The sequence below is a fragment of the Pseudomonas sp. AF32 genome, from assembly GCF_022342325.2.
Classification (GTDB): domain Bacteria; phylum Pseudomonadota; class Gammaproteobacteria; order Pseudomonadales; family Pseudomonadaceae; genus Aquipseudomonas; species Aquipseudomonas uvaldensis.
The window spans coordinates 1-57,284 of the sequence record NZ_RQJK02000013.1 but is presented as its reverse complement, the minus strand read 5'-3'; the positions used below and the strand labels follow the sequence as shown (position 1 = coordinate 57,284).

General features: G+C 61.8%; 49 protein-coding genes and 1 pseudogene (1 of these 50 running past the window's edge). 22 read left to right on the top strand and 28 right to left on the bottom strand.

Features of this window, described 5'->3' with window-relative positions; all coding sequences use genetic code 11:
* From EGM97_RS13955 to prmA, 7 genes are all read right to left on the bottom strand, one after another.
* Positions 1-1,812 carry the 5' portion of a hybrid sensor histidine kinase/response regulator gene (locus EGM97_RS13955; protein ID WP_238965387.1) on the bottom strand. It extends 960 nt beyond the left edge of the window, so only the first 1,812 of its 2,772 coding nucleotides appear in the window; the start codon lies at positions 1,810-1,812; its stop codon lies off the left edge, out of view.
* A 99-nt stretch (positions 1,813-1,911) separates the two neighbouring features.
* Positions 1,912-3,207 (bottom strand): phosphoribosylamine--glycine ligase, encoded by a 1,296-nt coding sequence (gene purD, locus EGM97_RS13950; protein ID WP_238965388.1) that lies wholly within the window; start codon positions 3,205-3,207, stop codon positions 1,912-1,914.
* 188 nt (positions 3,208-3,395) lie between these two features.
* Positions 3,396-5,003: a bifunctional phosphoribosylaminoimidazolecarboxamide formyltransferase/IMP cyclohydrolase gene (purH, locus tag EGM97_RS13945; protein ID WP_238965389.1), complete on the bottom strand. Its 1,608-nt coding sequence runs from the start codon at positions 5,001-5,003 to the stop codon at positions 3,396-3,398.
* An 83-nt stretch (positions 5,004-5,086) separates the two neighbouring features.
* Positions 5,087-5,407, bottom strand: a complete 321-nt coding sequence (gene fis, locus EGM97_RS13940; RefSeq protein ID WP_025211617.1) for a DNA-binding transcriptional regulator Fis — start codon at positions 5,405-5,407, stop codon at positions 5,087-5,089.
* Positions 5,404-6,411 carry a tRNA dihydrouridine synthase DusB gene (dusB, locus tag EGM97_RS13935; RefSeq protein ID WP_053155491.1) on the bottom strand — a complete coding sequence of 336 codons (1,008 nt, stop codon included), beginning with the start codon at positions 6,409-6,411 and terminating at the stop codon, positions 5,404-5,406. The genes fis and dusB overlap by 4 nt, the downstream gene beginning before the upstream one ends.
* A gap of 184 nt (positions 6,412-6,595) precedes the next feature.
* Positions 6,596-7,825 carry a DUF3426 domain-containing protein gene (locus EGM97_RS13930; RefSeq protein WP_238965390.1) on the bottom strand — a complete coding sequence of 410 codons (1,230 nt, stop codon included), beginning with the start codon at positions 7,823-7,825 and terminating at the stop codon, positions 6,596-6,598.
* A 30-nt stretch (positions 7,826-7,855) separates the two neighbouring features.
* On the bottom strand, positions 7,856-8,734 hold the full coding sequence (gene prmA / locus EGM97_RS13925; RefSeq protein ID WP_238965391.1) for a 50S ribosomal protein L11 methyltransferase: 879 nt from the start codon (positions 8,732-8,734) through the stop codon (positions 7,856-7,858).
* Positions 8,735-8,928: 194 nt separating this feature from the next.
* Here prmA and EGM97_RS13920 point away from each other — a divergent pair, with 194 nt between their 5' ends.
* The gene (locus tag EGM97_RS13920; RefSeq protein WP_238965392.1) at positions 8,929-12,894 is read left to right on the top strand and encodes a dermonecrotic toxin domain-containing protein; all 3,966 of its coding nucleotides are present in this window, start codon (positions 8,929-8,931) and stop codon (positions 12,892-12,894) included.
* Between the two features lie 60 nt (positions 12,895-12,954).
* On the opposite strand, the gene accC is transcribed toward EGM97_RS13920, so the two are convergent.
* From accC to EGM97_RS13895, 5 genes are all read right to left on the bottom strand, one after another.
* Positions 12,955-14,310 carry an acetyl-CoA carboxylase biotin carboxylase subunit gene (gene accC, locus EGM97_RS13915; RefSeq protein ID WP_053155482.1) on the bottom strand — a complete coding sequence of 452 codons (1,356 nt, stop codon included), beginning with the start codon at positions 14,308-14,310 and terminating at the stop codon, positions 12,955-12,957.
* Between the two features lie 17 nt (positions 14,311-14,327).
* A complete protein-coding gene (gene accB / locus EGM97_RS13910; protein ID WP_072397825.1) occupies positions 14,328-14,792 on the bottom strand; it encodes an acetyl-CoA carboxylase biotin carboxyl carrier protein in 465 nt (154 codons plus the stop codon).
* A gap of 48 nt (positions 14,793-14,840) precedes the next feature.
* Positions 14,841-15,293, bottom strand: a complete 453-nt coding sequence (aroQ, locus tag EGM97_RS13905) for a type II 3-dehydroquinate dehydratase (RefSeq protein WP_238965393.1) — start codon at positions 15,291-15,293, stop codon at positions 14,841-14,843.
* Between the two features lie 255 nt (positions 15,294-15,548).
* A complete protein-coding gene (locus EGM97_RS13900; RefSeq protein ID WP_477788815.1) occupies positions 15,549-16,316 on the bottom strand; it encodes a methyl-accepting chemotaxis protein in 768 nt (255 codons plus the stop codon).
* Positions 16,317-17,546: 1,230 nt separating this feature from the next.
* Positions 17,547-19,217 carry a diguanylate cyclase gene (locus EGM97_RS13895; RefSeq protein WP_238965395.1) on the bottom strand — a complete coding sequence of 557 codons (1,671 nt, stop codon included), beginning with the start codon at positions 19,215-19,217 and terminating at the stop codon, positions 17,547-17,549.
* 272 nt (positions 19,218-19,489) lie between these two features.
* Between EGM97_RS13895 and EGM97_RS13890 the strand changes: the two genes are divergently transcribed.
* The 6 genes from EGM97_RS13890 to EGM97_RS13865 all read left to right on the top strand — a co-directional run bounded on the left by EGM97_RS13890 (position 19,490) and on the right by EGM97_RS13865 (position 26,050).
* Positions 19,490-20,557, top strand: a complete 1,068-nt coding sequence (locus tag EGM97_RS13890; RefSeq protein WP_238965396.1) for a DUF2333 family protein — start codon at positions 19,490-19,492, stop codon at positions 20,555-20,557.
* Positions 20,558-20,560: 3 nt separating this feature from the next.
* Positions 20,561-21,118, top strand: a complete 558-nt coding sequence (locus EGM97_RS13885) for an NUDIX hydrolase (protein ID WP_238965397.1) — start codon at positions 20,561-20,563, stop codon at positions 21,116-21,118.
* 170 nt (positions 21,119-21,288) lie between these two features.
* A complete protein-coding gene (locus tag EGM97_RS13880; RefSeq protein ID WP_238965398.1) occupies positions 21,289-21,660 on the top strand; it encodes a translation initiation factor Sui1 in 372 nt (123 codons plus the stop codon).
* A 130-nt stretch (positions 21,661-21,790) separates the two neighbouring features.
* Complete coding sequence (gene speA / locus EGM97_RS13875) at positions 21,791-23,704, top strand: arginine decarboxylase (protein ID WP_238965399.1); 1,914 nt, start codon at positions 21,791-21,793, stop codon at positions 23,702-23,704.
* Between the two features lie 244 nt (positions 23,705-23,948).
* A complete protein-coding gene (locus EGM97_RS13870) occupies positions 23,949-25,256 on the top strand; it encodes a type VI secretion system Vgr family protein (protein ID WP_238965400.1) in 1,308 nt (435 codons plus the stop codon).
* Entirely contained in the window at positions 25,253-26,050 is a 798-nt protein-coding gene (locus EGM97_RS13865; protein WP_238965401.1) for a DUF4123 domain-containing protein, read from the top strand. The genes EGM97_RS13870 and EGM97_RS13865 overlap by 4 nt, the downstream gene beginning before the upstream one ends.
* Before the next feature lie 4 nt (positions 26,051-26,054).
* On the opposite strand, the gene EGM97_RS13860 is transcribed toward EGM97_RS13865, so the two are convergent.
* Both EGM97_RS13860 and EGM97_RS13855 read right to left on the bottom strand, forming a co-directional pair.
* The gene (locus tag EGM97_RS13860) at positions 26,055-27,404 is read right to left on the bottom strand and encodes an MATE family efflux transporter (RefSeq protein WP_238965402.1); all 1,350 of its coding nucleotides are present in this window, start codon (positions 27,402-27,404) and stop codon (positions 26,055-26,057) included.
* A 63-nt stretch (positions 27,405-27,467) separates the two neighbouring features.
* Entirely contained in the window at positions 27,468-27,761 is a 294-nt protein-coding gene (locus EGM97_RS13855) for a hypothetical protein (protein WP_238965403.1), read from the bottom strand.
* A gap of 164 nt (positions 27,762-27,925) precedes the next feature.
* On the opposite strand from EGM97_RS13855, the gene EGM97_RS13850 reads away from it, so the two are divergent.
* Genes EGM97_RS13850 through EGM97_RS13835 form a run of 4 tightly spaced genes read left to right on the top strand, consistent with a single transcriptional unit; the run spans position 27,926 to position 30,196 of the window.
* The gene (locus EGM97_RS13850; protein WP_238965404.1) at positions 27,926-28,231 is read left to right on the top strand and encodes a MazG-like family protein; all 306 of its coding nucleotides are present in this window, start codon (positions 27,926-27,928) and stop codon (positions 28,229-28,231) included.
* A complete protein-coding gene (locus EGM97_RS13845; protein ID WP_238965405.1) occupies positions 28,228-28,977 on the top strand; it encodes a methyltransferase domain-containing protein in 750 nt (249 codons plus the stop codon). Before EGM97_RS13850 ends, EGM97_RS13845 begins: the two co-directional genes overlap by 4 nt.
* Before the next feature lie 23 nt (positions 28,978-29,000).
* Entirely contained in the window at positions 29,001-29,618 is a 618-nt protein-coding gene (locus tag EGM97_RS13840; protein WP_238965406.1) for a DUF4136 domain-containing protein, read from the top strand.
* A 20-nt stretch (positions 29,619-29,638) separates the two neighbouring features.
* Positions 29,639-30,196: a DUF4136 domain-containing protein gene (locus EGM97_RS13835; protein ID WP_238965407.1), complete on the top strand. Its 558-nt coding sequence runs from the start codon at positions 29,639-29,641 to the stop codon at positions 30,194-30,196.
* Between the two features lie 37 nt (positions 30,197-30,233).
* Here EGM97_RS13835 and EGM97_RS13830 read toward each other — a convergent pair whose 3' ends face one another.
* On the bottom strand, positions 30,234-31,088 hold the full coding sequence (locus EGM97_RS13830; RefSeq protein ID WP_238965408.1) for a MaoC family dehydratase: 855 nt from the start codon (positions 31,086-31,088) through the stop codon (positions 30,234-30,236).
* A 2-nt stretch (positions 31,089-31,090) separates the two neighbouring features.
* Positions 31,091-32,443: a 3-oxoacyl-ACP reductase gene (locus tag EGM97_RS13825; RefSeq protein ID WP_238965409.1), complete on the bottom strand. Its 1,353-nt coding sequence runs from the start codon at positions 32,441-32,443 to the stop codon at positions 31,091-31,093.
* Positions 32,444-32,620: 177 nt separating this feature from the next.
* Here EGM97_RS13825 and EGM97_RS13820 point away from each other — a divergent pair, with 177 nt between their 5' ends.
* Positions 32,621-33,898 (top strand): acetyl-CoA C-acetyltransferase, encoded by a 1,278-nt coding sequence (locus EGM97_RS13820; protein WP_238965410.1) that lies wholly within the window; start codon positions 32,621-32,623, stop codon positions 33,896-33,898.
* On the opposite strand, the gene EGM97_RS13815 is transcribed toward EGM97_RS13820, so the two are convergent.
* The gene (locus tag EGM97_RS13815) at positions 33,885-34,913 is read right to left on the bottom strand and encodes a bile acid:sodium symporter family protein (RefSeq protein WP_238965411.1); all 1,029 of its coding nucleotides are present in this window, start codon (positions 34,911-34,913) and stop codon (positions 33,885-33,887) included. The genes EGM97_RS13820 and EGM97_RS13815 overlap by 14 nt on opposite strands.
* A 78-nt stretch (positions 34,914-34,991) precedes the next feature.
* Here EGM97_RS13815 and EGM97_RS13810 point away from each other — a divergent pair, with 78 nt between their 5' ends.
* Positions 34,992-35,783 (top strand): AraC family transcriptional regulator, encoded by a 792-nt coding sequence (locus EGM97_RS13810; protein ID WP_238965412.1) that lies wholly within the window; start codon positions 34,992-34,994, stop codon positions 35,781-35,783.
* 217 nt (positions 35,784-36,000) lie between these two features.
* The gene (locus EGM97_RS13805) at positions 36,001-36,894 is read left to right on the top strand and encodes a PA4780 family RIO1-like protein kinase (RefSeq protein ID WP_238965413.1); all 894 of its coding nucleotides are present in this window, start codon (positions 36,001-36,003) and stop codon (positions 36,892-36,894) included.
* A gap of 75 nt (positions 36,895-36,969) precedes the next feature.
* Here EGM97_RS13805 and cueR read toward each other — a convergent pair whose 3' ends face one another.
* From cueR to EGM97_RS13790, 3 genes and pseudogenes are all read right to left on the bottom strand, one after another.
* Positions 36,970-37,395, bottom strand: coding sequence for a Cu(I)-responsive transcriptional regulator (cueR, locus tag EGM97_RS13800; protein ID WP_238965414.1), 426 nt, complete (start codon positions 37,393-37,395; stop codon positions 36,970-36,972).
* Positions 37,392-39,554, bottom strand: a pseudogene (locus EGM97_RS13795) (heavy metal translocating P-type ATPase); the annotation flags it as partial. The pseudogene EGM97_RS13795 and the gene cueR, both read right to left, overlap by 4 nt.
* 219 nt (positions 39,555-39,773) lie before the next feature.
* Positions 39,774-40,154: a hypothetical protein gene (locus tag EGM97_RS13790; protein WP_238965415.1), complete on the bottom strand. Its 381-nt coding sequence runs from the start codon at positions 40,152-40,154 to the stop codon at positions 39,774-39,776.
* Positions 40,155-40,303: 149 nt separating this feature from the next.
* On the opposite strand from EGM97_RS13790, the gene EGM97_RS13785 reads away from it, so the two are divergent.
* Both EGM97_RS13785 and EGM97_RS13780 read left to right on the top strand, forming a co-directional pair.
* On the top strand, positions 40,304-40,501 hold the full coding sequence (locus tag EGM97_RS13785; protein WP_238965416.1) for a heavy-metal-associated domain-containing protein: 198 nt from the start codon (positions 40,304-40,306) through the stop codon (positions 40,499-40,501).
* A gap of 95 nt (positions 40,502-40,596) precedes the next feature.
* Positions 40,597-41,790 (top strand): multidrug effflux MFS transporter, encoded by a 1,194-nt coding sequence (locus EGM97_RS13780; protein WP_238965417.1) that lies wholly within the window; start codon positions 40,597-40,599, stop codon positions 41,788-41,790.
* Between the two features lies 1 nt (position 41,791).
* Here the strand turns inward: EGM97_RS13780 and EGM97_RS13775 are convergent, their stop codons facing one another.
* Both EGM97_RS13775 and EGM97_RS13770 read right to left on the bottom strand, forming a co-directional pair.
* Positions 41,792-41,962 (bottom strand): hypothetical protein, encoded by a 171-nt coding sequence (locus EGM97_RS13775; protein ID WP_238965418.1) that lies wholly within the window; start codon positions 41,960-41,962, stop codon positions 41,792-41,794.
* A gap of 151 nt (positions 41,963-42,113) precedes the next feature.
* Positions 42,114-43,127: a zinc-binding alcohol dehydrogenase family protein gene (locus EGM97_RS13770; protein ID WP_238965419.1), complete on the bottom strand. Its 1,014-nt coding sequence runs from the start codon at positions 43,125-43,127 to the stop codon at positions 42,114-42,116.
* Positions 43,128-43,238: 111 nt separating this feature from the next.
* On the opposite strand from EGM97_RS13770, the gene EGM97_RS13765 reads away from it, so the two are divergent.
* The 3 genes from EGM97_RS13765 to EGM97_RS13755 all read left to right on the top strand — a co-directional run bounded on the left by EGM97_RS13765 (position 43,239) and on the right by EGM97_RS13755 (position 46,615).
* Positions 43,239-44,168 carry a LysR family transcriptional regulator gene (locus EGM97_RS13765; RefSeq protein ID WP_238965420.1) on the top strand — a complete coding sequence of 310 codons (930 nt, stop codon included), beginning with the start codon at positions 43,239-43,241 and terminating at the stop codon, positions 44,166-44,168.
* Positions 44,169-44,411: 243 nt separating this feature from the next.
* The gene (locus EGM97_RS13760) at positions 44,412-45,146 is read left to right on the top strand and encodes an ArsR/SmtB family transcription factor (protein WP_238965421.1); all 735 of its coding nucleotides are present in this window, start codon (positions 44,412-44,414) and stop codon (positions 45,144-45,146) included.
* A gap of 86 nt (positions 45,147-45,232) precedes the next feature.
* Positions 45,233-46,615 carry an MFS transporter gene (locus EGM97_RS13755; RefSeq protein ID WP_238965422.1) on the top strand — a complete coding sequence of 461 codons (1,383 nt, stop codon included), beginning with the start codon at positions 45,233-45,235 and terminating at the stop codon, positions 46,613-46,615.
* Positions 46,616-46,734: 119 nt separating this feature from the next.
* Here EGM97_RS13755 and EGM97_RS13750 read toward each other — a convergent pair whose 3' ends face one another.
* A complete protein-coding gene (locus EGM97_RS13750; protein ID WP_053155423.1) occupies positions 46,735-47,688 on the bottom strand; it encodes an adenosine deaminase in 954 nt (317 codons plus the stop codon).
* Between the two features lie 208 nt (positions 47,689-47,896).
* On the opposite strand from EGM97_RS13750, the gene EGM97_RS13745 reads away from it, so the two are divergent.
* Complete coding sequence (locus EGM97_RS13745; RefSeq protein WP_238965423.1) at positions 47,897-48,988, top strand: calcium:cation antiporter; 1,092 nt, start codon at positions 47,897-47,899, stop codon at positions 48,986-48,988.
* 38 nt (positions 48,989-49,026) lie between these two features.
* On the opposite strand, the gene EGM97_RS13740 is transcribed toward EGM97_RS13745, so the two are convergent.
* The 5 genes from EGM97_RS13740 to EGM97_RS13720 form a co-directional block, all read right to left on the bottom strand.
* The gene (locus EGM97_RS13740; RefSeq protein ID WP_238965424.1) at positions 49,027-50,385 is read right to left on the bottom strand and encodes an 8-oxoguanine deaminase; all 1,359 of its coding nucleotides are present in this window, start codon (positions 50,383-50,385) and stop codon (positions 49,027-49,029) included.
* Between the two features lie 182 nt (positions 50,386-50,567).
* Complete coding sequence (locus EGM97_RS13735) at positions 50,568-51,254, bottom strand: SDR family oxidoreductase (protein WP_238965425.1); 687 nt, start codon at positions 51,252-51,254, stop codon at positions 50,568-50,570.
* 420 nt (positions 51,255-51,674) lie between these two features.
* Entirely contained in the window at positions 51,675-52,256 is a 582-nt protein-coding gene (locus EGM97_RS13730) for an IMPACT family protein (protein ID WP_238965426.1), read from the bottom strand.
* 7 nt (positions 52,257-52,263) lie between these two features.
* Entirely contained in the window at positions 52,264-52,914 is a 651-nt protein-coding gene (locus tag EGM97_RS13725; RefSeq protein WP_238965427.1) for a TetR/AcrR family transcriptional regulator, read from the bottom strand.
* Positions 52,915-53,046: 132 nt separating this feature from the next.
* Entirely contained in the window at positions 53,047-53,967 is a 921-nt protein-coding gene (locus tag EGM97_RS13720; protein ID WP_053155413.1) for a LysR family transcriptional regulator, read from the bottom strand.
* Between the two features lie 121 nt (positions 53,968-54,088).
* Here EGM97_RS13720 and aptA point away from each other — a divergent pair, with 121 nt between their 5' ends.
* Together aptA and EGM97_RS13710 are read left to right on the top strand one after the other, a co-directional pair.
* Positions 54,089-55,438: an omega-aminotransferase AptA gene (gene aptA / locus EGM97_RS13715; RefSeq protein ID WP_238965428.1), complete on the top strand. Its 1,350-nt coding sequence runs from the start codon at positions 54,089-54,091 to the stop codon at positions 55,436-55,438.
* A 72-nt stretch (positions 55,439-55,510) separates the two neighbouring features.
* On the top strand, positions 55,511-57,004 hold the full coding sequence (locus tag EGM97_RS13710; protein WP_238965429.1) for a CoA-acylating methylmalonate-semialdehyde dehydrogenase: 1,494 nt from the start codon (positions 55,511-55,513) through the stop codon (positions 57,002-57,004).
* Positions 57,005-57,284: the final 280 nt, after the last annotated feature.

Genomic DNA, 57,284 nt, shown 5'->3' with positions numbered 1-57,284 from the left:
GAATTCGCCGTGCATCAGCATGATCAGCTGACGGGCGATGACCAGGCCCAGGTTGCCACCCAGGCGCGTGGCCGAGAGGAAGTTCTTGCTGTGTAACTCAGCGTGCATCAGCGTATCGCGTTCCTCGGCGTCCATGGGCGACCCGTTGTCCTGCACAGCGATGCGCAGGCGTGGCTGGTTGCTGCGCTCGTCGAGGGCCACGACGATCAGGACTTCGCCTTCGTCGGTTTTCTTCAGGGCATTTTCCAGCAGGCTCAGCAACGCCTGGCGCAGCCGCGTCGGATCGCCGCTGATGACCCGTGGCACCTGGGGCTGGATGAAGCTGATCAGTTCCACGTTCTGCTGTTCGGCCTTGGCGCGGAAGATGCTCAGGCAATCCTCGATCAAGGCGTTGAGGTCGAACTGTACGTCGTCCAGTTCGATCTGGCCGGATTCCAGCCGAGAGATATCGAGGATCTCGTTGATGAGGGTCAGCAGCTCGTTGCCGGCGCTGTGAATGGTCTGCACGTAGTCGCGCTGCTTGACCGACAAGGGCGTGCCCAACAGCAGTTCGGTCATGCCCAGGACGCCGTTCATCGGGGTACGGATCTCATGACTGATCTTGGCCAGGAATTCCGCCTTGGCATTGATCTCGGCATTGCTCGCCGCCAGGTCACGGCTGATGCTGAAGCGGCTCTCGTTGATCGAACGCTGGCGTTCGCCCAAGGCTACGCTCATCAACAGGCCGCTGACGCAGATGAAGACCATCAACGTGACGATCAGGCCTTGGGGCGCAACTTCCGTGAGGCCTTGCAAGGCCGGCAGGATAATCAGCGTGCCCAGGTTGAAAACCACCATGGCCGCGACGAACAGCCGGGCTGGGCGATAGCCCTTCTGCCAGTGCCAGGCGCTGACGAACAGCATGCTCAGGCCGGCCAGGGCCACCAGCGCATAGGTCATGATGTTGAGCGGCAGCGTGTTGACGAACAGCAGCAACAGGCAGCACAGCATGATGAACACGATGTCCCCCAGCAGCAGCCGGTTCAGCGGGTGCGGCCCCAGGGGGGCGAAAAAACGGTAGGCGAACATCAGGCCGCAGGGCGCGGTCAACAGCAGGGCCAGGTAAGCCCCCGGTGTCTGCACCGCTGGCCAGTCCGGCAGCCAGCCCCCGGCCAGGTTCAGCAGCAGTACCAGGCTCAACATCAGCAGCCCCTCGCACGCTGCCAGCCACAGGCAACTGCGCGAGCGGGTGTAGGCGTAGCGGGTGAGGTTGTGCAGGATCAGCATGGCGATACAGCCGAACAACAGCCCGTAGATCAGGGTCTGGTTCTGATCGGCGGCGGCCATGATTGCGGGTTGCAGGGTGATGTACGGGCGAAGTTCGTGTCGGGACGCCAGCCTCAGGTAGACGTCCAGCGGCTTGTCGCTACGGGGCAGGGCCAGCATGAAATCGCTGCTGGGCACGGACGATTCGGTGCGGGGCTGGGCATTGCCGCCGATCTGTTGGTCGAGCAGTACGTCGCCGTCCAGCACATAGAGGTTGAGGCGCGACAGGTCCGGGGCGAAGATGCGCAGGATCTGTTCATGATTGTCGGGTGCCAGCCGGAAACGCACCCATAGCGCGCCCCCCGGTTCGGCCGCCCTGAGGCGGTCCAGATCGACGGGGCTGAATTGATTGGTGTAGCGGGCGGAGCGGATGTCGCTCAGCTTCAGGTCGCCCTGTTCGTCGAGCAATGCCGCCCAGCCACTGCCTGGCGCGGCCTGGGCCGGGAGCATGCAGAGCAGTGTCAGCAGGGTGACGGTAAAGCCTATGGCAATCCTGAGCCAGCGCACGGCGAAATCCCTTCAAAGGTTGAGGCCAGATTATAACTATGCGCGGCGCCCCGGCAGACAGGCAAGGGCCACACGCCCCTGCCTGGCTGAAAGGCCGGGTTATTGCAGATCTTCGCCACGCTCGCGGGCAATGGCACGATAGCCTATGTCCTTGCGGTAGAAACAGCCTTCCCAATCGATTCCGGCAGCCAGCCTGTACGCCAGCTGCTGAGCGGCGCCGACGCTGGCGCCCATGGCGGTGGCGCACAGTACGCGACCGCCGGCGGTGACGATCTGGCCGTCCTTCAACGCAGTACCCGCGTGGAAAACCTTGCCTTCCAGCTGGGCAACAGCCTCCAGACCACTGATCGCGCTGCCCTTGGCATAATCGCCTGGATAACCACCAGCGGCCAACACGACGCCGACGCTTGGACGTGGATCCCACTGGGCCTCGACCTTGTCCAGCGCCTGGGCCAGGGCTGCTTCGACCAGCAGCACCAGGCTCGATTGCAGGCGCAGCATCACCGGCTGGGTCTCAGGATCGCCGAAACGGCAGTTGAATTCGATGACTTTTGGGTTACCAGCCTTGTCGATCATCAAGCCCGCATAGAGAAAACCAGTATAGACGTTGCCTTCTTCGGCCATGCCACGCACGGTCGGCCAGATCACCTGGTCCATCACTCGCTGGTGCACCTCGGCGGTGACCACCGGCGCCGGGGAGTAGGCGCCCATGCCGCCGGTGTTCGGGCCGCTGTCGCCGTCGCCGACGCGCTTGTGGTCCTGGCTGGTGGCCATTGGCAGGACGTTCTTGCCATCCACCATGACGATGAAACTGGCTTCTTCTCCGTCGAGGAATTCCTCGATCACCACGCGGGAACCGGCGTCACCAAAGGCATTGCCGGCGAGCATGTCGCGCACGGCTTCTTCGGCCTCGGCCAGGGTCATCGCGACGATCACGCCTTTGCCAGCGGCCAGGCCGTCGGCCTTGATCACGATCGGAGCGCCCTTTTCCTGCAGGTAGGCCAGGGCAGGCTCGATTTCAGTGAAGTTCTGGTAGTCGGCGGTCGGGATCTTGTGGCGCGCCAGGAAATCCTTGGTAAAAGCCTTCGAGCCTTCCAACTGCGCGGCGCCGGCTGTCGGGCCGAAGCAGTCCAGGCCGCGGGCGCGGAACAGATCGACAACCCCGGCGACCAGCGGCACTTCGGGACCGACGATGGTCAGCGATACGTTCTTTTCAGCGAAATCGGCCAGTTGTTCCAGGGCCAGCACATCGATGGCGACGTTCTCGCACTTGGCTTCGATGGCCGTACCGGCATTGCCCGGCGCCACGAAAACCTTCTGCACGCGCGGATCCTGGGCCACTTTCCAGGCCAGGGCATGTTCACGGCCGCCGCTGCCAATGATCAAAACATTCATTTCAAAAACCTCGGATGACGCTGATTCTGTGGAGCACTGCTGAGGTGCTTTTCTGTGGGAGCGAGCCTGTGTGGGAGCTGGGCTTGCCCGCGATAGCATCACCTCGGTTTGCCTGATAGACCGAGTTGCCTGCATCGCGGGCAAGCCCAGCTCCCACACAAACCCAGCACCCACAGTGGATCGGTGTATCAGTGACGGAAATGACGCATGCCAGTAAACACCATGGCGATGCCGGCTTCATCAGCCGCGGCAATCACTTCGTTGTCACGCATCGAACCACCCGGCTGGATCACAGCGGTGATCCCCACCTTGGCCGCATTGTCGATGCCGTCGCGGAACGGGAAGAACGCATCGGAAGCCATGACCGCGCCCTTGACCTGCAAGCCGGCGTGTTCAGCCTTGATCGCGGCGATACGGGCCGAGTTCACGCGGCTCATCTGGCCGGCGCCGACGCCGATGGTCTGACGGTTCTTGGCGTAGACGATGGCGTTGGACTTGACGTACTTGGCGACTTTCCAGGCGAAGATCAGGTCGTGGATTTCCTGCTCGCTCGGCGCGCGCTGGGTCACGACTTTCAGGTCTTCGCTGCCGATCATGCCGATGTCACGGCTCTGTACCAGCAGGCCGCCGTTGACACGCTTGTAGTCCCAGGCCGGTGCACGGTCGGCCGACCACTGGCCGCAGGCCAACAGACGCACGTTGGCCTTGGCGGCGACAATGGCGCGGGCTTCTTCGCTGACCGAAGGGGCGATGATCACTTCGACGAACTGGCGCTCGACGATGGCCTTGGCGGTCTCGGCGTCCAGTTCACGGTTGAAGGCGATGATGCCGCCGAAGGCCGACTCGGTGTCGGTGGCGTAGGCCAGTTCGTAGGCCTGGCGGATGCCGCCCTCGGCGTCCGGGCTCACGGCTACGCCGCACGGGTTGGCGTGCTTGACGATCACGCAGGCTGGCTTGACGAAGCTCTTGACGCATTCCAGCGCCGCGTCGGTGTCGGCCACGTTGTTGAACGACAGCTCCTTGCCTTGCAGCTGGGTGGCGGTGGCAATGCCGACCTCGGCCGGTTTGGCTTCCACGTAGAACGCCGCGCTCTGATGCGGGTTCTCGCCGTAGCGCATTTCCTGGGCCTTGATGAATTGGGTGTTGAAGGTGCGCGGGAATTCGCTGCGGCCTTCCGTGCTCAGGGTTTCGGCGGCCTGGTTCACGGTGCCCATGTAGTTGGCGATCATGCCGTCATAGGCGGCGGTGTGTTCGAAGGCCTTGAGCATCAGGTCGAAACGCTGTGCGTAGGTCAGGCCACCGGCCTTGAGGTTTTCCAGGACGTTGGCGTAGTCGCTGGCGTTGACCACGATGGCCACGTCTTTATGGTTCTTGGCTGCCGAGCGGACCATGGTCGGGCCGCCGATATCGATATTCTCGATGGCGGTCGGCAGGTCGCAGCCAGGCTTGCTGATGGTGGCTTCGAACGGGTAGAGGTTGACCGCTACCAGATCGATCGGTTTGATGCCGTGTTCGTTCATGATGGCATCGTCAATGCCGCGACGGCCCAGGATCCCGCCATGGATCTTTGGATGCAGGGTCTTGACCCGACCGTCCATCATTTCCGCAAAACCGGTGTAATCCGCGACTTCCACTGCGGCGACGCCATTGTCCTGCAGCAACTTGAAGGTCCCGCCTGTGGAAAGAATCTCGACGCCCAGCTGTTGCAGCTCGCGGGCGAATTCGAGGATCCCGGTCTTGTCGGAGACGCTGATCAAGGCGCGGCGGATCGGCAGGCGGGTGGTCTGGTCGGTCATTTCAATTTCCATCAAAAGCAAGGGAAGTCAGCAAAAAAGGCGACCGTTTTTTACGCGGGCGCCTTTCTGGTTTGATTGAATGCTTACAGCAGATCGTACTGCTTGAGTTTCTTGCGCAGGGTACCGCGGTTCAGGCCCAGCAATTCACTGGCCTTGGTCTGGTTGCCCTTGACGTAATTCATCACGCTTTCGAGCAGGGGTGCCTCGACTTCGGAAAGCACCAGGTTGTACACATCCGTGACGGCAGCGCCCTCAAGGTGGGCGAAATAATTGTGCAGCGCCTTCTCGACGCTCCCGCGAAGGGTCTGGCCCTCTTCGCTGGGCGTATTGAGGTGCTGTTTCAAATTCACGTTGTCGCTCACGGGTGTTATTCCACTCACTAATGTCTCGGTCATCATCGTCATGCGGCCACCCCTTCGTCCCCTGTCAGGCTCTTGTAACGTTCAGCGAAGAAGGCCTGAACGTCGGCGCATTGTGCTTGCGTACCATCCAAACGATTGAAGCGGGCGCGAAACTCCCTGGCGCCCGGCAGGGTTGCGAGATACCAGCCTACATGCTTGCGAGCGATGCGTACGCCCATGACTTCTCCATAGAAGGCATGCAGCGCGGCCAGATGCTCCAGCAGAATTCGTTCCACCTCGGACAATTGCGGCGCAGCGAGTTTTTCACCGGTGCGCAGGAAGTGTTCGATCTCACGGAAAATCCATGGCCGCCCCTGGGCAGCCCGGCCGATCAACAGGCCGTCGGCACCGGTCGCGTCCAACACGTACCGGGCCTTCTCGGGTGAATCGATGTCGCCATTGGCGAAGACCGGAATCGACACCGCCTGCTTGATCGCGGCAATGGTGTCGTACTCGGCCTCGCCGGTGTACAGGTCTGCACGGGTGCGGCCATGGACCGCCAGCGCCGTGATCCCTTCCTGTTCGGCGATCTTCGCCACCGTCAGGCCATTCCTGTTGTCCCGGTCCCACCCGGTGCGGATCTTCAGGGTCACCGGTACATCGACCGCGGCAACGACCGCTCGCAGGATCTCGGTAACCAGGGTTTCATCTTTCAACAACGCGGAACCGGCGGCCTTGTTACAGACCTTTTTGGCCGGACAGCCCATGTTGATGTCGATGATCTGCGCGCCCAACGCCACATTGGCCCGGGCCGCCTCCGCCAGCATCCGCGCATCGCCACCGGCAATCTGGACCGAGCGGGGCTCGGGATCGCCTGTGTGGATCATGCGCAGACGCGATTTGCGGGTGTTCCACAGCGTCATGTCGCTGGTGACCATTTCCGAAACCACAAGACCGGCGCCCAATCGTTTGCACATCTGACGAAAGGGCTGATCGGTGACGCCCGCCATGGGGGCGAGAACCAGACCGTTCTGCAATGTATATGGGCCGATGCGTACCGCCGACATAGGACTTCCCTGAAGTGGGGCCGGATCATGAGACTTCGAAAAAGGGTTGGCATGATACCCGCTCTCGATGACTGGATAAAGATCGAATTGGATAAAATCTGAACAGCTGGTTTGTTATTGCCAGCGGTTTGGTCTGGCTGGGCCCGGTCAGAAAGCTGTCGTCAAACGACTGACCCTGGCCGCGTCACTCGGGCGAGTGGAAGCTCAGGCTGTAGTTCACTGCTTTAGGCCCGGGGTCCAGGATGTCCAGCGCGATATGGATGGGGGTCTGGGGCGGCATTTCGCCGCGGCCTTCGAGATCGCCGCCCAGGTATTCCGCTGGCTTGAAGCGGCGGCTGGCGATCAAGTGCCCGTTGAGGTCGGCGAACCGTAGTTCCAGCAGCGGGAACGGTTGGGAGAAGGGCGCACGATTGTAGATGATCGCGTCCACGACCAAGGCACCGCTGAATTCCGGATGGCTGCGCACCACCAGGTTGCTGCTTTTGACCTTCGCGATGTCGACCTTGGAGGGCACATCACAGCCGATGACCGGGCAGATTTGCAGGAACCATGGGCGATACTGGTCCTGGCGGGCCAATTCCTCGAAGTGATAGGCAATGTACTGTCCGGCCAGGGCCGCTGCGGCCAACAGTATCAACAGGCTCCATAGCAGGCGCCGCCCCCAGGGTGAGCGGCGTTTGCGCCAGTCCAGTTGCAGCGGGTCGTCGTCCAGGTCCTGCAGGACCTCGGCACGTATCCCGGGCTCCTGGCGCTCGCGCTTCTTGCGCGACGGCAGCGCTGGCTCCGGCTCCTCGTCGAGATCATCCGTGGCGGACAGGCGCTCAAGGTGTTCGCCTGGTTCGTCCACGGGTTCAAGGCGTAGCGGGGCGACAGGTTCGTCGTCTGGCTCAAGGGGTTCAAGGGCCAGAGACAGAGAGGGTTCCGTGCGCGGCGGCCGGGCCGGCTCGTGGGGCGAGAACGGCTCGACGGGTGCCTGGATGGCAGATTCGAAGCGTTCGGCGGGGGACTCGCTGTACAGACTGTCCGGCCAGGACTCCTGCCCATCGGAGAGGGCGTCGCGTTGCGCGCTCAGGCTGTCTTCGCGGCGCCGACCGGTATTGCCTGGTGCGCGTTTGTCGCGCCGTTCCAGGCGAGCCAGTTCCTTGTCCAGGTCATCGAGGTCCAGTTCGGCGGCAGTCCACTGTTTCTGGCTGATTGCACGGGGTGGCGTTTCGGCGGCGGCAGGCTTGGTCGGCGGAGCAATGGGGGCGGAGGCTTCCTTGGCGGCTCGTTGCTCCAGCAGCTGTCGTGCGGCATTGAACACCTGCAGGCACGAGCCGCAGCGAACCACCCCGCGCGCCACGCTCAATTGAGTATGGCTGACGCGGAAACTGGTATGGCAATGCGGGCACTGGGTGACGAAACTGTCGGTCATGCGGCAATCCGGTGAATACAGGCGGCCATTCTAGCGCCGACGTCCGGTGATGCGCACCCAGCCATCACGATTGGCTATCGGGTCCAGATCGAAGTCCGCGGCATAAGCAGCGGCAACCTCTTCGCCCTGTTCGGCGAGAATGCCCGACAGCGCAAGGCGTCCGCCCGGCTTGACCAGGCTTGACAGTTGCGGCGCCAGGGATACCAACGGTCCGGCCAGAATATTGGCCACCAGCACGTCGGCCTGGACGGGCGGCAAATCCTGCGGCAGATAAAGCGGGAACAATTCAGGAGCGATGTTGTTGCGTCCGGCGTTGTCGCGAGACGCCTCCAGGGCCTGGACGTCAATGTCCGTGCCGACCGCTTCCCTGGCGCCCAGCAGAAGCGCGGCAATCGCCAGGATCCCCGAGCCACAGCCGAAATCGAGCACGTTGCAGCCTTTCAGGTCCTGGCCATCGAGCCATTCCAGGCACAACGCGGTGGTCGGATGGGTGCCGGTACCGAACGCCAGGCCTGGATCCAGCAGCAGGTTGACCGCGTCGGGCTCGGGTGCGGCGTGCCAGCTCGGTACGATCCACAGGCGCTGGCCGAAGCGCATCGGCTGGAAGTTATCCATCCAACTGCGTTCCCAATCCTGGTCTTCGATCACTTCGCTGTGATGTTCCGGCAGAGGGCTGCCGGTCAGCAGTTCGAGGTGGGCCAGTACGGTGGCCGCCTCGGTGCCGCCTTCGAACAGCGCCAGCAAGTGGGTATGGGCCCACAGCGGGGTGGTATTGAGTTCCGGTTCGAAGATCGGCTGGTCTTCGGCATCCATGAAGGTTACCGACACGGCACCTGTTTCCAGAAACGCGTCTTCGTAGGTTTCGGCTTGTTCCGGGCTGATGGCCAGGCGTACTTGCAGCCAAGGCATGGCGGGCACCTTTGGAAATAAATCTGCTGGGGCAGCCCCAGGGCTGCGAAAGCTGCGCAGTGTACGCCAGCTCGCCGTCAAAGTGGATAAGCGCGTCTCGTCTGCCGGCGGTTGGCGCACCGATATACATATGTATGGCCAGGGCGTGTTGGCCGATGGATAAGGTGACCGTCCACACAACAGGGAGGAATGTGATGGACAACACTGCCGAGCAGCAAGGGAAGGCGAACGGCACGGGGCCGATACCTTTCCCCCAGGCGCAAACAGCACAGGCGATCCTGCACAGACTGACGCGATGGCAAGCCGAGATCGACGTGCGATTGAATACCCAGATGACCTTTCTGGAGGTATTGCAGGAGCAACTGCTGGTCGAACTGCGTACCCACTTCTACCAGGGCAACATCGACCCACGCTTCATCGACCATCTGGTCGACACAGTATTGCAACGGATGATCGATCAGCAGCCGTTGGTCGTCGATGAAGAGCTGAACACACCCTATCGCTGGCCTGAAGGGGCCGATCGCGGATTTGCGGTCGAGCGTCAGGAAGTCATTGTCCAGGCAGTGGAAGGGATCGCCTTGGGCTGCCTTCATCACTACAAGGATTATCTGCGACGTCATTGGCGAGCGGGCGGGAGCGATGCCTCGCTCGAGGAAATGATCCGGCAGAAGCTCGATGACCACATCGTGCAGGTCGACGTGATCTTTCAGCCTGGCCAGTTGGTGGAGCTGGGCGTCGATGCGCTCCGGGAAAAGCTCGACGCACTGCACGATTCATGGCGCCGAAGCTGCGGCTTGGTCGAGCTGGCGACACCTGGGGAGCGCCGCATTCTTGAGGCACTCGCTCGCTTGCAACTGCCTGGTTGGCTGCGAGTGCTGGACGAAGGCGAGCGCAAGGAACTCGAAACCCTTCAGGATCACACTGCCCAGGCGACGGCAATGGTGGATGAGCTGCTCGAGGGGCTGGCCTCGCGACGGGCGTTCGCCCGGCATTTGGCCAGGGACTACGTCAGGAATGAATTGGATATGGAGATCGAGCCGGACCGTATCCGTGTGCAGTTGCAATGGCGAACCGTCATCGATCAGCCAGTGCAGACCTACAGCTTGAGCGAGCTGTTGGCGGCGGGGCCGTTGAGGCAGGACACCGTATCGGTGCTTCTGGTGGAAAATGGCGCCATGCTGCGCAACCAGCCTCTTTCACCGGCATTTATCACTCAATTGTTGGCGCATGTGGATGTCCCGGCCGAATACCTGCGGGCCCTGGCCAGCCGCTATGGCCGTGAAGACTTGAGAGACGCTCTGTTCGACTGGTTCGCGGCACGGCTTGCGCAAAGCGCCTTCATTGCGCGGTGCGCGGGTCATCTGAAGACGCCTCACCATGATGCGGTGCAAGCGCTGTGGGAAAACGACGATTCGGTACGGCCCTCCAGCGCGCTGAGAGTGACCGGCCTGGTCCTTCCGAATGGGCTCAAGTGTGTCGATCTTCTCTTGTTTCATCGCCAGGACCTTCAGGGTGACCTGCTGCTGTATGCCCCTGACAAGCCGGATGGCCAGGAGTGGGTCGAGTTGCCCTCACTTTGGGCGGTGAGCGTGGAAATCGGCGCCTGGACCCGAACCGAGGCGGGGCGCGAATACCTGGTCCAGCGAATCTCCCCGTCTGGCCGTGATGAGGCGCGGGAGTACTTCGCCAAGGTGGTGGACAGACCGGCGTCCTGGGACTCGACCAAGGACCCCAGGGGCGGGGTGAGTGGCTTGAAGGCCTGCCTGCAAGATAACGTCGCAACTGGCCTGGGCAATCACCTCGCGCAAGTGGCGCTGGACGAATCACCTCCCTGGTACAGCGCATTATCTGCTGACTCGCGGCGTACCCTCAGTAGCCTGGACCAGGAGCTTCTGGTCCACCAGCAGCGGTTCGACACGCTGTTGGCCGGCTACGAAGTCTTCGCGGACTTTGCCAAACGCATCGTCACGCAGGCGATTGCACCGTACATGCGGAGCAAGGGGCTGCATGATCCGGTCGATCCGGCGACGGTTCTCATCGATTACAACCCGGGTCTGGCCGATGGCAGGACACAGGTCGCCAGCCTGCTGGATCTTGTCATCCACGGGTATGACGACAATTCGGGGATCGATAATCCCCGCAAGGGCGTGCGATCCTCGGTCGGACAGGACCTGAGTCGGGTGCGCAGTGCGGAACTCGCCTCCTATATCCGGCGTGCATACGTGGGCGAGCAGTATGTACGGGAGATCCGCGCCCGGTTCCTCGATGCCGGCACCCCTGAATATGCCCAGCGACGCAATGCTTGCCGCAACTTATTGTTAACCAGAATGGACCGCGACCTGCGCCTCGCAACGGGAAAATCCCAGCTCAATGCAGATGAATTCTGGTGGCTCACCCGACAAGTGACCCTGTTGAGCGAACCGGTGCTCGGATCCGGCCCGGTGTATTCGGGGGCCGCGGTGCAACGCGAAGGCGTCATCAGATTTTCCATTGGCGGCCACATCGTCATGGGCGTCTATGTCTTTACCTACTTCGATCCGAAGGGTTACGCCTGGTTGTATACGCCCGACGCACCGGACGGTGTCCTTTTTCGTCATTACCGGGACTTTTCCGGCAAGGTCGCTGCGCGCCTGCATGACTACGTATTGCAGCGCACGGCGCTGGGTGCCCGCACGGCCGTCAGGCGCTCGCTGGCGGCGCTGGCAGCCTCGGGGATGGGCGTCGATACACTGCGCGAATTCAATCGAGTGGTGGATGTCCGGGCCGAGTTCGATGGCTACATCGAGCGGGCTGTCTCCGACGTGGAGGACATTACCAAGAGCCGCGCCGAGGTGATCAGGGCGCAGGTCTTCAAAGGGCTGCTGTTTGCCTCCGCGCCAGTGTGTCTGGTTTATCCCCCTTTTGCGTTGCTGCTGGACGTTGCCTTTATTGCCGTCAGCGTCAAAGAGGCCGTCAACGCCCACGGTCAAGGCGACACGGATCGTGCGCTGGGCCATTGGCTGATGGCCTCGTGGGGCGTCTTGTTCGCTGCGTTGGGGGGGGGCGCCGTCGCCACCTTGCTGGGACGTACCGCCGGGGGCTTGAAGTCCGTCTTGAGCCCGATGTCGCTGTCCGCCCGGCGTTTGAGAGAGGTGACGTCGGTGGTCGCCAGGGAAGCCGGGCCGGTCAACCAGCCCATCCGCTTTAAACCGAAACAGGCGGTTGGCAAGACACCTGAGAATTTGCAGTGGGTGACCGAGGGTATCTTCCAGGGGACCTATCGAAGCCCGCCCAGTGCATCGCAACCGCGGGGCAGCTATTTCATACGCCATAAAGGCAGGTATTACCAAGTACAGGAAAGCGTTCACTTCGGTGGTCTGTGCCTGGTGGATGCCAGTCGTCCCGGCGCCTTTTACAAGCTGCCCATGCGCAGGATGGCGGATGGAAAGTGGGTTCACAACAAAGTCGGCCTGAGAGGTGGCAATGATGAGGTGCGCAATCTCGGAAAGGTGGGGGATCTGCGGGAAGCGTTTCCCGGGCATGTTTTTCCGGACGTCTCAAGGGGCGCCTTGCAGGGCGAGGCCGTGGTGGCGAAGTTCAGCGAGACGGTGGCCGACAATTATCTGTTCTCGCTGAATGCGCAGACCTGCGTAATCGCTTCGTTGTACAACCCGGCCACCAGGGTGGGCGCGGTCATTCATTTCGATCACAACATCCGCGTGCTGATCGAGCGCAGTATCAAGGACGTGATATCGCGCCTGGGTGGAAGTGCCAGGGAGATCCAGGCGACCCTCGCGGGCGGGGATTGGTTGACGGGGGCCGATATTGGCGGGCGGGTCAGGTCCATCATGAGGCGCCAGGGATTGAAGCCGACCTGGGATCACTGGTCGTACTCTTCCTGCCTGGGGAGTAACTATGGCGTGTCGCTGGATTTGCGCAGCGGTATGGCGTCGGTGTTCAAGACCTCGCGCAGCCAGGTCGAGCGCTATTACATTCCGGTGTTGGCGAGGGCGAAGAAAAGTACCGACCCGGTATCGGTGCGCGCGCGTGAGTTCATGACGCGTTTGCGCAGCGAGCCGCTGGTCGCCAATGCCAATGGCGTTGTACAGACCCTGCAGGGCAGGCCGGCGACCCCGTCGCAGATTCAAGCGCACGCATTCCCGACGGTGGTGTTGAGCTGACCGGCAAGCAAAAAAAGACCCCGGTCACTGGACCGGGGTCTTTTCACATCGCTTGGAACATCATTCCTGGTGGGCCAGCTTGTGTTCCAGGTAATGGATGTTGATGCCGCCTTCGCAGAAGCCTTTGTCGCGGGTCAGGTCGCGGTGCAGCGGGATGTTGGTCTTGATCCCGTCCACCACGATCTCGTCCAGCGCATTGCGCATGCGCGCCATGGCTTCGTCACGGGTCGCCCCGTAGGTGATCAGCTTGCCAATCAACGAGTCGTAGTTCGGCGGAACCGCATAACCGCTGTACAGGTGCGAGTCGACACGAACGCCGTTGCCGCCCGGAGCATGGAAATGCTTGACCGTGCCTGGGCTTGGCATGAAGGTTTTCGGGTCTTCGGCGTTGATCCGGCATTCCAGCGCGTGACCGCGGATGACCACGTCATCCTGGGTGAACGACAGCTTGTTGCCGGCGGCGATGCTGAGCATCTCCTTGACGATGTCGATACCGGTGACCATTTCCGAAACCGGGTGCTCCACCTGAACACGGGTGTTCATTTCGATGAAGTAGAAGCGACCGTTCTCGTACAGGAACTCGAAGGTACCGGCGCCACGGTAGCCGATGTCGATACACGCCTTGACGCAGCGTGCCAGGACTTCCTGGCGAGCCTTCTCGTCGATGCCCGGAGCCGGCGCTTCTTCGAGGACCTTCTGGTGACGACGTTGCAGCGAGCAGTCGCGGTCGCCCAGATGGATGGCATTGCCCTGGCCGTCGGACAGCACCTGCACTTCGACGTGGCGTGGGTTGGTCAGGAATTTTTCCAGATAGACCATCGGGTTGCCGAACGCCGCGCCTGCTTCGGAGCGGGTCAGTTTCGCCGAGGAGATCAGGTCTTCTTCCTTGTGCACAACGCGCATGCCGCGACCACCGCCGCCGCCAGCGGCCTTGATGATCACCGGGTAACCGACTTCACGACCGATGCGCAGAGCGGTTTCCTCGTCTTCAGGCAGCGGGCCGTCGGAACCCGGAACAGTCGGTACGCCGGCGGCGATCATGGCGTGCTTGGCCGAAACCTTGTCGCCCATCAGGCGGATGGTTTCAGCTTTCGGGCCGATGAAGGCAAAACCGGAGTTCTCGACCTGTTCGGCGAAGTCGGCGTTTTCCGCCAGGAAACCGTAGCCCGGGTGAATGGCAGTGGCGCCAGTCACTTCGGCAGCGGCGATGATCGCCGGGATGTGCAGGTAAGAATGCGCAGCCGACGCCGGACCGATGCAGACGGATTCGTCTGCCAGGCCCAGGTGCATCAATTCCTTGTCGGCCTTGGAATAAACGGCGACGGTCTTGATGCCCATCTCTTTGCAGGCGCGCAGGATTCGCAGGGCGATTTCACCGCGGTTCGCGATCAGGACTTTTTCCAGCTTCGCAGTCATCAAAGGCTCTCCGCGGTTCAAACGATGGTGAACAGCGGTTGGTCGTACTCAACCGGCTGGCCGTCTTCAACGAGGATGGATTCGATCACACCGCTGGTTTCAGCTTCGATGTGGTTCATCATCTTCATGGCTTCGACGATGCACAGTGTGTCGCCTTTCTTCACGGTCTGGCCGACTTCAACGAAGGACGGCGAGGTCGGGGAAGACTTGCGATAGAACGTGCCTACCATTGGCGAACGGGCAACGGTGCCGTTGAGCGCAGGCGCGGCGGCAGCGGCAGGAGCAGCGGCGGCGGCAGCAGGCGCGGCCGGAGCCGGAGCAGCGGCCGGAGCCTGCACGGGGGCCGGAGCGTAGTACTGCTGGGCTGGAGTCTTGCTGTGACGGCTGATGCGTACGGACTCTTCGCCTTCCTTGATCTCGAGCTCGTCGATGCCGGACTCTTCCAGCAATTCGATCAGTTTCTTAACTTTACGGATATCCATGAATCATCAACTCCCAAGGGTCGGTCAGGGGCGTTTAACGCTTGTTGTTCAAGCTGTTGCCTGTCTTTCAAGCTGCTCTAGGGCGGCCTCCAGGGCCAGTCGGTAACCGCTGGCGCCAAGGCCGCAGATCACTCCTACCGCTACATCGGAGAAATAGGAGTGATGGCGGAAAGGTTCGCGTTTGTGCACGTTGGACAAATGCACTTCGATGAATGGGATGCTCACCGCCAGCAGCGCGTCACGTAATGCGACGCTTGTATGTGTAAAAGCTGCGGGATTGATCAGAATGAAGTCCACGCCCTCGTCACGGGCGGCATGGATGCGGTCGATCAATTCGTATTCGGCATTGCTTTGCAGATAGAGCAAATGATGGCCGGCCGCGCGGGCCCGTTGTTCCAGATCCTGGTTGATCTGAGCCAGCGTGAGGGATCCATAGATACCCGGTTCGCGGGTGCCAAGCAGGTTCAGGTTGGGTCCGTGCAGGACCAATAGGGTCGCCATCTGCTGTTCCTTGTTATCCGTGAGCAGGTGTCAGAACCCGGCGACTATGCCGCAAAGCCTTTATGACTGTCCAGTTCTCGGCAATAGCCGGCACGATGAGCGATGTTTACGAAAAGTTTATGACCAGCCACCTGGGTTCGGTCACCTGGCACCAACCCCCCCTGTGGGAGCGAGCCTGCTCGCGATGACGGCGGCCCATTCAACCTCGACGCCAGCTGACCCACCGCCATCGCGAGCAAGCTCAGCTCCCACAATTCAGATCCGGAAAGCCTGCACGGCCGTGTGCAGCCGGCCACCCAGTATCAATAGATTGTCACCTTGTTCCCGGCCTTGGCCGATGCGCAGCAGATTTTCACCGCCCAGTTGGTGGATTCGTTCGCTGTGATCGCGGATTTCGCTGACGGCGCCACTCTGTTGGGCGGTGACATCGGCGATGCGTACCGCGGTGTCGGCAATGGTCTGGATGGCCTCGACGATTGTATCCAGCGCACCGTCGGCCGCCTGGGCCTGATTGGCGGTGGCTTCGGCATGTTCGACCTGGGCGCGCATGCCGTCCACCGATTGGCGTGCGGCCAATTGCAGTCGGGCGATCAAGGCCTGGATTTCGGCCGTGGCCCCCGCGGTGCGCTGCGCCAGCGAACGCACCTCCTCGGCCACCACCGCAAAACCCCGGCCCATTTCACCGGCGCGGGCGGCTTCGATGGCGGCATTGAGGGCCAGCAGGTTGGTCTGGTCGGCAATCGAGCGAATCACCGTCAGCACGCCGCCGATGGTGGCGGACTCCTCGGCCAGTTGTTCGATCATCTGCGCATTGCCTTGCACTTCGCCCACCAGCGCATGCAGGCCCGTAAGGCTCAGGCCAATGACTTTCTGCCCCTGTTCGACGGCGTGTCCGGCGCTGCGGCTAGCCTGCGCGGCCTGACTGGCGTCACCGGCCACTTGTTGGATGGTTGCCTCCAGTTCACCGAGAGAGTCACGGATCAGGGCTGTGTCGCTGGCCTGGTGCTCCGCACCGCTGTGCATTTCTGCACTCAACTCGGCCAGGGCCCGGCTGCTGCCGGCGACCTGTTCGGCATTCAGGTGTATGGTCCCCACCAGGTCCGTCAGGAAAGCGCGGAGCCGATTGAGCGACGCTTCGATGTCCTGCAACTCGCGATTGCTGGCGCCGACATGGATATCATGGCTGAAGTCGCCTTCGGCCCAGGTCGAGAGCGCTGGCGCCAGGTGCGTCAGGGTCCGGGCGAGGTGTCGTTGCAAGGTATCGATGAGCAGTGCGATCAGCAGTATCAAGCCGATCATCACACCCTGGATCAGGCGGACCTCACCCTGGATCTGCCCGTGCTGGGCACGCACGGCGGGCTCCATGGCATTGATTGCCTCCTGCACTTGGGCGGTTTTCAGGTGCGTGGCGTTACTCAATTCGGTGCGTTTCTGAACCAGCGCCCGTGTACGTCCCAGTTCTGCCGGGTATCGGCCAAGCAGGCCGTTGAGTTCGCGCTTGAGAGCAATGCCGGCGTCTTCGGCGACCGACTTCTCCTGGGTTTCCAGCCCCATCAGCGCGGCGAAGTCGTCGCTACCGGATTCGTTGCTGGCCGTAACACCGAGCAATGGCAGGTTGTCGAGCAGTTCGGCCTGGGTGCGGATATTGGCCAGCTCCCGTTCGACATCGGCGGCCAGTTCACTGCGACCGCTGCTGACCATTTTTTCCCGCGTGAGTGACAACCGGCCCAGGTACTGCGATGCGGCGAACAAAGGCGACAGGTACGCCGGGGCGCCGTTGGCGTATTGGGCGAGACTGTCCAGATTGGCGCTCAGCTCGCGTTCGGCCTGCAACAACAGCGCCTGGGGATCACCGGCCAGCTTGCCGGCGGCCAGCAGGTCGGTCTTGCTGAAGTCAGCGAGGCTCGAAAGGCTCGGGCGCAGTGCCTGGGCCAGTTCCGGTGGAAACTGATCCAAGTCTTTTTGCAGCGTTTCGAGGGCCTGGGTGGCGGCACTCAAGCGCAAGGCATCGCCGCTGGCGAGGTAATCATCGATGTTGCCCGCCACTTCACCCTGGAATTGCCGTGACAGTCCCAGATAACGCTCCATCAATAAATATGGGCGTTCCAGGGCGGTTTGTGACCACCAGAGCGTGGCGCCCAAGCCCAGGCACACGGTTACCAAAAGAAGGGTGTTGAGGTTTGTCAGCAGCTTCAGGCGCATCGGGGTCTACCGGGGGCAGAATCGTAAGTGCCTGAATTTATTGCGCTTGGGTTACAGGTTTATGACTGAATCGGTGGTTTCGGATGAAAAGATGGCACTTTGCTTTGATTGGCGTGCGCTCTGCACCCGGTTACGACCGGCATGCTTGGCGCGATACAGCGCCTCATCCGCCTGGCTGGCCATCATCAGGCTGTCGGACGTTTCGCTCATCTCCACCACGCCGGCGCTGAATGTGCACCACAGGTCCTGAGGCTGGGCTGGGTAGTGGATTTCGGCAAAGCGCTGGCGGATTTCATCCAGCACCGCGCACGCAGCGTCGATGTCGGTGTCCGGCATGACAATGGCAAACTCTTCACCGCCATAACGACCAATGAAGTCGGTCTTGCGCAGGCGTTGCTTGAGGAACAGCGCGAGGCTCTTGATCACCCGGTCGCCCATGGGGTGGCCATGGCTGTCGTTGACCCGTTTGAAATGGTCGATGTCCAGCATGGCGAAGCTTAGCGGTTTGCCTTCGCGACGCGCACGGAAGCAGCAGTCTTCGAGCAGTTGCAGGATATGGGTGTGGTTGTACAGGCCGGTGAGGCTGTCGCGCACCATCCGCGCCTTGAGGTTGCGGGCCCGGGCTGCGCGATTTCGAACCGTGGTGATCAGATGCCGGGGCTTGATCGGTTTGGTCAGGAAGTCGTCGCCACCCTCGCTCATGGCGTCGAGCTGTTTGTCCAGATCATCTTCGGCGGACAGGTAAATGATCGGCACGCTCACATAGCGGTCATTGTGGCGGATCACCTTGGCCAGTTCAGTGCCGGTGCAAGCGGGCATGTACATGTCCAGGATGATCAGGTCGGGTTGGAAGTCCGCCAGTTCCGCCATGGCCTGGATCGGCTCGGTCAGCGTGCGGGTCACGATGCCGGCGCTGTTGAGCAGGCGCTCGGTGTGCAGGGCCTGGGCGCGGGAGTCATCGATGATCAACACTTTATAAGGTTCGTACTGGGCGACACACGTCAGCACTTCGATCTTTTCCAGCAGACTGGAGGCTTCCAGGGTGCCGGTCAGGAATTCCTGCCCACCGGCCCGGACCGCCGCCAGGCGTGTCGGTGTGTCGGTTTCCAACAGGCTGAAGAACAACAGCGGCAATGGCTGCTCCAGGCCTTGCTGGGCTTCGGCGGCCAGTTTCAGGCCAACCCCAGGGCCACTGAAGTCCACATCCATGACGATCGCCGCCGGCAAGCGCTCGACCATCGAGGCACGAAATGCCGCGACACTGTCCAGCGCCTGGGCGCTGAGGCCGAAGAATTCCAACTGCTTGGCCAGTCGCTCGGCGCGGTCATGATCCTGCAACAACACATAGATGGGCTTGCGCAGCGGCGGCAGGAAGGTTTGTTCGAGCTGGTCGCCATGGCGCAGGCCTGTGCGGGACAGCCGTTGCATCAGCCGGTTGATCTCGGTGATCAGGTGACTGCTCAGCCGCCCGCGATTGGCATCCACCGCTTGCAACGACTGGCTGATGCCGTGGGCAAGCTGGGAGTGCTCCGGCTGCTCGAAACGCTCGGCGAAGCGCAGCAGGCGCAGATTGGCTTCGCTGAGCTCCGACAGGTCGGTGCTGGACCATTCGCTGCGTTGCAGGCGTTGCCATATCTCCAGGATCTGGCGAGCCTGGTGAATTACCCGCTGGGCAAAGTGGTGCTTGAGGCGCTCACGGCTGGGGTCTTCTGGCTCGGTCATATCCTGACTACTAGTTAGGGTGCATGCTGAGGTCGACTGGTGGCTCTATGCTAGCACCTCTTTTCCCTCGCATGAGTGTCATACGTCAATAATCTGCCTCAAGACTCAATTCAGTTTCCGACCGCTCGGTCGCATAGGCCGACGGCTGCGCTTCCTTTATAGTGACGGTCCGATTGCCTCGCCGTGCCAGCCTGTTTACGTGCCTCAGTTCAGGCACGATGGCGTAGGGTTGTGGTCGAACCGTGAACTCAAGTGATTGAAGGGACATCGCCATGCTGGACTGGAAAAACCGCGCGGGCAGCGCACCTGAACGGGCCGCCGAGCCGAAATCGGACACCCGCAGCTACCTGGGCGGGCTGTTCTTCAGCCGTGCGCTGGGCACGCTGGTGGGCCTGTACCTGTTGGTGACCATCGCCATCGGCTGGTACTGGAGCCAGGAGCCCGCCTTGTTTCCCGTGCAGCAGAGTGCCCAGGCGGCGGCCGAGAAGGATGGTCGGCAAATGGTGGTGGGCTACACCACCGTCGAGACCCTCAAGAGCGTGGCCGGCACCCTGCTGACCAAGCCGGGCGGCTACATCTCCAATGACCGTTTCCCGCCAGGCCTGTGGATGGACAACATGCCGAGCTGGGAATATGGCGTGCTGGTGCAGGTTCGCGACCTGAGCCGCGCCTTGCGCAAGGACTTCGCCCGCTCCCAGTCCCAGTCTGCCGAAGACGCCGATCTCGCCAAGGCAGAGCCGCGTTTCAATTTCGATAACCGCAGCTGGGTGCTGCCTTCCAGTGAGTCGGAGTATCAGGAAGGCATCAACTCGCTGAGCCGCTATCAGGCACGCCTGTCCGATCCAGCCCAGAAAAGCGCGCTGTTCTATGCTCGCGCCGATAACCTGAACAACTGGCTGGGCGATGTCGGCACTCGTTTGGGGTCGCTGTCCCAGCGCCTGTCGGCCAGCGTCGGCCGAGTCAAGCTCAATACTGCGTTGAAAACCGAAGTCCCGGCGCCGGGCCAGGTGCCGCAGGTCGACGAAGAAGTGGTCGAGACTCCGTGGTTGCAGATCGACAATGTGTTCTATGAAGCGCGTGGACAGGCCTGGGCCTTGTCTCACTTGCTGCGCGCCATCGAAGTGGACTTCGCCGACGTATTGGCGAAGAAGAACGCCACCGTCAGCGTCCGGCAGATCATCCGAGAGCTGGAAGCGTCTCAGGAACCGGTCTGGAGCCCGATGATTCTCAATGGCAGCGGCTTCGGTGTCCTGGCGAACCATTCGTTGGTCATGGCCAATTACATTTCCCGGGCCAACGCGGCGGTGATCGACTTGCGGCAATTGCTGAACCAGGGCTGATCCATGAATGAAATCACCCGGGAGGCCGCCCATCGAGAGGCTTCGGATGCCGAGCTGATCGCTTGGGTCGATGAGCACGACAACCTGCTCGGCAGCCTGGTGCGCTCGGAGCTGCGCGAGCGCGGCCTGATCGGGCGTGGCACCTACATCATGTTGTTCAACTCGGCCGGTGAACTGTGCGTTCACCGGCGAACCCTGAGCAAGGCCATCTACCCCGGTTTCTGGGATGTGGCGGCGGGCGGAATGGTGCAGGCGAACGAGAGCTACGCCGAATCGGCCGCCCGTGAGCTGGAAGAGGAATTGGGCGTGAGCGGCGTGTCACTGACCGCCCACGACCATTTCTATTTCGAAGACCCTGGCAGTCGCCTATGGTGTTCGGCGTTCTCTGCGGTGTGGGACGGCCCGCTGATCCTGCAGCCGGAAGAGGTCCTCGAAGCGCGTTTCATGCCAGTCGAGCAGGTGCTCGAAGACATCCGGAACAAGCCCTATTGCCCGGACTCCCTGGCAGCGCTGGAGCGCTATTTGCGGGCCCATGGCAACGGCGTCGCAAAGAAGCAGTAAATTGGCGCCGATTGGCCCTTAGCAATTGGAGTTTTTGCCGTTACACTGCGCGACTTTTCAAGCTGGACCGGCGTCTGCGGGTCCAGTAGCGCTGCCCCTGCCTGAGTGGGGCTTCGCGGTCGGGGCACTGTTTGTCCTGGCCAGTCTTTGTCCTCCCGAGAGGATTGCCGGTGGCCAAAAAAGCCGCATCCTTCGCCGCCCTGGGCGGCCTGGTATTTTCTACCGACGCCGGTCGTCATTGCCCTGAATGCCGCCAGCCGGTGGACGCCTGCATCTGCAAACAGACCGTCATCCCCGCCGGCGACGGTATCGCTCGCGTGCGCCGTGAAAGCAAGGGGCGCGGCGGCAAGACGGTGACTACGATCACCGGCGTGCCGTTGGCCGAAGACGCGCTCAAGGAACTGGCCACCACGTTGAAGAAACGCTGTGGCACCGGGGGCGCGTTGAAGGACGGCGTCATCGAGATCCAGGGCGATCACGTCGAGCTGTTGCTGGCCGAACTGGCACGGCACGGTTTCAAGGCGAAAAAATCCGGCGGCTGAACGGCTTTCTAAACTCAGCTCGGTGAGCAAGGTCTACCCTGCTGACAGGCAATTCGTCATCTTCACTCTCCAGACTGCGCCGGCCTCTGACCGGATGGCGCATTTTTGACTTCTTTCATAGGGGACTTCGATGTCCGTACGACGCACACGCAAAGACGATGGCAGCCAATGGACAGTTGCGGACAGCCGCAGTGTTTACGGAATTCGCCATTGGGGGGCCGGGTATTTCGCGATCAATGACGCCGGTCGCGTAGAAGTCCGTCCGAACGGTCCCGGCAGTTCGCCCATCGACCTGTTCGAGCAGGTCGACCAACTTCGCCAGAGCGGCCTTTCGCTGCCGCTGCTGGTGCGCTTCCCCGACATCTTGCAAGACCGCGTGCGCCAGCTCACCGGCGCATTCGACAGCAACATCGCGCGCCTGGAATACCAGAGCAAGTACACCGCGCTCTATCCGATCAAGGTCAACCAACAGGAAGCGGTGATCGAGAACATCATCGCCACCCAGAACGTGTCCATTGGCCTTGAGGCCGGCTCCAAGCCCGAGTTGCTGGCGGTGCTGGCCCTGGCGCCCAAGGGTGGGACCATCGTCTGCAACGGCTACAAGGATCGAGAGTTCATCCGCCTGGCGCTGATGGGCCAGAAGCTGGGTCACAACGTCTTCATCGTCATCGAGAAAGAGTCCGAAGTCGGCCTGGTGATCGAAGAAGCGGCATCGCTCAAGGTCAAGCCACAGGTGGGCCTGCGGGTGCGCCTGTCGTCCCTGGCCTCGAGCAAGTGGGCCGATACCGGTGGCGAGAAATCCAAGTTCGGTTTGTCGGCGGCGCAACTGCTGTCGGTGGTCGAGCGCTTCCGCGCCGCCGGCCTGGACCAGGGCATCCGCCTGTTGCACTTCCACATGGGTTCGCAGATCGCCAACCTGGCGGACTACCAGCACGGCTTCAAGGAAGCGATCCGTTACTACGGTGAGCTGCGCAATCTTGGCCTGCCGGTGGATCACATCGACGTCGGTGGTGGCCTGGGCGTGGACTACGACGGTACGCATTCGCGCAACGCCAGTTCGATCAACTACGACATGGACGACTATGCCGGCGTCGTGGTCGGTATGCTCAAGGAGTTCTGCGACGCCCAGAGCCTGCCGCATCCGCACATTTTCTCCGAGAGCGGCCGATCCCTGACTGCCCACCACGCCATGCTGGTGGTGCAGGTGACCGACGTCGAGAAACATCACGATGACGTGCCGGTCATTGAAAACAAGGAAGCGTTGCCGGAAACCGTGCAATGGCTGGTTGACCTGCTGGGGCCGACCGATATCGAAATGGTCACCGAAACCTACTGGCGCGCTACTCACTACATGAGCGACGTGGCCGCCCAGTACGCCGATGGCAAGCTGACCCTGGCGGAAAAAGCCTTGGCCGAGCAGTGCTACTTCGCCGTATGCCGTCGCCTGCACAACTCGTTGAAGGCCCGCCAGCGTTCCCACCGCCAGGTGCTGGACGAACTCAACGACAAGCTCGCCGACAAATACATCTGCAACTTCTCGGTGTTCCAGAGCCTGCCGGACACCTGGGCCATCGGCCAGGTGCTGCCGATCCTGCCGCTGCATCGTCTCGACGAAGAACCGCTGCGCCGCGCCGTGCTGCAAGACCTGACCTGCGACTCCGACGGCAAGATCAAGCAGTACGTTGACGAGCAGAGCATCGAGACCAGCCTGCCAGTCCATTCCCTCAACCCCGGTGAGGACTATCTGCTGGGTATCTTCCTGGTGGGTGCCTACCAGGAAATCCTCGGCGATATGCACAACCTGTTCGGTGACACCGACTCGGTGAACATCTACCAGAACGCCGACGGCAGCGTGTACCACGCCGGTATCGAAACCCACGACACCATCGAAGACATGTTGCGCTACGTACACTTGTCGCCGGAGGAGTTGATGACTCACTACCGCGACAAGTGCGCCAGCGCCCGGATCAGCGCCGCCGAACGTACGCAGTTCCTGGACGCGTTGCGCCTGGGGCTCACGCGTTCGTCCTACCTGTCTTCTTGATGGTTGTTTGATCAATAAATGAGCGCCCTCCGGGCTGTCAGAAAATACGCTGCACCTTGCAGGTTTTTTCGGATAGTCCTGAAGGGCGTTCTTATTTATGCCGCTGTTATTTCGGCCGATCGGCTTATTTAACCGCTGCTGTCCTCATTTCGTGTAGTCCCTTTCCTAACTTGTACTTCGGCTCTCTACTCCGCCATGGCTCTCAGCGAGAATCCCCGGCCGCCCCTCCTGTAGAGATACGCCGATGTCCGATCCAGCCAACGAACCGTTATTTCGTCTGGAGATAGCCGGTCTGCCCGAACCCTTTGTCGTTTCGGCCTTCCAGGGTAGCGAAGCCATCAGCGAAGCGTTCGCCTATGAGGTCGAACTGCGGCCCGTTGACATGCCCCTGGATCTTGCAGGCCTGTTGTACCGTAGCGCCTGGTTGAGCTTCGGAGGCTCGGAGCGGGGCATACACGGTCAGATTCACGAGCTTGTGCAGCATCGCCACGACGCCGGCTGCCGGGTGCGCATCGGGCCGAAGCTGGCGTGCCTGGCGCAGCGTTTCAGCCAGCGGGTATTCAATGCCTGCACGGTTCCGCAGATCATCCGCCAGGTACTCAAGGGCCACGGTATCGGAGGCCGCGGCCTGTGTCTGGATCTGCAGCGCGATTACCCACCGCTGGACTTCTGTACCCAATATCGGGAATCGGACCTGCAATTTCTCCAACGCTTATGCGCCCAGGCCGGCATTCACTTTCATTTCGAACACCTGCGGGACACGCATTGCCTGGTGTTCGCGGACAATCCCGACAGCTTTGCCCCAGCCAAGGAGATGGCCTATGGCATCGAGCTCCGGGTGCCCGGAGTGCGGGAGTTCAGCGTGCAAACCGTAGCTTCAGGGGAGCAGGTTGCCGAGGGCCGCAGCGATCTGATGGGCCTGCACTGTGGTCAGGGCCTGTCGTTGACGGCACATCCTTTCGACGACTGGAATCAGCGTTGGCTTTTGACGAAGGTCGAGCATCGCGGCGATGCCAATGGCTACGGCAATCATTTCCGCGCCATTGCCGGTGGTCAATCGTTCGTGGCGGACAGCCCTCCCACACCGCGAATGCCGGCTCCGCAACGCGGCTGGGTGGTGGCGGTGGACGCGCCGGCATCGCAGCGCGTAGGGCGCGTGGCGGTGCAATTAGACTGGGTCTATCAGGGCGAAGGGGCCAGCCCAAGTCATTGCTGGCTGCCCTTGGCGCCTGATCTGGCCGCTGGTGGCGTGAGCAGCCTCGGCGAGGGGAGCGAAGTGTTGGTGAGTTTTATCGAAGGCGACCCGGATCGCCCCATGATCAGTGCCTTTCTCGACGACTCGGGCTGCCCACAGACGGCGGATGAGACCATCGGGGAATCCCCTTTGCGCGAACCTGCCTGGCCGTCGGAAGCCGACCCGGTGTTGCTGGCTGCGATCCGGGCGGCCGAGCCGCTGGTGTTGCTGTGCCTGTTGCCTGGGGGGGGCAGCTTCAGTCCTTGTGGTCGGCCGGTGTGTACTTGTCGGCTGCTCACCCAAGGCGCCGTCCCATGAGTGTTGTCGCCATGTCCGGATCAACGCCTCAATGGCTGTTGCTCGATCTTGCGGGCGCACCGGTGGCGGCGCGGCTTCTACAAGAGCAGTTCGCCGATGTCCGGCGCTTTGCCTTGTTCGAAGACACCGAATGGCATGGGCTCAGGGAGCACGGCCCGCTGCTGGTGGATCTGCAGCAATCACCGGCGCTGATCGGACTGTGTCAACTGGATGCGGGCTCCTGGCCCGGATTGCTGCTGGTAAGCGCATCGCCAGTTACACAGTTGCTGGCGCATCTGCGACGGATGCTGACGGTGACCCTGGGCATGCATCACAAAGCGCTGCTGAGTTATTACAACCCTCACACCGCCAGCTATTTCTTCGACGGGTGCGACCCGGCTGAGCTCAGTTGCTGGCTTGGGCCTATCGACCTGCTGCGCTGGTTCGGCGGCACTTGGGCCGACCGGGCCATTGGCAGTCAGGGCTGGCAACAGCTCTCCAATCCCGGGCTCTCGGTCGGCGTGCTGGAAAATGAGCACAGCCTCAGCGCCCGGCAGCAGAACCAATTGCAACGATGCCTGTTGGAGCGTCATGCCTGGCAATGGTCGCGCGATACCGGGCGCGATTACCGGGCGCTCTGGGATTATCTGGAGCATGGATTGGCGCTGGGGTTTACCGAGCGCGAGGTGCTGGATGGCTGGTTGTGGCTGCGTTTGCAAAACCCCGATGCCCGGTCGGTACCGGAGCTCAAGGGCGACTCGCAGCACGAACGTCTCGACTATCTGCGTCGGCTGTGGCAGGGCGATGAAGGTTGATGCGTCAATCGACTCGGGTGCCAAGCCAGAGGTCGCGCCGATGTAAACGCCACGCGAAACCGCCGAGGGTCAGGCTGCGCACCGCCATGAACAGCAGGAAGGTAATCCACAGTCCATGGTTGCCCAGACCTTGTAGCGTCCAGGCGAAGGGCAGGACCAGCAACAGGGTCAGTAACATGCCATTGCGCATTTCCCTGGCTCGGGTGGCACCGATAAACAAGCCGTCGAGCACATAGCTCCACACCGCGATCAGCGGCAAGGCCGCCAGATAAGGCAGGTAGCGATACGCGGTGTCGTGCACATCGGGGATGTCGGTCTGCATATCGATAAACAGATGGCCGGCGAACAGGAACAGCAGCGCAAAGCCAACGCTTGCAATCAATGACCAACCGCAGGCCACCACCAATGAGCGGCGCAGGGCCAGGCGGTCGCGAGCGCCAATGGCATGGCCGCACAGCGCTTCGACGGCGTGGGCGAGACCGTCCAACGCATGGGCGGTCAGCAGCAGCCCGTTGAGCAGCAGGGCATTGGCCGCTACCGTCGCATCCCCCAGACGGGCGCCCTGCACGGTGATCAGGAAAAACACTGACTGCAACGCGAGGCTACGAATGAAGATATCGCGGTTTACCGCCAGCAACGCGCGCCAGTTCGGCCACAGACCCAGGGCTGCCCAGGCCACCTGCCCAGGCCAGGCCCGCAGGGTCTTGCGGGCCAGTGCCAGGCCCAGCAGCGCTCCGGTCCATTCGGCAATCACCGAAGCCCGGGCGGAACCGGCCACCCCCCAGTCCAGGCCGAGCACGAACCACAGGTTCAGGACGATGTTCACCAGGTTCGTGGTCAACAGGATCGCCAACGGCGCCCGTGCATTCTGCGCACCGAGGAACCAGCCCACCAGCGCATAGCCGGCCAGCGCGGCCGGAAGGCCGAAGAGTCGTGTATAGAAGAAGTCCCGGGTCAACTGATCGAGCTCGGCCGACGGCTGCATGAAGTGCAGGGCCACGCCGCTCAACGGCACGCCGAGCGCACCCAGCAACACCGCCAACCCCATCGCCAGCAACAAGCCCTGCAACAACACCTGCCGCAACGCGGCTCCATCTGCGCGCCCGGCCGCCTGCGCCGCGAACCCGGTGGTGCCCATGCGCAGAAATCCCATGGCCCACGCCAGCACCGTATACAAACTGCCCCCGACCGCCACCGCGCCCAACTGATGGGCATGGGGTAGATGGCCGATGACGGTGCTGTCCACCAACGCCACGAGCGGTACGGAAATGTTCGACAGAATCATCGGCGCGGCCAACGCCCAGACCCGTCGATGGGTCAGGCGATCGCGCCAGTCGGTGATCAGCTTGGACATGGAAGCTCCTTGATGGAGCGCGATTGTAGCTGCTCTCGGCACAATGCTGTCCGACGCTCAAGCCTAGTGAATGATCCAACTCAACACCCACAGCCCCAGCACCAGCCAGATAATCCCCAGCACGATCGAGGCCCGCATGAACGCGCGGATGGCCGAGTAAAGCATCAGCAACCCCAGGATCAACGCTACGATGCTGATGATCGAGGTGTCCATGCCCAGCGCACGGGACAGGCCATCGACGAAGTTGCTGCCGGCATTGGCCAGGGTGTTGAACAGGCCGCTGAGCAGGTCGACGATGAAGCGGATCACCGAACCGAGTGCCTGGCCGAGCCATTCGAAAAAGCTTTCTACCTGCATGTGTGCGTCCTGATGAAAGAAGTTTGAGCGCCGCCTATGGCGCGTGATTGTAGGAGTTGTTCAGGGCCTCGATCGTTCGATTATGGAGTAAATCTGCGCTTCGTACCGAGACGCTTGCCTTCCCTTGTCTTCCCCCCGAAGCTATGGGCATTCAGGAGAGCCCGATGAACCTTGTTGAACTGACCGAACGCCTGCACGCCATTCGTGACCGTAACGACTGGCGGCAATTTCACAGCCCGAAGAACCTCGCCATGGCCGCCAGCGTGGAAATGGCCGAGCTGGTGGAGATCTTCCAATGGTTGACCGAGGACCAGTCGCGCCAGTTGCCGGCGGACAAACTGGCCCACGCCGGGCAGGAGGTCGGGGATATCGTGCTGTACCTGTTGCTGTTGTGCAGCGAGCTGGGCCTGGACATGGACGCTGCCGTGCGCAGCAAGCTGGCCGACAGCGAGCGGCGGTTCGGCCAATGAGCGACCGTCATTTCGACCAACTCGCCACGCGTTTCGCCGAAAAGATCTACGGCGGGGCCAAGGGCGCGATTCGTCTGGCGGTGCTTCAGGCCGACCTGATCGAGACGTTGCCGGAGCGTCCGCTTCGAGTGCTGGATATCGGGGCCGGGCTGGGGCATATGTCGTTGTGGCTGGCCGAGCGCGGTCATCAGGTGACCCTGGCCGAACCGGCCGAACCCATGCTTGAAGGCGCACGCCAACGGTTTGCCGATGCCGGCCAGGACGCTACGTTCCTCCAGGCGCCGTGGCAGGATCTGCCGGGGCGGCTCACTGAGCGTTACGACCTGGTGCTGTGTCATGCAGTGCTGGAGTGGCTGGCCGAGCCCCACGCGATCCTGCCGGTGCTGCATCAATTGACCGTGCCGGGTGGTTGGCTTTCCCTGGCCTTCTACAACCGCGACGCGCTGGTGTACCGCAACCTGCTCAAGGGGCATTTCCGCAAGTTGCGCAAGAATGACATGGCGGGTGAAAAGCAGAGCCTGACGCCGCAACAACCCCTTGATCCACGGGAATTGGCGGCGCAACTTGAGGGCCTGTGGCAGGTCGAAAGTCAGAGTGGCGTGCGGGTTTTCCATGACTACATGCCGATGGAGTTCCAGGGCCGTGTGGAGCTGGCACAATTGCTGGAAATGGAGCTGGCCCACCGTCGCCATCCGGCGTTTGCCGGGCTGGGGCGCTATCTGCACTGGATCTGCCGTCCGCTCTGATCGCAGAGAAATCGGAGAGCAACATGAAAGGTCGTTCAGGGGTATTGGCGTTGTGCCTGGGGCTGGCCGCCTGCCAGGGCAGCAACCCGTATGTCGCCACTTCCAGACCGCTACCCCCGGCACCGCCCGAAGCCGCCACGGTGTTCGACCGCAGTGCCTACCCCGCGCCGCCGCGTGACTATGGACGCTATCGCAGTTGGGCCTGGCTCAACGGTCGGCTACCGCCGGGCACTGCGTGGGCGGATTCGGCCCAGGTGGCCGAGGCGGTGAGCAACGCCCTGGATCAGCGAGGCCTGCGTCCGCTGCATGACAACCGGCCGGCCGACCTGTTCGTCAGCGCCGACCTGCGCCTGGAAACCCGGCTGCGCCAGGTTCGCGATGACTACGACTCGGGTTACTACGGCGGCTACGACCGTTACAACCGCTATGGTCCGGGTTATGGCATGTACCACTCGGTCCCGGTGGTGCGCACGTATCAGGAGCAGGTCGTGGTGGTCCGTGTGGAACTGTTCGACGCCCGTACGGGGCAGCCGGTATGGAGCTCCAGTGCCGAGACCAGCCAGCGTGGCAGTCAGAGTGAACGCACCGATGCCATTCGCGACGCGGTGGAAAAAGCCCTGTCGGCTTATCCGCCCAGTTGATTACGTAACGGAGAAGAATCATGTTCCGCCGTCTCGCTTTACTGGTCTTTGCCGTCTTGCTCAGCGCCTGTGCCGGTAAGCAAGTCAATCACGACTTCGACACCAGCCGCGATTTCGCGGCCTACCGCAGCTGGAGCTGGAAAGACCCGGCGTTGCAATATCGCCCCGATGATCCACGGATCAAAAGTGACCTGACCGAACAGCGGATTCGCCAGGCGGTTGCCGCTCAACTCGACCAGCGTGGCCTGCGTCCAGCCCCGTCGGGTGGGCGAGGCGATGTGCTGGTCCAGGCCTACCTGATCGTCGAAGACCGCCAGCAACAAGTCACCACGAACTACGGCGGTGGCTGGGGCGGTCCCTGGAATGGTTACTGGGGCGGGCCGATGTATAACGAAACCCGCAACATCAGCTACAAGGTGGCCACGGTGCAGATCGATTTGCTTGATGGCAAGGACGGCAAGCTGGTGTGGCGCGGCAGTGACGAGCAACTGCTCAGCGATTCACCCAATCCGGCTGATCGCAGTGCCGCTGTACGTGAAACGGTCGGGCGGATCCTCTCCAACTACCCACCGCGATAATGGACTGAACCTGTAGGAGCACAGGGATGGGACCGATTCAGGCAATCGGCCGCCAGCTACCCACCATGTGCTCCAACTCTCCGGACCCCACCAACCGCAAGTGACCACTGGACCCCGCCGCGCTCGCCAGCAATGTCACTTCGCTGGGCAGCCGAACAGGCTTCTTGAAGGTCACGTCGATCTCAAGGTTGGCTTCGGGCAGGTGATCATCCAGCGCCGCCAGGGTTCGGGCCTTGTTCCATAAGCCATGGGCGATGGCGGTGGGGAAACCGAACAAGCGCGCGCTGAGGCCGCTCAGGTGGATCGGATTGTAGTCGCCTGACACTTTGGCGTACTGCCGGCCGATATCGGCGGGTGCGCTCCAGTGGGCCACCTCGGTCAGTGCCGGACGCTCCTGCTCCTCGGGCTCGACCAATGCGCCGTCCAGCTGCACGCCTTTGCAGAGCATCTCGCTCTCGGCTTCCCACAACGGCCCCAACTGATCATCGATACGGGTGACGAGGCTGAACACCGCACCTTTTGGGTGGGCGTTGAGGTTTTCGACATTGACACTGGCCCGCACCTGGCCGACGCCGCCCATGGGGCGCAAAACGCGGATGCGGTTGCTCAAGTGCACCAGCCCCAAGAGCGGGAATGGAAAGTCCCGGTCGGTGAGCAGTTGCATTTGCAGGCCGAACGCCATGACGTGGGGGTAGGTCGGAGGCAGCAACCCGTTATCGACGAAACCGCAGACCTTGCGGTAGGCCGCCAGGCGTTGCTGATCGACCTGGAGCGACTGGCGCAGTCCCACCGTCGGCAGCGTCGTGCCGGTGATCTTGCGGTGCGTCGCGGCTTTTGTGTAAAGCCCGGACATGTTCGGCGCGCCACTGACCTCGTGCCATTGAATCGTCATGGTCATGCTCCCAGCAGGCTTTGCCCGCACACCCGCAGCGCCTGTCCGGTGACGGCACCCGTGCCCGGTTGCGCAAGCCATGCGACAGCTTCGGCGACGTCCTGGGGCAAGCCGCCCTGGCCCAGGGAGCTCATGCGTCGCCCGGCTTCGCGCAGGGCGAAGGGGATCTCGGCAGTCATCCGGGTCTCGATAAAACCTGGAGCCACGGCGTTAATGCTGATCCCCCGTGCCTGCAGGGTCGGTGCCCAGGCCTGGGCCAGGCCGATCAGCCCGGCCTTGCTCGCCGCATAGTTGGTCTGGCCGCGATTGCCGGCGATCCCGCTGATGGACGCCAATAGAATCACCCGGCCATTGTCCCGCAGGGTGCCGCTGTCCAGCAGCGCCTTGGTCAGCACTTGCGGCGCATTGAGATTGACCGCCAGCACCGCGTCCCAGAATTCCGGCGTCATGTTCGCCAGGGTCTTGTCCCGGGTGATGCCGGCGTTATGCACCACGATGTCGACGCCGTCGGGCAGGTGTTCGATCAACCGGGCGGCGGCGTCTTCGGCGCAAATGTCCAGCGTGACGCCGCGCCCGCCCAGGCGAGCGGCCAGAGCTTCGAGGTCGGTCTTGGCCGGCGGGACGTCCAGCAGGATCACATCGGCGCCGTCACGGGCGAGGGTTTCGGCGATGGACGCGCCGATCCCACGGGCGGCGCCAGTGACCAGCGCCCTGAGCCCGGTAAGCGGCCGTGTCCAGTCCTGGACCTGGGCATCACAGGCCTTGAGGCGAATGACCTGTCCGGAAACGTAGGCGCTTTTAGGCGAGAGGAAAAACCGCAGCGCGCCTTCCAGTTGGGCTTCGGCGCCGTCGCCGACATACAGCAGCTGCAAGGTGCCGCCGTGACGCAGTTCCTTGGCCAGTGACCGGCTGAACCCCTCCAGCGCCCGCTGGGCACTGGCGGCAAACGGATCGTCAAGGGTTTCCGGGGCGCGTCCGAGAACGACGACGTGGGCGCTGCGGTCGAGGTTCTTCATCAACGGCTGGAAAAATTCCCGCAACTGCTTGAGCTGATCGACCTGTACCAAGTGGCTGGCGTCGTACACCACGGCCTTGATTTTCGGGCCGTGGCCGGGGATCCACTCGGTGGCCAGCGTCGGTTCGCCGCCGTAGACGAAAATGGCATCGGTCAGGCGCTTGGCGAACGTGCCGATCTGTGCGGTCAACGGCCCACCGCCCAGCAGCAACGCGCCTTCGATCGGGCGCAGCCGACCGGCCTGCCAGCGTTCAAGACGTACCGGCGATGGCAAGCCGAGCGCCCCGACCAGGCGCAGGCCGATGGCCGAGTTGGCGAAGTCGATATAACGGTCAGACATGGAACACTCTCCGGCTGATGAGCTTCCAAGTGTGGACCATGATTGGTATTCGGTCGTTCGATCCACGAAATAAAGCCTACGCTAGGCTGATGTGGGAGGCGTGGGAGCGAGCCTGCTCGCGATAGAGACGCAACGTACTTATATCCAGACGCATTCGAACACACACGGGAGCTCTTCATGACACAGCCACGCCGCGTCGCGATCATCGGTGGAAACCGCATTCCCTTCGCCCGCTCCAACGGGCCCTATGCCACCGCCAGCAACCAGGCGATGCTGACAGCGGCCCTCGAGGGGCTGATCGAGCGCTACAACCTGCATGGGTTGCACATTGGCGAGGTCGCCGCCGGGGCGGTGCTCAAGCATTCCCGGGACATGAACCTGACCCGGGAATGCGTGCTCGGCTCGCGATTGTCGCCCAGTACCCCGGCCTACGACGTGCAGCAGGCCTGTGGTACGGGATTGGAAACGGTACTGCTGGTCGCCAACAAGATCGCCCTGGGGCAGATCGACAGCGCCATTGCCGGTGGCGTGGACACCACTTCGGATGCACCGATAGGCGTCAATGAAGGGTTGCGCAGGATTCTGCTGCAAGCCAATCGTGCGAAGACCACCGCCGACAAAATCAAAGTGTTCCTGCAGCTGCGCCCCCAGCACCTGGTCCCCGATCTGCCCCGCATCAACGAGCCACGCACCGGCCTGAACATGGGGCAACACTGCGAATTGATGGCCCAGACCTGGCAGATTTCAAGGGAGGAACAGGATCAATTGGCCCTGGAAAGCCATCAGAAAATGGCGGCGTCCTACGCCGAAGGCTGGCAGAACGACCTGATGACACCGTTTCTCGGTCTGACCCGGGACAACAACCTGCGCCCGGACCTGACCCTGGAAAAACTCGCATCCCTCAAGCCGGCCTTTGAAAAAAGTGCCAAGGGCACGATGACGGCGGGTAACTCCACGCCGCTGACTGATGGCGCTTCGTTGGTGTTGCTGGGCAGCGAAGAGTGGGCCAAGGCCCAGGGGCTGCCGATCCTGGCGTACCTGCGTGATGGCCAGACCGCCGCGGTGGATTTTGTCCACGGCGCCGAAGGGTTGCTGATGGCGCCTGCCTACGCAGTGCCGAAATTGTTGGCGCGCAATGGCCTGGCGTTGCAGGACTTCGATTACTACGAAATCCACGAGGCGTTCGCCGCCCAGGTGCTGTGCACGCTGAAAGCCTGGGAGGATCCGGACTATTGCAAGACACGCTTGGGACTGGACGCCCCGCTGGGCGCCATAGACCGCAGTCGCCTGAACGTGAAGGGCAGTTCGCTGGCCGCCGGGCACCCGTTTGCCGCCACGGGCGGGCGAATCGTCGCCAATCTTGCCAAGTTGCTCGATGCGGCGGGAAAAGGCCGGGGGCTTATCTCCATCTGCGCGGCTGCCGGCCAGGGCGTGACGGCGATTATCGAGCGCTGAGCACCGCTTCGTTCTGCCGGTTGACCCGGGTCCGCTGACGGCTGGCGTAGCGTTCGGCCAGGATCGAACAGACGATCAGTTGCAGCGGGTGGTAGATCATGATCGGCAGCAGAATCAGGCCGAGGCCGGGATGGTTGCCGAAGATCAGTGCCGCCATCGGCACGCCAGCGGCCAGGGATTTCTTGCTGGCGCAGAACACTGCGGCAATTTCATCGGCATTGTTGAACCGCAGGGCCTGGGCGGTGCGAGTGGTGGTCCAGAGAATGATTGCCAGCAACACGGCACTTCCCAATACGGCGCTGAACAGCACGCCGTTGCCTTGTTGCCGCCAGATCCCGGACACCATGGAATTGCAGAACGCCGCGTAGACCAGCAGCAGGATCACCAGCTTGTCGATGACGCTGGTGTAGCGTTTGTAGCGGCCAAAAAAACCGGCCAGCCAGCGTCGCAGAAACTGTCCGAGCACCAGCGGTAACAGCAACATCATGCACAGGTCCAGCAAGGTCGAACCCAGGTCGATGCCGTCGGCGCCGCGTCCGACTACCAGACTGACCAGCAGCGGCGTGAGGAAAATCCCCAACACGCTGGACAGGCTCGCATTGAGAATCGCCGCCGGTACGTTGCCGCCCGCACTGCCCGTCAAGGCCACCGAAGACGAGATGGTCGAGGGCAGGGCGCACAGGTAGAAGAACCCCAGCATCAGCAGTGACGGTACATGACTGCCCAGTAGCACGTCGCTCACCAGCCAGATCAACGGGAACACCCCAAAGGTGAAGCCCTGCACCATCAGGTGCAGCCGGATGTTTTTCAGGCCATGACGGATCTGTTCGCCCGACAGATTGACCCCGTGCAGGAAGAACACCACGAAGATGCCGACGTTGACCACCCACTCGGCATGCATTGCACCGCCGGTGGCGCCGAAGGTCGGGAAAAAGTACGCCAGCAGGGTGGCGAGCAGCATGCCGCAGAGGAACCAGTCGGTCACCAGGCGCTTAAGGTGTCTGAAAATGTGCATAAGGCACCGAAGTTGTAAGTAACGGTGACTTAGCCTAACGTCGGTACTGACAGCCGTCTTGCGACATAAGGCCAATCAATGCCGACTAACGGACACCAGCAGCTCGAACGTCGTATTCCCGACCTGACGCAACTGCCCAGGCCGGTTTACGCCCGTGTCGAGAGCCTGAGTGCCGGTTCCTGGACCCAAGCCCATCGCCATGACTGGGTGCAGTTTTCCTACGCCATCAGCGGCGTACTTGGCGTGCACACGACCGCAGGCAGTTTCTTCGCGCCGCCGCAATGGGGCATCTGGATTCCGGCGGACCTGGAGCATCATGTCGTGACGTCCACCCGGGCGGAAATGCGCAGCCTGTATGTCCGTCGCGAAGCCTGCCCGTGGGATGACGGACGCTGCCGGGTCCTGGAGGTCACGCCGCTGGCTCGGGAGCTGATCAAGGGGTTCTGTCAGTTGCCGGTCGAGTACCCGCAGGGCGATACGCCCGAGGCTCGACTGGTGCAGGTGTTGCTGGACCAATTGGCGACACTTCCGGAAGTGGGTTTTTCCCTGCCGTTGCCCCGGCACGCGCGCTTGCTGGGATTGTGTAACGAGTTGATCGAGCAACCTGAACAGAACGTTACCCTGCAAGCCTGGGCCGAACGCCTGGGGACCTCGGAAAAAACCCTGATGCGAATGTTCCAGCGTGAAACTGGTCTGAGTTTTCGGACCTGGCGCCAGCGCATGCGGTTGTTGTCGTCCCTCGGTTCGCTGGAGGAGGGCGACAGCGTGACCGGCGCGGCGCTGTCGTGCGGGTATGACTCCACATCCGCGTTCATTGCGGCGTTCAAGTCAATGTTCGGATTTACACCAGGCGAGTTGTTCAAGCGCTGAGCCCAGCGCCGAGATTGTCAGTTCTTGTCGCAAATAACCTGGGGGGCAGGTTGGCTGTGCCGGCGCTGCTCTCGGTTATGATTCGACTCGGTCGATATCCGGCACAGTGTGTGCATCGCCGGTTCACAGGTCGGCAACCCCTCCCCGTGGAGGAAGGATTGCCGTATAACGGCTGTCATTCGCGTGTTTGGTCACAAAGGACCCAGAATAAAAGCTGATGAAGACTCCAAAACGCATTGAACCCCTGATCGAGGACGGTCTGGTCGACGAAGTGCTGCGCCCACTCATGAGTGGTAAAGAAGCAGCTGTCTATGTGGTGCGCAGCGGCAATGAGCTACGTTGCGCCAAGGTCTACAAGGAGGCGAACAAGCGCAGTTTCCGTCAAGCGGCCGAGTATCAGGAGGGTCGCAAGGTCCGTAACAGCCGGCAGGCCCGCGCCATGGCAAAAGGCTCCAAGTTCGGGCGCAAGGAGGCCGAAGACGCCTGGCAGAATGCCGAAGTCGCGGCGCTGTTTCGCCTGGCCAATGCCGGGGTGCGCGTGCCCAAACCGTACGACTTCCTCGAAGGTGTGCTGTTGATGGAGTTGGTGGCCGACGAGTACGGCGACGCGGCCCCGCGACTGAACGATGTGGTTCTTGAGCCGGATCAGGCCCGCGAATACCACGCCTTTCTGATTTCCCAGATCGTGTTGATGCTGTGTGCCGGCCTGGTGCACGGTGACCTGTCGGAGTTCAACGTACTGCTCGCGCCGACAGGCCCGGTGATCATCGACCTGCCGCAGGCGGTGGATGCCGCCGGTAACAACCATGCCTTCAGCATGCTTGAGCGCGACGTGGGCAACATGGCGTCCTACTTCGGTCGTTTCGCGCCGGAGCTCAAGCGCACCCGCTATGCCAAGGAGATGTGGGCGCTGTACGAGGCCGGGACCTTGCATCCGGGTAGCGTGTTGACGGGTGAGTTCGACGAGCCGGAGACGTTGGCGGATGTCGGTGGAGTCATGCGCGAGATCGAGGCCGCCCGCCGGGACGAAGAGCGTCGCCAGGCCATGCGCGCCGCCGAAGATGCGCCTCCCGGCAAGACCGAAGAGCCGCCTCCGCCCTGGATGCAATGATCGGCTGACCCACCCCTGTAGGAGCCGAGCTTGCTCGCGATAGCAGTGGTTCAGCTTGCATGGATGTTGCGCGGGTCATCCCGAGCAAGCTTTGCTCCCGCCCTCCGAACTGCACCCGGACGCCAGTTCCTTGAGGATCGGACAGTCCGGGCGGTGGTCGCCGTTGCAGTGCTCCACCAGATCCTGGAGGGTGTCGCGCAGTCCGGCCAGTTCGCGGATTTTCTGGTTCAGTTCGTCGATGTGTTGTCGGGCCAGGGCCTTGACGTCGGCGCTGGCCCTTTGACGGTCCTGCCAGAGTGTCAACAGCTTGCCGACTTCTTCCAGGGAAAACCCCAAGTCCCTGGAGCGCTTGATGAATGCCAGTGTGTGCAGGTCGTCGACACCGTAGATCCGGTAGCCACTGTCGGTGCGATGGGCTGCCTTGAGCAGGCCGATGGATTCGTAATACCGGATCATCTTCGCGCTCAGGCCGCTCTGGCGGGCCGCTTGTCCGATGTTCATCGCTTGTCCTCCAGGTCCTCGGGTGTCCAGAATTTCAACAGTAACGCATTGCTCACCACGCTGACGCTCGACAACGCCATGGCCGCACCGGCCAGCACCGGGTTGAGCAGACCGAATGCCGCCAGCGGGATGCCAATCAGGTTATAGACGAACGCCCAGAACAGGTTCTGGCGGATCTTCGCGTAGGTCTTGCGGCTGATCTCCAGCGCTGCCGGTACGAGCCGCGGATCGCCGCGCATGAGGGTGATGCCGGCGGCATGCATTGCCACGTCGGTGCCGCCGCCCATGGCAATGCCGATGTCCGCCGCAGCCAGCGCCGGGGCGTCGTTGATACCGTCGCCGACCATCGCCACCACGGCGTTTTTCTTCAGCTCGATGACGATGGCGGATTTGTCCCCCGGCAACACCTCGGCATGCACATTGGCAATGCCCAGCGCCTGGGAAACCACCTTGGCGCTGCCTTGGTTGTCGCCGGTCAGCAAGTGGCTGGTGATATGACGTTCACCCAGGGCCCGCACCGCAGCGAGTGCGCCCGGCTTGAGGGTGTCGCCAAAGGCGAACAGACCCAGCACCCGTGGCGTTGTGCTTTGCTCGATCAGCCAGGACAGGGTCCGGCCTTCCGTTTCCCAGGCCTGGGCCGATTCGGCCAGTGATCCGGGTTCAAGGCCCGATTCCTCCAGCAAGCGCCGATTGCCCAGGGCCAGGCGCCGGCCGTCCAGGCTGCCGGCAATGCCACGTCCGGCCAGGGCCTGGCTGTCGCGGATGGCCGGTACGTCCAGGCTACGCTCGGCGCAGGCGTCCAGCACCGCTTTGGCAAGGGGGTGTTCACTGCCGCGTTGCAGGGCGCCTGCCCGCTGCAGCAGCGTGGTTTCGTCACCGTCGAGGGCGGCCAGGTGGGCGATGCGCGGCGTGCCGGATGTGAGCGTCCCGGTCTTGTCGAACACCACCGAACTGACGTCATGGGCACGCTCCAACGCCTCGGCGTCCTTGATCAGGATCCCGTGGCGCGCGGCTACGCCGGTGCCAGCCATGATCGCCGCGGGTGTCGCCAGGCCCAGGGCACAGGGGCAGGCGATCACCAATACGGCGACGGCATTGATCAGCGCGGTTTCCAGTGGGGCGCCGTACAGCCACCAGCCGATCAGCGTTGCCAGGGCCAGCAACAGCACCACCGGCACGAACACCTGACTGACTTTATCCACCAGTTTCTGAATCGGTGCCTTGGCCGCCTGGGCGTCTTCCACCAGGCGGATGATGCGCGCCAGGACGGTTTCCGTGCCCAGGGCCAGGGTGCGCACCAGCAGTCGGCCTTCGCCGTTGATGGCGCCGCCGGTGACCTTGTCGCCGGGGCCCTTGGGCACCGGTAGGCTCTCACCGCTGATCAGCGCCTCATCGGCGTGGCTTTGGCCTTCCAGGACTTCACCGTCCACGGGAATGCGTTCACCGGGTTTGACCAATACCACGTCGTCCAGGCGCAAGGCACTGATCGCAACGTCCCGTTCCTGGCCTTCGATCACTTGCGTCGCACGTTCCGGCCGCAGGGCTTCGAGGGCCCGGATGGCGCTGGCGGTCTGCCGCTTGGCGCGGCTCTCCAGGTATTTGCCCAGCAATACCAGGGCAATCACCACCGCCGAAGCTTCGAAATACAGATGTGACGAACCGACGAACGCCCATTCGTAGACGCTCAAGCCGTAGCCGGCGCTGGTGCCCAGTGCCACCAGCAGGTCCATGTTCCCGGCCCCGGCGCGTACCGCCTTGAACGCCGCGACATAAAACCGCGCACCGAAGATGAATTGAACCGGTGTCGCCAGGGCGAACTGCACCCAGGCCGGAAGCATCCAGTGCACGCCCAATGGCTGCAGCAACATTGGCAGCACCAGTGGCAGCGACAGCAGGATCGCCAATATCAGCACCAGGCGTTCATGGTTCAGGTGAAGGGGCTGGGTGTCATGGGGTTGTTCGTCCTGCCAGACGCTGGCGTCGTAGCCGGCGCGCCTGACTGCGTCGATCAGGACTTGCGGATCGAGCCGTTCGAGCAATTCAACGTGGGCCCGTTCATTGGCCAGGTTGACGCTGACCCGGTTCACGCCGGCCACTTTGCCCAGGGCGCGCTCCACACGCCCGGCGCAGCTGGCGCAGGTCATGCCGGTGATGGGCAGGTCGACGGTGGTGGATTCGGACATCGGTCGGGCTCCCTGTAGTGAATGCCTACAGGATCAACCTTGCCATGCGGGCAAGGTCAAGTGCCAATCCGAGGACTCGCGCAGGCCCTTGGTGGGAGCGAGCCTGCTCGCGATGACGCCGGTATTTTCAACATTGTTGCAAACTGATCCGACGCTGATCGCGAGCAGGCTCGCTCCCACAGGGTATTGGGGATGTCAGTAACCGAGCCCGGTTTTCCTGAGGTACATCCCTTGCTCGTTCATGGCGATACGGTACTTCAGGATGTCGCCGGCCTTGAGGGTAATTTCCTGCGAGCCCGGTGCGAGCATGCCCGGAGCGCAACCGGGCGTCTGGCCTGGTAACAACTTCAGGCGCAAAGAGAACCGACCGGCCGGCAAATTGAAGGAGGTACTGCCCTCCTGAAACAGCCTGGCAGTGAGTTGATCATTGATATAAATACCAATCTCGCAAGAGCTGGAAACTTCCAGGCGTTCGCGGGAAACGATCACCACGCCGAAATCCTCGTCGGCTGATGCCGAGGGGGCCACCGCTGAAAAAACCAACATGCAAAACAGGCTGAACGTTGACCAGCGCATGGCTGAACCTCCGGTGTTGAATCCTTGATGTGTGCAGCTTGGCTGAGCACGTTGCCGATTGCCAGCCCGGCAGATTTCGTCAGAACTTGACCTTGCCATGATGGCAAGCTTGAAACTGCCGCCAACGTCAATTGCCAGGAGTCATTTTCATGCAAACATTCAATGTCCAGGGCATGTCCTGCGGTCACTGTGTCAAGGCCATTACCCAGGCTGTGCAGGCCAGGGATCCAGCGGCCGATGTGCAGGTCGATCTCGTCGCCAAGACCGTGCGGGTCCAGAGTTCGTTGCCGGCCGATACGGTGGCCGAGGTCATCAAGGAGGAAGGGTACGAAGTCCGTCCTGCCTGAATTATTTTAATCGTTAGCGACCTATCGGAATGTTCAAGGGCGCCCGGCATGGATAGACTGTCGGGCTGCTGACTGACGCCTGAACGGGACGCCCGATGAACCTTCGTATCATTCTGATTCTTGGCGCCTTGAGCGCTTTCGGTCCTTTGGCGATCGATTTCTATCTGCCCGCTTTCCCGGCCATGGCGACCGCCTTCGGCACCGATGAAAAACACATCCAGCTGACATTGGCGGCCTATTTCCTCGGGCTGTCTATCGGGCAACTGGCCTATGGGCCGGTGGCCGATCGCTTCGGACGGCGCATTCCGCTGCTGACGGGCGTCGGATTGTTCACCCTGGCGTCCGTGGCTTGCGCCTATGCACCCAGCCTCGAATGGCTGATTGGCGCCCGTTTCATCCAGGCCCTGGGCGGATGTGCCGGGATGGTGATTTCCCGTGCGGTGGTCAGCGACAAATGCGATGCGGTCGGCTCGGCCAAGGTGTTTTCCCAGTTGATGCTGGTGATGGGACTGGCGCCGATCCTCGCGCCGATGCTCGGCGGATTGCTGGTGAACCTGTACGGCTGGCAATCGATCTTTATCGGCCTGACCCTGTTCAGTGCGCTGGCGGCCACGGCCGTGGCCTTGTGGTTACCCGAGAGTCTGCCGGCACACGTGCCCCGGCAACCGTTATCCGGGGCGTTGCGCCAATACGGTCGACTGCTGACCGACTCGGTCTTCCTGGGGCATGCCCTGACGGGCGGAATCGCGATGGCAGGGATGTTCGCTTACATCGCCGGTTCGCCATTCGTGTTCATCAAGCTTTACGGGGTGCCGGCCGAACACTTCGGCTGGCTGTTCGGCACCAATGCGGCGGGTTTCATCCTGGTGGCGCAGGTCAACGCCCGGTTGTTGTCCAGGCGTGGCCCGGCCTTGCTGCTGACCCGTGTGGTGTGGGTTTACCTGGCGGCGGGGCTGAGCCTGCTGGCTGTCAGTGCATTACAACCTGCGCGGCTGTGGCCGCTGTTGATTCCACTGTTCATTTGCATCGCCAGCCTGGGCTGCATCATTCCCAATGCATCGGCTTGCGCCATGAGCGGGCAGGGCGCTCGGGCCGGCAGCGCTTCGGCGATGCTGGGGTGCCTGCAATTCTCCGTAGCTGCCGGGGCAGCCGCGTTGGTGGCGGCATTGCATGACGGCACCGCCGTACCGATGGCGATGGTCATCAGCCTTTGCGGACTGTTGGTGGTGAGCGCGGCGATGCTGACCCGGCGCCTGCAAAAAGCCCGGGTCGTCGATCACCAGGGCTGATTCAGCCAGCCGCGCGCTGCTGCTGTTCGGGGAAGTGGTGCGGCGCGTGGATCCGCGCTTGCAGGGTGCTGGCAAAAGCTTTGGCTTCGGCCTCGGTACGGAAGGTGACGGCGTGCTGGTCAAGACGCACTTGCCATTGGGATTTTGCCACTTCTTTTATCAGGATCTTCATTGCTGACCTCCTCACGTAAAAGATTGCGTTGCAAAGGCCTCGAGTGTAGACCGGAATACGATCGCAATTGTGACAAGGGTCAATTCTCGGACTGACGGTGCAATTTCCTGCGGGAGCATCGCTTGCTCCCACAGGCCTTGGTTCTGCTGGATCAGAACCCTTCGAGCACAATTTTCCCCTTGGCCTTGCCGCTTTCCAACAATGCGTGGGCCCGGCGCAGGTTTTCGGCGTTGATGATGCCGAAATGCTCGCCAACCGTGGTCTTCAGCGTGCCGGCGTCGATCAGTGTGGCGACGCGGTTGAGCAGATGGTGTTGCTCAATCATGTCTGGTGTTTCGAAGAGCGAGCGGGTGTACATGAACTCCCAGTGTAACGACAGGCTTTTGCGCTTGAGTTTGGACACATCCAGCGCCTTGGGGTCGTCGATCAGCGCCAGTTTGCCCTGGGGCGCCAGCGCTTCGACCAACTGGTCCAGATGCTGGTCGGTCTGGGTCAGGCTGGCAACGTGGGTCACCTGCGCCTGGCCGGCTTCCTTCAATACCACGCTCAATGGCTGGCTGTGGTCGACCACCAGGTCGGCCCCCAGGCTGCGCACCCATTCTTGCGTCTGGGAGCGGGAGGCGGTGCCGATGACCTTCAGCCCGGTGAGTTGGCGGGCCAACTGCGTCAGGATCGATCCGACGCCGCCTGCAGCGCCGACAATCAGCAGGCTCTGGTTCTTGTCATCCTGGCCTTCCTGGATCTGCAGCCGCTCGAACAGCAACTCCCAGGCGGTAATGGCCGTCAACGGCAATGCGGCCGATTCGGCGAAACCGAGGCTCTTGGGCATGTGGCCGACAATGCGTTCATCCACCACGTGCAGTTCGCTGTTGCCACCCGCCCGGGCGATGGAGCCTGCGTAAAAGACCCGGTCGCCGGCCTTGAACAACGTGACATCGCTGCCCACGGCCTTGACCACGCCGGCCACGTCCCAACCCAGCACTTTAGGCGCAACGCCTTCAGGCTGGACGTTCTGGCGGACTTTGGTATCCACCGGGTTGACCGAGATGGCTTTGACTTCCACCAGCAGATCCCGTGGGCCGGCGACGGGTTCCGGCAGTTCGATATCCTGCAGCGATTTTGCGTCGCTGATGGGCAACGAATGATAGTAGGCGATGGCTTTCATGCAGTGGCTCCGTGAGTAAGTGGGATGCCGCCATGGTTAGCTATTTATCGCCACGATAAAACCGGCTAAAAGGACAGGCTCTTTCAATGTATTTTTGAAAATGGAATCGCCATGCTTCGATTCGATGACCTGCAGTTGTTTGTCCGGGCGGCGGATCTGGGCAGTCTTTCCGCTGCGGCCAGGGTGATGGATATGTCGGCGGCGGTGGCCAGTGCCGCGTTGAAGCGGATCGAGCAACATCTGGGCGCCCGGCTATTGGCCCGTTCGACTCGCAGCCTGCGCTTGACTGCCGAGGGGGAGGGGTTTCTCGAATATGCCAGGGCCGCGTTGAGCAGCCTCGACGAGGGGCGGCGGCTTTTGACCAGCAGCCAGGACCGGGTCAGTGGCGTGCTGCAGTTATCCGCACCCTCCGACCTGGGACGCAACCTTCTGTTGCCCTGGCTGGACGAATTCCAGCGCGAACACCCTGGGTTGACGGTGCGGCTGTTACTGGGCGATCGCATCGCCGACCTGTTCAAGCAACCCGTCGACATCGCGCTACGTTATGGCGAGCCGGAGGATTCGAGCCTGGTGGCCCTGCCGGTCGCGGCGGATAACCGCAGGGTGTTGTGCGCCTCACCGGATTACCTGGCTCGCCACGGCGAACCTCGCCAGTTGGAGCAGCTGGCCCAGCACAATTGCCTGTTATACATGCTCGGTACCCGGGTTCATGACCGCTGGTGCTTTCAAGACGGTAAACGGGAAGTGAGTCTCACCGTCAGTGGTGATCGTTTCAGCGATGATGCCGACGTGGTCAGGCGCTGGGCGGTGGCTGGCGCGGGCATCGCCTATAAGTCCTGGCTGGATGTTTCAACCGACGTGCTGGCCGGACGCCTGAAGATCCTGCTGCCGAACCTGCTCTGCGAGCGTGCACCGCTGAATCTGCTGTGCGCTCATCGGGCTCAACTGAGCAAGCCCATCAACCTGCTGCGGGAAATGCTCAAGGCCCGTTGCGGTCAGTTGAGCGCACAATTTCCGCGTTCGGCGGCGGACGACCAATAGTCGCGGGCAAATAGAGAATTTTCCCTCACGAACAATCGCCTCCAAAGGTTTCCGGAGGACAGGAAAGCTTGGTCGCCACGCTTATACTAGCGGCCGCCTGAATCGGCGCGGCACCGGGGAAGCACTGTCCCGTCGACGCATCGATACCGCCGGTTCCGGTGGTCGAGCCGCTTTGAGCGGCGCCTTATGACGGGTCATCAGGCCCCAGAGCAGTAGACGAATGATTCAACAGGGAGTGAATACATGGAACATGCACCTTGCATCAGCCAGATCGCCACGCTGCTGGCCGACCCAAAGCGCAGCGCAATGATGTGGGCATTGATGGACGGTACGGCCCGGCAGGCTGAAGAGCTGGCGTTACTGGCCGGGTTATCGCCGTCCTCGGCCAGTGCTCATCTGGGACGCCTGTCGGCCGGCGGTCTGTTGAAAGTCGAAGCACGGGGGCGCAAGCGGTTTTTCCGCCTCGCGGCGCCGGAGGTCGGTGCGGCAGTCGAGGCATTGGCCAGCGCCACCCTGGCCAGTACGCCGCGACAGATCCCGGAGGTCTTCAAGCGTGGCGTGATGTCGACCAGAACGCCTTCGGCCCCCGCGTCGCTGTTGCGGGCCAGGCTTTGCGACGATCACCTGGGCGGCACCCTGGCGGCCGACCTGTATCAGCGCCTGCTGGATGCCGGCTGGATCGAGCAGTGTGAGCAACGGGTGGTCGTCACCCACAAGGGGGCCAGTCAGTTGGCCGGGCACGGCCTGTTCATTCAGGCTCTGGCCCATCGCAACGCCCGCACCGCCTGCGCGTGTCCCGACTGGAGCGAACGCCGTCCGCACCTGGGGGGCGCCCTGGGGGCAGCATTGCTGCAGTTGTTCATGCAGTCCGGCTGGCTGAGCCTGCCCAACGATTCGCGAGCCTTGCAGGTGACAGCGCTCGGCCAGCAGGAAATTCATCGATTCGCCAGGCAGGATACGTTGGAAATGGCGCTCTAGGGCCATCGACAGGTCGTATTCAGCATCAGGCACCCGCGAGGTTCGCGCACACTCGGCCCGGTGATCATCGGACTGGGGAAAACCATATGGACACTCACGGCTACAGCGCGGCCGAACGCCTGGAACGGCTGCCCATCAGCGGCTATCACCGGATTATCTTCATCATTATCGCCCTGGCGTTTTTCTTCGACTCCATGGACCTGGCGATGATGACGTTCCTGCTGGGTTCGATCAAAGCCGAATTCGGCCTGAGTACAGCTCAGGCGGGGCTGTTGGCCAGCTCCAGCTTCTTCGGCATGGTAGTGGGGGCGTCGCTGTCGGGCATGCTGGCTGACCGGTTCGGGCGCAAGCCGGTGTTCCAATGGAGCATCGTGCTGTGGGGCCTCGCCAGCTACCTGTGTTCCACTGCCCAGGACGTCGAGACACTGACGCTGTTTCGCATCCTCCTGGGGATCGGCATGGGCATGGAATTTCCGATTGCCCAGTCGATGCTCTCGGAGCTGATCCCGGCCAGGCAGCGCGGACGTTATATTGCCCTGATGGATGGCTTCTGGCCCCTGGGCTTCGTGGCGGCGGGAGCGCTGTCGTATTTCCTGCTGCCGGTGATTGGCTGGCGTGACATTTTCCTGGTACTGGCGGTGCCGGCGATATTTGTCCTGGTGATTCGTTTCTTCATCCCCGAGTCGCCGCGTTGGCTGGAGCAGGCCGGGCGGGATGACGAGTCGGATGCGGTGCTGCGCCGGATCGAGGACAAGGTCCGGACATCGCTGGGACGTCAGGCTCTGCCGGAGCCTGCCCGGCTGCCGAGGTTGGCGGATACGCCGGGCACGTTCTTCTCGGCTCTGGCGCGGATCTGGTCGCCGTTGTATCGCCAGCGCACGATGATGATCTGGAGCGTCTGGTTCTTCGCTCTGCTCGGTTTCTATGGGCTGACGTCGTGGCTCAGTGCACTCTTGCAGCAGTCGGGATTCGCCGTGACCCAGTCGGTGTATTACACCGTGCTGATTTCCCTGGGCGGTATTCCGGGGTTTCTGATGGCGGCCTGGCTGGTCGAGCGCTGGGGACGTAAACCGGTGTGTGTCATCACCCTGTTGGGCGGTGGCGCGATGGCCTTTCTATATGGGCAGAGCGCGGTGTTTGGCGGCAACGTCGGCCTGCTGATCGGCACCGGATTGCTCATGCAGTTCTTCTTGTTCGGCATGTGGGCCGTGCTTTACACCTACACCCCGGAACTGTATCCCACCTCGGCACGGGCTACGGGGTCGGGATTTGCCTCGGCGGTCGGTCGCATCGGTTCGTTGCTCGGGCCATTGGTGACCGGGTTGCTGTTTCCCATCACTGGGCAGGGCGGCGTATTCGCCCTGGGGGCGCTGTGCTTTGCCGTGGCGGCAGGGGTGGTCTGGTTGTTCGGGATGGAGACGCGGGGCAAGACGTTGGAGGAGTTGAGCGAGGGCACGGTAGCCGACTGAACACCGTTTCCCTGTGGGAGCGAGCCTGCTCGCGATCGCGGTGAGTCAGTCAACATCAATCTTGATGTAAGACCGTCATCGCGAGCAGGCTCGCTCCCACAGGGGGAAGAGCAGGGGGCTTAAGGCTTCACCAACCGCGCATCCAGGCTGTTCTGCGCCAGGCGTCTGGCCTGGTCCTGGGTCATGCCCAGGTGCGTGTGCAGGGCGTGGAAGTTTTCGGTGACGTAGCCGCCGAAGTACGCCGGGTCATCGGAATTGACGGTCACCTTCACGCCGCGCTCGAGCATGTCGAGGATGTTGTGCTGGGACATGTCGTCGAACACACACAGCTTGGTGTTGGACAATGGGCACACCGTCAGCGGAATCTGCTCGTCGATGATCCGCTGCATCAGCCGCTCGTCTTCGATGGCCCGGACACCATGGTCGATGCGCTGGATCTTCAGCAGGTCGAGGGCTTCCCAGATGTACTCGGGTGGCCCTTCTTCGCCCGCATGGGCCACGGTCAGGAAGCCTTCGTGGCGAGCGCGATCGAACACCCGCTGGAACTTGCTCGGCGGATGCCCCATCTCCGAACTGTCCAGGCCCACGGCCACGAAGGCATCGCGGAACGGCAGCGCCTGGTCGAGGGTCTTCTCGGCCTGTTCTTCGCTCAGGTGGCGCAGGAAGCTCAGGATCAAGCCACTGGTGATGCCCAGTTGCTGCTCACCGTCCTTGAGGGCGGCGGCGATGCCGTTGAGCACCACTTCGAAGGGAATGCCTCGGTCGGTGTGGGTCTGCGGGTCGAAGAACGGTTCGGTGTGGATCACGTTCTGCGCTTTGCAGCGCAGCAGGTAGGCCCAGGTCAGGTCGTAGAAATCCTGGGAGGTGCGCAGCACATCGGCGCCCTGGTAATACAAGTCGAGAAACTCCTGCAAGTTGTTGAAGGCATAGGCCTTGCGCAGGGTGTCGACATCGCTCCAGGGCAGGGCGATTTTGTTGCGTTCGGCCAGGGCGAACAGCAGCTCGGGCTCCAGTGAACCCTCCAAGTGCAGGTGTAGTTCAGCCTTGGGCAGGGCGTTCAGCCATTCGTACATGTTCTTTTCTCATCAGCGAATCAATGGCGGCATTCTACAGGGGCTGACGGTAATGTCTGGTAAAACCTGACCGGCTGATCCACTTGAGAACCGGACCTGCCTGCGACGAGTTTTTCGCAGCCCGATAAGGGCACCTCACACCGGACGAAACGTTCACGGCCCCCCACAGTCTAGTAGGTCATGACCCACCGACGGTGACTGGCTCGCGATGTTCATGTTGATCAAGCAAGAAAAGCTGCTGTTGCTGGCGCTGCTCGCGGCGTTTGTCGCCTACCCGTTGGAGCACTGGCTGTTGGGCAGCGGGCGGATCGTTGCGTTGGCGGGCGGGTTGATACTGATCGGCTTCATCGTCGCCGCCTCGATGCGCGTGGCCCATCATGCCGAATTGCTGGCGGAAAAGGTCGGCGATCCTTACGGCACGATGATCCTGACCCTCTCGGCGGTGCTGGTCGAGGTGGTGATCCTGGCGATCATGATGAGCAACGAAGCGTCGCCGACACTGGTGCGGGACACGATCTATTCGGCGGTGATGCTCGATATCAACGGCATCCTCGGGCTGGCCGCGCTGATGGGCGGGCTCAAGCATGGCGAGCAGGTCTATAACGACGATTCGGCGCGCACCTACAGCGTGATGATCCTCACCGCCATGGGGGTGTCGATGGTGGTGCCAGAATTCATTCCCCAGGAAAACTGGAAGCACTATTCTGCTTTCACCATCGGCGCGATGATCGTGCTGTACGCCCTGTTCCTGCGCATGCAGGTGGGGCCCCACAGTTATTTCTTCAGCTATAGCTACCCGGAAAAACGCCGCAGGAAAGAGCCGGTGGAAACCGAGCCCGCGCCCATCAGCCTGACGTTTTCCATCGCGGCGCTGGTGTTCGGGGTGGTAGTGATTGGCGCCCTGGCCGAAGTGATGTCCAAGGCCATCGATCTGGGATTGGAGGGTTCCGGCGCACCTCCGGTGGTAACCGCCATTCTGGTGGCGGCCATTTCCGCCGCACCGGAAATCCTCACCGCCCTGCGCGCCGCACTCGCCAATCGCATGCAGTCGGTAGTGAACATCGCCCTGGGGGCTTCATTGTCGACGGTGATCCTGACGGTACCGGTGATGGAGGCCATGGCGCTCTACACCGGCCAGCCGTTCCAGATGGCAATGACACCGGTGCAGACGGTGATGATTTTCATCACCTTGATCGTCAGCGCTATCAACCTCAACGATGGCGAAACCAATGCCATTGAAGGCATGACTCACTTCGTGTTGTTTGCGACGTTCATCATGTTGTCCCTGCTGGGGCTTTAGAAGCATCGCGGGCAAGGCTTGCCCGCGATGGCGTCCGATCAGTTGCCGGCAATCAATGCCCGCGCCGCCTGGCTGTGATCGGCAATCAATCCTTTCAAGTCCAGTCCTTCGACCTGACCGTCTATTACCCGCCATTGGCCGCCAATCATCACCCGGTCCGCGCGGTCCGCGCCGCACAGCAGCAGTGCTGAGATCGGGTCGTGGCTGCCGGAAAATCGCAGCTCATCGAGCTTGAACAACGCCAGGTCCGCCTGTTTGCCCACCGCCAATTCGCCGATGTCGCTGCGCCCGAGCAGCTGCGCCGAACCTCGTGTCGCCCAACCCAGCACTCGCTCCGGTGTGATGATCTGCGCGCCATAGCGCAGGCGCTGGAGGTACAGCGCCTGGCGGGCTTCGAGGATCATGTTCGAGGCATCGTTGGACGCCGAACCGTCCACCCCAAGGCCCAACGGTGCGCCCGCAGCGGTCAGTTCGACGGTTGGACAGATGCCCGAGGCCAGGCGCATGTTGGAACTGGGGCAATGACAGATGCCGGTGCCGGCTGCGCCGAGGCGGGCGATTTCATCGGCGTTGAAATGAATACCGTGGGCCAGCCAGGTACGTGGACCGAGCCAGCCGACGCTGTCCAGATAATCCACGGTTCGCAGGCCGAAGCGTTGCAGGCAGAAATCTTCTTCGTCGAGGGTTTCGGCCAGGTGCGTGTGCAGGCGGACATCGAGGCTGTTCGCCAGCTCGGCGCTGGCGCTCATGATCTCGGGGGTGACTGAAAAGGGCGAGCAGGGCGCCAGGGCAATCTGAATCTGCGCACCGTCTCCACGCTCATGGTAACGGCCGATCAACCGTTGACTGTCGTCGAGAATCACCTGGCCTTGTTGCACGGTCTGCTGTGGCGGCAAGCCCCCATCGGCTTCGCCCAGACTCATGGAGCCGCGGGTCAGCATCGCGCGCATGCCCAGCTCGCGGACACTCTGTACCTGTACGTCGATGGCGTCTTCCAGGCCTTCGGGGAACAGATAGTGGTGATCGGCCGCCGTGGTACAGCCCGAGAGCAGCAGCTCGGTCAGTGCCACTTTGGTTGCCATTGCCAGTTTTTCCGGCGTCAGCCGCGCCCACACCGGATAGAGGGTTTTCAACCATGGAAACAAGGGCTGGTTCACTACCGGCGCCCAGGCACGGGTCAGCGTCTGGTAGAAGTGATGATGGGTATTGATCAACCCCGGCAGGATCACATGTTCACGTGCGTCGAAAACGTTGTCGCAGGGTTGGGCTGGGTGCTGGTCGGCGCCCAGGAGTTCCACGATCACACCGTCTTGCAGGACGAGGCCGCCACGGGCGTCGAGCTCGTTGGCCGTGAAGATGGCGAGGGGATTTTTTAACCAGGTACGGGTCGCGGGCATGGTGGCCGGCTCCTCTGAAAGTGGGTTCAGGTTAGCCAGCTCAGTGATGCCCTGTCTGCTGATCCAGGGTCGCCTTTGGGGCGAGGTGCCGAGTTTACGCAGGTTGCCGGACACATTTCCAGTGTCGGCCAAGATCGCAAATGTGGGAGCGAGCAGGCTCGCTCCCCAGGGGATGGCGGTGTTTACCAGGGAATGGTTTCGCCCCTGTAATTGACGAAATGATGCCCACCCTTACCGGCAAACGCGTTGACCTGATCGACCAGACCGCGGGTGCTGGTATCGACATCGATATCTGCCCCTTCGCCGCCCATGTCGGTTTTCACCCAGCCCGGATGCAGCGACAGGACGGTCAATGCCTGGTCGCCCAGTTGAGTGACGAAACTGTTGGTCATGGAGTTGAGGGCGGCCTTGCTCGCCTTGTACAGCGCAAGCTCCGGCGCGTCGGGCATGGTCACGCTGCCGAGCACCGAACTCATGAACGCCAACACGCCGCTGCCATCGCGGATCTGGCCGACGAAGCGCTGGGCCAGGTTGATCGGCGCTACCGCGTTGGTGAAGAACAATTGGCCGACTTCGGCCAGCGTTGCGCCGCCGGGGGCCTGATTATCAGGGCCTTTGACGCCAGCGTTGACGAACAGCAGGTCGAAGGTTTCATCCTTGAGCTGTTGGCTCAGGGCGATGACTGCATGCTGGTCGTCCATGTCGAGTTTTTCAATGCGCACCGGGCCCAAGGCCTTCAGGGCTTCTGCCTTTTGCGGGTTGCGAACGGTGGCGGTCACGTTCCAGCCATCGTTCAGCAGCGTTTTCACCAGGCCGAGGCCCAGGCCACGGGAAGCGCCAATGATCAATGCGTGTTTTGCCGAATTCATGGGTAGCATCCTCGGAAGAAAAGACATCGCGGATTCAAGGACCCGGAGCATACCCCAGGCCTGCAGTTCTATGCTTCCCAAACGAGCGGTTAAAAAATGAGCAACTCTCTGGAAAGCCTGTCTTTACTGGCGCAGCGGCAGCCATGAACGGGTTATCCACAGCTTGCTCCACAGTTATTGTGCGCAAGCCGAGCGCTCGGGCATAAGCACTGGGCGGCTTTCTTCTAAAGGCGATAAACCGCTGCAACCAGTTGTTTTGTGGACTGATTTGTGAATAGGCGAGGACACTGTATAAAAAATGAGCATCCTTCCAAAACGCACATGACAGAAGGGTTACAGGCGGGTGTGCTCAGGTTATCCACAGCCGGGTGCACAGAGGTTGTGGGCAATAAAAGTGTGTTCGAGGTGCTTCTGACTGCGTCATCGCGCCAATAGAATGCGTCCACGGCTCAAATCAGCCAGCTGTTTTTGCAACGTGTCGATTTGGCTTTCGCCCACCGCCAGCTGCAATTCCACGCCGTTGGCGGTAAACCCTTCTGTGTTCACTAGCCCGCCGCATTCGGCCACGCGCAGTTTCACCAAGGCCAGTTCGGAGAACCCGCAAGTACAGTGCAGCGTCACACGGCTGATCAGCTCGACTTTCGCGGCACCTTGCAGGCATTTGTTCGCGCCGCCGCCGTACGCACGGGCCAGTCCGCCCGTGCCCAACTGGATCCCGCCATACCAGCGAATCACCAGCACCACGACCTGATCGCAATCCTGGGCTTCGATGGCAGCCAGGATCGGCCGTCCGGCGGTGCCGCCCGGTTCTCCATCGTCGTGGCTGCGGTACTGGGCGCCCAGTTTCCAGGCCCAGCAATTGTGTGTCGCGTCCAGGTCGCTGTGCTGTTCAATAAAGGCCTGGGCCTCTGCCGGGCTACTGATGGGGGCGGCGAAGGTGATGAAACGGCTTTTGCGAATTTCTTCGCGGTACTCGCAAAGGCCGGCAAGCGTAAAAGGCATGGGAATCTTAAAGAGTGGGTGTCAGGCCGCAGCCCTTGAGGATGATGCGGATCAGGTTGTCGCCGGCATCGATCATGTCTTGTTTGGTCAACTTGCTACGGCCGGTCACGCGGCAGATCTGGGTAGCGAAGTCGGCGTAGTGCTGGGTGCTGCCCCACAACAGAAAAATCAGGTGCACTGGGTCGACCGGGTCCATCTTGCCCGCATCGATCCAGGCCTGGAACACGGCCGCGCGGCCTTTGAACCAGGCGCGGTAGTCCTGGTTGAAATACTCGGTCAGGCACTCACCGCCGCTGATTACTTCCATGGCGAAGATCCGCGAGGCCTGAGGCTGGCGGCGGGAGAACTCCATCTTCGCGCGGATGTAGCGGGTCAATGCTTCGGCCGGGTCGTCCTCGGCGGTGAGGGTGTTGAAGGTGCTGTCCCACAGTTCAATGATGTTGCTCAGTACGGCCACGTACAGCCCGAGCTTGTTGGTGAAGTAATAATGCAGGTTCGCCTTGGGTAATCCGGCATTCAAGGCGATGGTGTTCATGCTGGTGCCCTTGAAACCGTGGCGGGCGAATTCATCTTCAGCCGCCTTGAGGATGGTCTCTTCGTTCTTCTGACGAATGCGGCCGGTGGGCTTGCCACCGTGGGCTGGGACTTCGAAGGTCATGGACGTTTCCGGGCTGGGTCTGTGGGGCAAGCAAATGCGTTGATAGCGCACCGGCAATGATCCGACAAGTGCCGTTGTGACAAAAGCCTTGCAACGATAATTGGGCAAGGTCACTTATCGCATTTGCGGGCGTCAGCGAGTCGCCGCAAGACTCTCAAGAAAACTCTCGAGCACCAAGTGAGGGCGACGGCCCTTGCGCGTCACCGAGGCCAGGCTCAGGTCATAGAACCGCTCCCTGGGTTTCAGGGCTCGTAATCGGCCTTGCTGGACCCAGAGGTTGGCGTAGTGGTCGGGCAGATAGCCGATGTAGCGACCGGTGAGGATCAGGAATGCCATCCCTTCGCGGTCCGATGCGCTGGCGGTGCAGTTGAGTGCCTGGTAATGGGCCTGGATTTCGGCCGGCAGGCGGAACGTCGGCGCAATCGCGTCCTGGTCGTTCAGGCGCGCTTCGTCGAGTTGCAAGTCGTCCACGTAAAACAGTGGATGCCCGACGGCGCAATACAGCAGTGAGCGTTCACTGTAGAGCGGCTGATATTCCAGCCCGGAGAGCGCACTGGCCTGGGGCACCACACCGACATGCAAGCGGCCGTCGAGGACTCCTTGCTCGACTTCGTTGGGGGGGATCATGCGAATCTGGATCTGCACGTCGGGCCCACGCTCCTTCAACTGAGCCAGAGCATGAGTGATGCGCATGTGGGGCAGGGTGACGAGATTATCGGTCAGGCCGATGGTCAGTTCGCCACGCAAATGCTGGTGCAGGCCGTTGACCTCGGTGCGAAAGCTTTCCAGTGCGCTCAATAATTGCAGCGCCGATTGATACACCTCCCGACCTTCCTCCGTCAGCGAAAAGCCGGCTCGCCCTCGTTGGCACAGGCGCAGCCCGAGCCGTTGCTCAAGATCGTTCATCTGCTGGCTGATGGCTGATCGGCCAATGCCGAGTACGGTTTCCGCCGCAGAAAACCCTCCGGATTCCACTACGCTACGAAAGAGGCGCAGCAAGCGAATGTCGAAATCGCTGACTTGGGCCAGCGGATCGGGGCGGCGAACGCTCATAGTTTAGTGAACCGCTGACTGAAGGTTAGAAAAGTTGAATTTCACCGACTTTATCCCCGTGGCAACGTAGCTGCAACGCACTTCTGACTCCATGCTGTCTATCCCTTGCGAGGTTTTGTCGATGAACATGCCCGAACACGCTGGTGCTTCCCTGGCCAGCCAGCTCAAGCTCGATGCCCACTGGATGCCTTACACCGCCAACCGCAATTTTCTGCGCGATCCTCGCCTGATCGTCGCGGCCGAAGGCAGCTGGCTGGTCGATGACAAGGGGCGCAAGGTGTACGACTCGCTGTCCGGGCTGTGGACTTGTGGCGCCGGGCACACCCGCAAGGAAATCCAGGAAGCGGTGGCCAAGCAGATGGGCACTCTGGATTATTCGCCGGGTTTTCAATATGGCCACCCACTGTCGTTCCAACTGGCGGAAAAAATCACCGCTCTGACGCCGGGCAACCTCAATCATGTGTTCTTCACCGACTCGGGCTCCGAATGCGCCGATACCGCGGTGAAAATGGTCCGCGCTTATTGGCGCCTCAAGGGCCAGGCGACCAAGACCAAGATGATCGGCCGCGCCCGCGGTTATCACGGGGTGAACATCGCTGGCACCAGCCTGGGTGGCGTGAACGGCAACCGCAAGCTGTTCGGCCAGCCCATGCAGGACGTCGACCACCTGCCCCACACGTTGCTGGCGAGCAATGCTTATTCCCGTGGCATGCCGAAGGAGGGCGGCATTGCCCTGGCCGATGAGCTGCTCAAGCTGATCGAGCTGCATGATGCGTCCAATATTGCCGCCGTATTCGTCGAGCCATTGGCCGGATCTGCCGGTGTGCTGGTGCCGCCTGAAGGTTACCTCAAGCGTCTGCGGAACATCTGCGACCAGCACAACATCCTGTTGGTATTCGATGAGGTGATTACCGGTTTCGGTCGGACCGGTTCGATGTTCGGCGCGGATAGTTTTGGCGTCACCCCCGACCTGATGTGTATCGCCAAGCAAGTCACCAACGGTGCGATCCCCATGGGCGCGGTCATCGCCAGCACCGAGATCTACCAGACTTTCATGAACCAGCCGACCCCCGAGTACGCGGTGGAGTTTCCTCACGGCTATACCTATTCGGCACACCCAGTGGCGTGCGCGGCAGGGCTGGCGGCGCTGGACCTGCTACAAAAGGAAAACCTGGTGCAGAGCGTGGCCGAAGTTGCACCGCATTTCGAGAATGCGCTGCATGGCATCAAGGGGGCGAAGAACGTCATCGACATCCGCAATTTTGGTCTGGCGGGCGCGATCCAGATCGCTCCTCGGGACGGCGATGCAATCGTGCGTCCGTTCGAAGCGGGCATGGCGCTGTGGAAGGCCGGGTTCTACGTCCGATTCGGCGGCGACACCCTGCAGTTCGGGCCGACGTTCAACAGCAAACCACAAGACCTGGATCGGTTGTTCGATGCGGTCGGTGAAGTGCTGAACAAGCTGGACTGACGTTTTCTTCCTTATAACTTTCAATAATGGGCGCCCGGGCACGGGTGTCCGTGGATATATTCCGGAGTCCCCATGAGCCTCATCCCGCATCTGATCAATGGCGAGCTATTGAGTGACAGCCCTCGTACGGCTGACGTGTTCAACCCATCCACTGGCCAGGCGATCCATAAAGTGCCGTTGGCCGACCGAGTCACCATCCAGCAGGCCATCGACGCTGCAAATGCGGCTTTCCCGAACTGGCGCAAAACGCCTGCGGCCAAGCGTGCCCAAGTGATGTTTCGTTTCAAGCAACTGCTGGAACAGAACGAGTCGCGTATTGCGCAACTGATCAGCGAGGAGCATGGCAAGACGTTGGAAGATGCGGCCGGTGAGCTCAAGCGTGGTATCGAAAACGTCGAGTTCGCCTGTGCCGCCCCGGAGATTCTGAAAGGCGAATACAGCCGCAATGTAGGACCGAACATCGACGCGTGGTCGGATTTTCAACCGCTGGGCGTGGTGGCGGGTATCACACCGTTCAACTTCCCGGCGATGGTGCCACTGTGGATGTACCCATTGGCGATCGTTTGTGGCAACTGCTTCATCCTCAAGCCCTCCGAGCGCGACCCGAGTTCGACCCTGCTGATCGCGCAATTGCTTCTGGAGGCCGGTTTGCCCAAAGGTGTGTTGAGCGTAGTGCACGGCGACAAAGTCGCGGTGGACGCTCTGATCGAGGCGCCGGAAGTGAAGGCATTGAGTTTTGTCGGTTCGACACCAATCGCCGAGTACATTTATGCCGAGGGCACTCGCCGTGGCAAACGCGTCCAGGCACTGGGCGGGGCGAAGAACCACGCGGTTTTGATGCCGGACGCGGATCTGGATAACGCAGTCAGCGCCTTGATGGGTGCTGCGTATGGTTCGTGCGGCGAGCGTTGCATGGCGATTTCGGTGGCTGTTTGTGTGGGCGACCAGGTGGCGGACGCCCTGGTCAGCAAGCTGGTGCCTCAAATCCAGGCATTGAAGATCGGCGTGGGTACTTCATGCGGTCTGGACATGGGGCCACTGGTAACCGGCCAGCATCGCGACAAAGTCAGCGGTTATATCGACGACGGTGTGGCGGCGGGTGCTTCGCTGGTGGTCGATGGTCGTGGCTTGAGCGTGGCTGGGCACGAAGAGGGATTTTTCCTGGGGGGCTGCCTGTTCGATCACGTGACGCCCGAAATGCGCATCTATAAGGAGGAGATTTTCGGGCCGGTGTTGTGCATCGTCCGGGTCAACAGCCTGGAAGAGGCCATGCAACTGATCAACGATCACGAATATGGCAATGGCACCTGCATCTTTACCCGTGATGGGGAAGCCGCGCGGCTGTTCTGCGATGAAATCGAGGTTGGCATGGTAGGCGTCAACGTACCACTGCCAGTGCCGGTGGCCTACCACAGCTTTGGCGGCTGGAAGCGCTCGCTGTTTGGCGACCTGCATGCCTACGGTCCGGATGGGGTGCGCTTCTATACCCGACGCAAAGCCATTACCCAGCGCTGGCCGCAGCGTGCCAGTCATGAAGCTTCGCAGTTCGCGTTTCCCAGCTTGTAATCGATCTGAAAAGAAGCCGGCGCCCTTGGACGCCGGCTTCTTTGTTTGCGGACCTTAATGATCGATATGACAGAATTATGAAAATAGGTGTTGACGGCAGATTCTGAGTCTCTATAATTCGCCCCACTTCCGGCGCAGTCGAAACGGAAACTCCTTGAAATTCAATGACTTAAGTAAGTTTCGGCGGAGCAGGGCTTCAATCATCGAAGCACGGAAGGAGTCGCTAGAGCGGTTTCTTGGCTCGGTCGACGGTTCGATCTTCTCGGTCGAAAGCGGCAAA

Coding starts and splice junctions, on each gene's coding strand:
- purD (WP_238965388.1), bottom strand. CDS start 3,207: ATGAATGTTTTGATCATTGGCAGCGGCGGCCGTGAACATGCCCTGGCC.
- purH (WP_238965389.1), bottom strand. CDS start 5,003: ATGACCGACCAGACCACCCGCCTGCCGATCCGCCGCGCCTTGATCAGC.
- fis (WP_025211617.1), bottom strand. CDS start 5,407: ATGACGATGATGACCGAGACATTAGTGAGTGGAATAACACCCGTGAGC.
- dusB (WP_053155491.1), bottom strand. CDS start 6,411: ATGTCGGCGGTACGCATCGGCCCATATACATTGCAGAACGGTCTGGTT.
- EGM97_RS13930 (WP_238965390.1), bottom strand. CDS start 7,825: ATGACCGACAGTTTCGTCACCCAGTGCCCGCATTGCCATACCAGTTTC.
- prmA (WP_238965391.1), bottom strand. CDS start 8,734: ATGCCTTGGCTGCAAGTACGCCTGGCCATCAGCCCGGAACAAGCCGAA.
- EGM97_RS13920 (WP_238965392.1), top strand. CDS start 8,929: ATGGACAACACTGCCGAGCAGCAAGGGAAGGCGAACGGCACGGGGCCG.
- accC (WP_053155482.1), bottom strand. CDS start 14,310: ATGACTGCGAAGCTGGAAAAAGTCCTGATCGCGAACCGCGGTGAAATC.
- accB (WP_072397825.1), bottom strand. CDS start 14,792: ATGGATATCCGTAAAGTTAAGAAACTGATCGAATTGCTGGAAGAGTCC.
- aroQ (WP_238965393.1), bottom strand. CDS start 15,293: ATGGCGACCCTATTGGTCCTGCACGGACCCAACCTGAACCTGCTTGGC.
- EGM97_RS13900 (WP_477788815.1), bottom strand. CDS start 16,316: ATGCACAGCGGTGCGGAGCACCAGGCCAGCGACACAGCCCTGATCCGT.
- EGM97_RS13895 (WP_238965395.1), bottom strand. CDS start 19,217: ATGACCGAGCCAGAAGACCCCAGCCGTGAGCGCCTCAAGCACCACTTT.
- EGM97_RS13890 (WP_238965396.1), top strand. CDS start 19,490: ATGCTGGACTGGAAAAACCGCGCGGGCAGCGCACCTGAACGGGCCGCC.
- EGM97_RS13885 (WP_238965397.1), top strand. CDS start 20,561: ATGAATGAAATCACCCGGGAGGCCGCCCATCGAGAGGCTTCGGATGCC.
- speA (WP_238965399.1), top strand. CDS start 21,791: ATGTCCGTACGACGCACACGCAAAGACGATGGCAGCCAATGGACAGTT.
- EGM97_RS13870 (WP_238965400.1), top strand. CDS start 23,949: ATGTCCGATCCAGCCAACGAACCGTTATTTCGTCTGGAGATAGCCGGT.
- EGM97_RS13865 (WP_238965401.1), top strand. CDS start 25,253: ATGAGTGTTGTCGCCATGTCCGGATCAACGCCTCAATGGCTGTTGCTC.
- EGM97_RS13860 (WP_238965402.1), bottom strand. CDS start 27,404: ATGTCCAAGCTGATCACCGACTGGCGCGATCGCCTGACCCATCGACGG.
- EGM97_RS13855 (WP_238965403.1), bottom strand. CDS start 27,761: ATGCAGGTAGAAAGCTTTTTCGAATGGCTCGGCCAGGCACTCGGTTCG.
- EGM97_RS13850 (WP_238965404.1), top strand. CDS start 27,926: ATGAACCTTGTTGAACTGACCGAACGCCTGCACGCCATTCGTGACCGT.
- EGM97_RS13845 (WP_238965405.1), top strand. CDS start 28,228: ATGAGCGACCGTCATTTCGACCAACTCGCCACGCGTTTCGCCGAAAAG.
- EGM97_RS13840 (WP_238965406.1), top strand. CDS start 29,001: ATGAAAGGTCGTTCAGGGGTATTGGCGTTGTGCCTGGGGCTGGCCGCC.
- EGM97_RS13835 (WP_238965407.1), top strand. CDS start 29,639: ATGTTCCGCCGTCTCGCTTTACTGGTCTTTGCCGTCTTGCTCAGCGCC.
- EGM97_RS13830 (WP_238965408.1), bottom strand. CDS start 31,088: ATGACGATTCAATGGCACGAGGTCAGTGGCGCGCCGAACATGTCCGGG.
- EGM97_RS13825 (WP_238965409.1), bottom strand. CDS start 32,443: ATGTCTGACCGTTATATCGACTTCGCCAACTCGGCCATCGGCCTGCGC.
- EGM97_RS13820 (WP_238965410.1), top strand. CDS start 32,621: ATGACACAGCCACGCCGCGTCGCGATCATCGGTGGAAACCGCATTCCC.
- EGM97_RS13815 (WP_238965411.1), bottom strand. CDS start 34,913: ATGCACATTTTCAGACACCTTAAGCGCCTGGTGACCGACTGGTTCCTC.
- EGM97_RS13810 (WP_238965412.1), top strand. CDS start 34,992: ATGCCGACTAACGGACACCAGCAGCTCGAACGTCGTATTCCCGACCTG.
- EGM97_RS13805 (WP_238965413.1), top strand. CDS start 36,001: ATGAAGACTCCAAAACGCATTGAACCCCTGATCGAGGACGGTCTGGTC.
- cueR (WP_238965414.1), bottom strand. CDS start 37,395: ATGAACATCGGACAAGCGGCCCGCCAGAGCGGCCTGAGCGCGAAGATG.
- EGM97_RS13790 (WP_238965415.1), bottom strand. CDS start 40,154: ATGCGCTGGTCAACGTTCAGCCTGTTTTGCATGTTGGTTTTTTCAGCG.
- EGM97_RS13785 (WP_238965416.1), top strand. CDS start 40,304: ATGCAAACATTCAATGTCCAGGGCATGTCCTGCGGTCACTGTGTCAAG.
- EGM97_RS13780 (WP_238965417.1), top strand. CDS start 40,597: ATGAACCTTCGTATCATTCTGATTCTTGGCGCCTTGAGCGCTTTCGGT.
- EGM97_RS13775 (WP_238965418.1), bottom strand. CDS start 41,962: ATGAAGATCCTGATAAAAGAAGTGGCAAAATCCCAATGGCAAGTGCGT.
- EGM97_RS13770 (WP_238965419.1), bottom strand. CDS start 43,127: ATGAAAGCCATCGCCTACTATCATTCGTTGCCCATCAGCGACGCAAAA.
- EGM97_RS13765 (WP_238965420.1), top strand. CDS start 43,239: ATGCTTCGATTCGATGACCTGCAGTTGTTTGTCCGGGCGGCGGATCTG.
- EGM97_RS13760 (WP_238965421.1), top strand. CDS start 44,412: ATGGAACATGCACCTTGCATCAGCCAGATCGCCACGCTGCTGGCCGAC.
- EGM97_RS13755 (WP_238965422.1), top strand. CDS start 45,233: ATGGACACTCACGGCTACAGCGCGGCCGAACGCCTGGAACGGCTGCCC.
- EGM97_RS13750 (WP_053155423.1), bottom strand. CDS start 47,688: ATGTACGAATGGCTGAACGCCCTGCCCAAGGCTGAACTACACCTGCAC.
- EGM97_RS13745 (WP_238965423.1), top strand. CDS start 47,897: ATGTTCATGTTGATCAAGCAAGAAAAGCTGCTGTTGCTGGCGCTGCTC.
- EGM97_RS13740 (WP_238965424.1), bottom strand. CDS start 50,385: ATGCCCGCGACCCGTACCTGGTTAAAAAATCCCCTCGCCATCTTCACG.
- EGM97_RS13735 (WP_238965425.1), bottom strand. CDS start 51,254: ATGAATTCGGCAAAACACGCATTGATCATTGGCGCTTCCCGTGGCCTG.
- EGM97_RS13730 (WP_238965426.1), bottom strand. CDS start 52,256: ATGCCTTTTACGCTTGCCGGCCTTTGCGAGTACCGCGAAGAAATTCGC.
- EGM97_RS13725 (WP_238965427.1), bottom strand. CDS start 52,914: ATGACCTTCGAAGTCCCAGCCCACGGTGGCAAGCCCACCGGCCGCATT.
- EGM97_RS13720 (WP_053155413.1), bottom strand. CDS start 53,967: ATGAGCGTTCGCCGCCCCGATCCGCTGGCCCAAGTCAGCGATTTCGAC.
- aptA (WP_238965428.1), top strand. CDS start 54,089: ATGAACATGCCCGAACACGCTGGTGCTTCCCTGGCCAGCCAGCTCAAG.
- EGM97_RS13710 (WP_238965429.1), top strand. CDS start 55,511: ATGAGCCTCATCCCGCATCTGATCAATGGCGAGCTATTGAGTGACAGC.